The organism is Cupriavidus sp. 05L411, assembly GCF_056398045.1.
Genome location: NZ_JBFTOQ010000020.1, coordinates 1 through 55,888 on the forward strand (window position 1 = coordinate 1; position 55,888 = coordinate 55,888).

Genomic DNA, 55,888 nt, shown 5'->3' on the forward strand with positions numbered 1-55,888 from the left:
CTCCTCAAGCGCGCCATCGACCTGCAGATGCACCACGGCAAGACCACCATCATCGAGATCATGTGCACCCGTGAGCTCGGCGACCCGTTCCGCCGCGATGCGCTGGCCAAGCCCGTGCGCATGCTCGATAAGTACAAGGACTACGTTTGAGCGCTGAGCAGACAAGCACGTGACCATCCCTTGCCCGGACATGCCGGGCCGGGGATGATCCGAACCCGGCGGCAGGCGGCGCATGCGATACGCGCCGCCTTGCGCAACCCGCTCCGGTGTCATCGAGCGCGGCCACGGCCCCCGGCGGCGAGCCATTCGCCGACCTACGAACTACTATATAAGCCGTGGCGCGTGACCCCTGGGCAGAGCAGGAGACAAGCAAAGTGATTCACCATCAGCAGCAGCAATCCAGCGGCCTGAAGCACGGGCTGAAACAGCGCCACATGACCATGATCGCGCTGGGCGGCGTCATTGGCGCGGGCCTTTTCGTCGGCAGTGGCGTCGTCATCAAGTCTGCCGGCCCGGCGGCTGTCATTTCCTTTCTCATCACCGGCTTGCTGGTGGTGCTCGTCATGCGGATGCTGGGCGAAATGGCGTGCGCGCTGCCCACCGTGGGCTCCTTCTACGAATACGCCCGCGAAGCCTGGAGCGACCGCCCGGCCATGGGTGAGCTGGCCGGGTTCCTGACCGGCTGGATGTACTGGTATTTCTGGGTGATCGTGGTCGCGCTGGAGGCCGTGGCCGGGGCCAGCCTGGTGCAGTTCTGGCTCCCGGACGTTCCCGCGTGGAGCATCAGCCTGGTGCTGCTGGTCATGCTCACGCTCACCAACCTGATCTCGGTGAAGTCCTTTGGCGAATTCGAGTTCTGGTTCGCCTCGATCAAGGTGGCGGCCATTGTGGTGTTCCTGTTCCTGGCCGGGCTGTTCGTGCTCGGCATGTGGCCGGGCGCTACCGCCAGCGTGGCGCACCTCACCGTGCATGGCGGCTTTGCGCCTAACGGGATCATGCCGGTGTTGACAGGCGCGGTAGCGGCGACGGGGTTCTACTTCGGCGCCGAGATCGTGACCATCGCCGCGGCGGAAACCGCCGAGCCGCAAAAGGCGGTGGCCAGGGCCACCAGCTCGGTCATCACCCGGGTGCTGGTGTTCTATGTGGGCTCGGTGCTGCTGGTGGTGTGCCTGGTGCCGTGGAACTCCGCCGGCATCGCCACGCCGTATGTCAGCGCGCTCAATGCCATGCGCATCCCGGCCGCGGCGCAGATCATGAACGCCGTCGTGCTCACCGCCGTGCTGTCGGCGCTGAACTCCGGGCTGTACGCCTCGTCACGCATGCTGTTCGCGCTGACCAAGCGCGGCGATGCGCCCAAGGGGCTGGCCAGGCTGAGCCGCAACGGCGTGCCGGTCAGGGCCATCCTGTTCGCCACGCTGTTCGGCTACGGCGCGGTGGTGATGTCCTATGTATCGCCGGACAAGGTCTTTGCCTTCCTGGTCAACTCCTATGGCACCGTCGCCATCTTTGTCTACATCCTGATTGCCATCTCGCAGCTGCGCCTGCGCGCCCGCCTGGAGCGCGAGGCGCCGCACCGGCTCAAGGTGCGGATGTGGGCCTTCCCCTACCTGACCTGGGTCGCCATCGCTGGCATGGTCGGGATCGTCGTGGCCATGGCCTTTATCCCCGACCAGCGCACCCCGCTGCTGCTCGGCGTGGCCAGCCTTGGCATCCTGGTGCTGGCGTACGCCGTGCGCCAGCAGCTCCGAAAGCACGCGGCCGCCGCGCCGCTGGGCGAGGTGCGGCGGGCTGACTGACACGCCCAGCGCCTGAACCGGCTTGCCGCGATGCGTGCCATCGCGGCCTCCCCTGCCTCCCAACGCCTCCCAACGCCTTGCAGGCCGCCGCGGCCATCCTCCGCGCCGGCACGCCCGCGCCTGCCCGGCCGTGTACCTGATGCGCGGCATTCCGGGGGTGCACTGGCCCAAACGATTCATGGGATCTGGCCCTACAGCATTGCGCTTCACCTCTCTATGCTGCAGTCATAAGCCGCACAGGTCCGGCGCCCGGATCACCAGCACCATCAAGGACATCAAGGAGACACAAATGGCAAACCCCCAGGTAACCGCAGCCACCCTGCAAGCTTTCAGCGACGCGTGGAACCGCCACGACATCGACGCGCTGATGGGCTTCATGGCCGAGGACTGCGTGTTCCATGCCGTGGCCGGCAGCGAGCTGTTCGGCCGCAGCTTCGAAGGCCGCGCTGCCGTGCGCGAGGGCTTCCAGCTGGCCTGGCAGGCGTTCCCCGACGCAGCGTGGCTTGACGGCGAGCATTTCGTCGCCGGCGAGCGCGGCGTCAGCGAATCCACCTTCCGCGGCACCAAGGCGGACGGCACGCGCATCGAGGCGCGCATGGTGGATGTGTTCACCTTCCGCGACGGCAAGATCGCGGTAAAGAACGCGTACCGCAAGGATCGCCCGCCCGTTGCCGCCGCCAGCGCCGCCGACTGATTCCAGCCCCGCCAGAGGGCATTTGAGGATGACAAACATGGACGCCACCGCCGCAAGACTGATCCTGCCCGAAGGCCACGCCACCGCGCCTTCGAAGCCGTACGACCCGGCCTACGACCCGCTGGTCGCGCCCACGCCCGGCCAGGGCCGCGAGTATGCTCCCACCTACTGGATCGGCACGGCCGGCGAGCCGCCGCCCGACGATGGCCCGATCACGCACGATATCGACGTGGACGTGGCCATCATCGGCTCCGGCTTCACCGGGCTGACCTGCGCGATCTTCCTCGCGCAGGAGCACGGCATCAAGGCGACCGTGCTGGAGGCCAACCGCGTGAGCTGGGGCTGCAGCACGCGCAACGGCGGTCAGGCGCAATGCGCCTCGGGCCGGCTCAAGCGCTCGCAATGGATCCAGCGCTACGGCCTGGACACCGCGCTGCGGCTGCATGAAGAAGTGTGCGACGGCATGGAGACCTTCAAGGGGCTGATCAAGGACATCGACTGCGAACCGCAGCCCGGTGGCCACCTCTACATCGCCCACCGCGCCAAGGTCATGCCCGCGCTGGAAAAGGAAGCCAAGGTGCTGCGCGACGTGTTCAAGTACGATGCGCGCATCCTGGATGCCGACACCGTCAAGCGCGAGTATGTCGACGACAAGGAAGCCGCCGGCGCCATGCACGAGCCCGAAGGCATCGGCATCCATGCCGGCAAGCTGGCCTTTGGCTACCTGCGCCGCGCGCGCGCGCTGGGCGCCAAGGTGCATCCTTCCAGCCCGGTGCTGAGCTGGGAGACGCGCGGCGGCGTGCATTACCTCAAGACGCCTGGCGGCATCGTGCGCGCCCGCGCGGTGGGCGTGGCCACCGGCGGCTATACCTCGCCGAGCCTGCACGCGCAGCTCAAGAACCGGCTGTTCCCGATCCTGTCGAACTCCATCGTCACGCGCGTGTTGACGCCCACGGAGCGCGAGGCGTGCAATTTCCGCACGACGCAGGTCATCACCGATACCCGCATCCTGCGGCACTACTACCGCCTGATGCCGGACGGCCGCCTGCAGATCGGCAGCCGCAGCGCCATCACCGGCAACGATGCGCCGCAGCATAAGTACAAGGACAAGCTCATTGCCGACCTGCACCGCAAGTTCCCTGCGCTCGAAGGCATCCAGATCGACTATTCTTGGTGGGGCTGGGTCGATGTGAGCCACGACATGATGCCGCGCATTTTCCAGCCGGACCCGGCCCAGACCATCTACTACGCGATGGGTTACGGCGGTAACGGCGTGATGTATTCCGCGCAGGCGGGCAAGCGCATGGCGGCGCTGATCGCGGGCAAGAGCGCGGGCAAGAGCGCGGGGCCGGAATTGCCGATCTTCCGCTCGGCGCTGCCGTTCCCGAATGTGCGCGAGATGGTGGAAGCGCAGGCGTTCGCGCCGTTCCGCCGCTTCGGGCAGTGGTTCCTGTATCGCTGGTATCACATGAAGGATGAAGTGATCTGAGCCTGGAAGGTTGAAGGTTGAAGGTTAATAAAAGCGGGGTCCCCCAAGAACCGCTATCCCCACTCAAGACGAGGAGCCAGGCATGGGCCGAGGCCATCAATCCGTACCCCCGCAGCCAGGCCGCCGCCGCGTGCTGCGCTCGCTCGGCGCACTCGGCGCCGGCGCCGCGCTGACCCACCCGGCGCTGCAAGCGCTGGCGGCCACCGCCGCCGATGCGCGCATCGAGATGCCGTTCGAGAACGGCGAGCGCGAACTGGTGGCCTTCCCCCAGAAGCGCCCGCTGATCCTGCTGACCAGCCGGCCACCGCAGCTGGAGACCCCGTTTGGCGTGTTCAACGAGGGCCCGATCACGCCCAACGATGCCTTCTTCGTGCGTTACCACTGGAGCGGCATCCCCACCAGCATCGATCCGCAAACCTACCGGCTGCGCGTGGGCGGCAAGGTCAACGCCCCGCTGGAACTCTCTCTCGACGAGATCAAGCGCCTGGCCACCCCGGTGGACCTGGTGGCGGTCAACCAGTGCTCGGGCAACAGCCGGGGCTTTTTCTCGCCGCGCGCCAACGGCGGGCAACTCGGCAACGGCGCCATGGGCAATGCGCGCTGGACCGGCGTGCCCCTGAAAGCGCTGCTGGACAAGGCCGGCGTGCAAGCCGGCGCCATGCAGGTGAGTTTTGACGGCATGGACCGCCCGCCGCTGGAAGGCAGCCCGGACTTCGTCAAGGCACTGGCCATCGACCACGCGCTCGACGGCGAGGTCATGCTCGCCTGGGCCATGAACGGCGCGGACCTGCCCATGCTCAACGGCTATCCGCTGCGCCTGATCGTGCCGGGCTACTACGGCACCTACTGGGTCAAGCACCTGGCCGATATCCAGGTGCTGGACAAGCCGTTCGACGGGTTCTGGATGAACGCGGCCTATCGCATCCCCGACAATCCCTGCGCCTGCGTGGCGCCCGGCACGGCCCCCGCGCGCACGGTGCCGATCAACCGCTTCAACGTGCGCTCTTTCATCACCAGCGTGGCCGATGGCGCCAGGGTGCAGGCCGGGCGCCAGACCGTGCTGCGCGGCATCGCCTTCGACGGCGGCCATGGCGTTGACGAGGTGGCCCTGTCGACGGACGGCGGGCGCACCTGGCGCGCGGCGCAACTGGGCAAGGATCTGGGCCGCTACTCCTTCCGCGAATGGACGGCGGCGTTCACGCCGCCAAGGAAGGGCGAGTACGAACTGAAGGTGCGCGCCAGCAACCGCATCGGCCAGAGCCAGCCGCTCACCGCGCTATGGAACCCCGCCGGCTATATGCGCAACGTGGTGGAAACCACGCGCGTGGTGGCAGCATGAAGGAGGCCGCCATGCAACTCGCCAAGCCCCTGCGCCGCCACGGCGGGATAGTCGCCCTTGCCCTGTGCGCTGCCGGCATGGCGAGCGCCGCGCAGGCACTGGAAATCACGCTGCCGCCAGAGACCGCGCGCTACACGCCGAGCGACCTGCCCGGCTATCGCCTGGTGCAGCAAAACTGCATGACCTGCCACTCCGCGCAGTACGTGCTGACGCAACCGCCATCGTCGCCGCGCGGCTACTGGGAGGCGACGGTCAAGAAGATGAAGAAGCCCTTCGGCGCGCCGTTCGCGGATGAAGACATTCCCGCCATGGTCGACTACCTGACCAAGACCTATGGCGCGGAGCGCACGGCCTACGCTGCCGCGCCCGCGGTGCAAGGCAGCGCGCCGGCGCCGGCCGCCCCTGCCACGGTCGCCGGCAGCCATGATCCCCAGGCCCTGCTCGCGGCCAATGGCTGCACCGCCTGCCACGCCGTCGACAAGAAGGTGGTGGGGCCCGCGTTCAAGGAGGTCGCGGCAAAGTACGCGAACCAGCCGGGCGCCGCGGCGCTGGTGGCGCAGAACATCCGCGCGGGCGGCGCGGGCAAGTGGGGGCAAGTGCCAATGCCAGCCTATGCCGCGCTCTCCAAGGAAGACCTGCAAAGCCTGGCGGGGTGGATCCTCGGCCGCTGAGAAGCCGTGGCGCCGGACTGCGGGCAACCCGCATTTCCCCGGCGCGCGGCTTCGACCATAATCTGCCGCACACGATAACGGCCCGGCGCACCTCCACAACAGCGTCCACGGCATCGGCCACAGCAACGGGAGCGGCATGGCAAGCGTAGGCAAGGCAAACACTTTCTGGAACCGGCTGCTGCAGCTTTCCTCCGATTCCGGCGTCAGCCTGCAGGCGCAGTTGCGCCAGCAGCTGGTGTCGGCGATTCTCGCCCGGCAGTTGCCGGAAGGCAGCGCCCTGCCGTCCAGCCGCGAGCTGGCGGCCACGCTGGGCATCGCCCGCAACACGGTGATCCTGGCTTTCCAGCAACTGGTCGAGGAGCGCTTCCTGGAGACCAAGCCGCGGCGCGGCTACTTCGTGGTGGAACAGTTGCCCAGCGCCGCCAGGCCTGGCTCAGCGCAGGCCCGGGCCATTGGCACGGCCATCCCCGAGGACGCAGGCGAAGGCGGCCCGGACTGGGACGCGCGGCTGCCGGACATGACCGGCAAACGTGCGATCGTCAAACCCAGCGAGTGGCAAAACTATCCCTACCCCTTCATCTACGGCCAGTTCGACCCCGCGCTGTTTCCCACCGCCGACTGGCGCGAATGCTCGCGCATGGCGCTGGCCGTGCTGGAGATCCGGGGCTGGGCGTCGGACCTGATCGACCGTGACGATCCACTGCTGATCGAGCAGTTGCAAAAGCACATCCTGCCGCGCCGGGGCGTGTGGGCCAACCCCGACGAGATCATGGTCACCATGGGCGCGCAAAACGCGCTCTACCTGCTGGCCGACCTGCTGATGCAAGGCGCGCGGGTCGGGCTGGAAGAGCCGGGCTATAACGATGCGCGCCACATCTTCGGCATGCGCGCGCGCGAGGTGGTGCCGCTGGCGGTGGACGAGTCCGGCCTGTGTCCCGACGACGCGCTGGCCCAGTGCGACTACGCCTTCATCACGCCCAGCTACCAGTGCCCCACCACGGTCACCATGCCGCTGGAACGGCGCGAGACGCTGCTGCTCGAAGCCCGCCGCCACGACGTGGTGCTGATCGAGGACGACTACGACACCGAGAACCCGGCGCTGACCCAGCCCATCCCCGCGCTGAAAAGCCTGGACCGCGATGGCCGCGTGATCTACGTGGGCAGCCTGTCCAAATCCTTCGTGCCCGGCATCCGGCTCGGCTACATCGTCGCCCCCGCCGCCGTGATCCGCCAGGCGCGCGCGCTGCGCCGCTTCATGCTGCGCCATCCGCCCGCCAACAACCAGCGCGCCACGGCGCTGTTCATCTCGCTGGGCCACCACGACGCGCTGCTGCGGCGCGTGGCGCCCATCTTCCAGCGCCGCGCCGAGATCCTGCGCGACATGCTGGCGCGCCACCTGCCGCAGGCGCGCGCGCGCAACTCGCCCGGCGCCTCATCGTTCTGGGTGGAAGGCCCGCCCGGGCTCGATGCCCGCAAGCTGGCCGCGATCGCGCTCACGCACGGCGTCATCATCGAGCCGGGGGATGTGTTCTTTTCTACCGATGTGCCGTCGCCGCACTTCCGCATGGGCTATACGGCCATTGCGGAAGAGCGGATCGAGGAAGGGGTGAAGCTGCTGGGGCAGTTGATCGGGCAGGCGATGGCGCGGTGACGGCCCGGAGAAGGCGCACAGCGCGGCCGCGCACACGATGCGTTGGTTTGCTCCGCCCTACCCGCCCTACCCGCCCTACCCGCCCTACCCGCCTTACTCGAACACCGGCCGGAAGAAACTACGCTCATAGCTGACGATGCATTGCGTTTCCTGCGCGTAGCGGAACGCCGCCTGGCACGCCGGATCGTCGAAGGACTGGTTGCGATACACCTCGTACAGCGCAAGGCTGGGGAAGGAGAACAAGGCCAGCGCCACGTTGTTGGCGCCTTCCGACGGCAGGAAGTAGCCATGATGCTGGCCGCCGAATTTCTCGACCAGCGGAATCCACAGCTTGCCGTAGTGCTCGAACTCCTTGAGCTTGTTGGGGTCGACGATATAGCGCAGGTAGCAGGTGATCATAGTGGGGTGATTGTTCCAGGTTGGTCTTGCTTTGACGATGCCGCTTTCGCTTTCTCTTTCTCTTGCCTTAGCCGCCCGCCGCACCGCCGCCAAACCCGATGACTTCCGACGCCAGCGCCCGGATCGGCCGCCCGAAGCTGGTGATGGCCGGCAGCGTGGCGTTGTGGTGGCGCCGGATCAGCTCGGCGCTGGCGTGCGGCTTGTCGTGCGTGGTGTGCGCGTCGGCGGCGAGCGTGATCGAATAGCCAAGCCCGGCGGCGCGGCGCACGGTGGTGTCCACGCAGAACTCGGTGGCATAGCCGCAGATGACCAGGTGCTTCGCCCGGAGGCGGTCCAGCAGCGCGGCGAGCTCGGTATGCAGGAAGGCGTCGGGCGTGGTCTTGCGCACGCGGTGGTCGTCAGCCGCTACGACCAGCGTGCGCTCCAACTCCCAGCCTGGCGAGCCGAACGACAGCGCGCCGCCAGCCTGCTCGTGCTGCACGAACACCACCGGCACGCCGGCTGCGCGCGCCCGTGCCGCGAGGCTGTTGACGCGGCCGAGCACGGCATCGGCATCGCCCGGCCGTGGCGCGTCGTCGAACAGGCCACGTTGTACGTCAATCACGATCAGAGCGGTTTGCATCAAATGAATGGCCGGCGGCCCGTGGCGGAATAGCCGCCAGCATAAGCGAGCGCCCGCGCAACCGCAACGGAATGCGCCGGCCTACCGCAACAGGTTCAGATCGATGGCTTGCGCCATGGCCCGGTAGCCATGATCCCCCGGGTGCAGATGGTCGCCCGAATCATAGGCCGGCAGCATGCGTGTGGGACGCGCGGGATCGCGCAGCAGCGCGTCGAAATCCACCACCGCGTCGAAGGCGCCGCCGGTGCGTATCCAGGCATTGACCTGCTGGCGCAGCGCCTCCTTGTCGTCGTTGTAGTAGTTGCCCAGTGGCGTGCCTTGCAGTGCGCCCTCGAACGGCGTCAAGGTTGCGCCGACGATCCGCACGCCACGGCTGTGGGCGCGCGCGACCAGCTGGCGGTAACCGGCGATCAGCGCCTGTGCGTGCAGGGCGGGTTCGTCCGGCGCAAACAGCGTGCCAGGCCAGCCGATGTCGTTGATGCCCATCAGCAGGATCACTGTCTTTACGCCCGGCTGGGCCAGCACGTCGCGCTCGAAGCGGGCCAGCGCGTTGACGCCCATGCTGTCGCGCAGCACGCGCGCACCGGAGATGCCGGCGTTGAGCAACGCCACGTTGGCGGGGGCGAGGCGCTCGGCCAGGAAGTCGGGCCAGCGGCGGTCGGTTTCCGGCGTCGCGCCGGCGCCGTCGGTAATCGAATCGCCCAGCGCCACCACAGCGCTTGATGGTGCCACCGCGTCGACCAGGATACTGCTCAGCACGATGCGCGCCGGCGTGGTCAGCGGCGCTGCCAGACGCGTGGACGCCGTGGCATTGCCCTCTGCGATATAGGCGGTGCGGCGCCCGTCCCAATGAAATGTGTCGAGCCGCGACGGGCCGGGCAGGTACAGGCTGACAGCAAGGCTGGCCAGCGGCGCCACGGACAGGTCGACCGCATCGCTAAGCACCGCCGCGCCCGGCGGAAGCGTCACCTCCGGCTGGCCGCCGAAGCGCAGCAGCCGATCGCTGCCGGGCACGGTTTGCGTGTCCGTCGACGCCAGCGCGACACGCGCTTCGCCGATGCGCAGAGGCTCGGTGCCGTATGCGTTCGACAACTCCACCCGCACCCTGCCGCCGCCAAGGCTGAGGCGAGCGACCTGGCGAATGGTCTGCCGCGCGATGCGCTCCGGGATATTGGTGGGGAAGATGAAATCCGGTCCCCAGACCGGCTGCGGGCTGGCGCTCCAGCTGGCCACCCATTCACCGCCCCATTCACCGGCCAGATTGCCGGATGTGGCGGCACAATGTTCTGGCATGGGCTCGCCAGGCGAAGCACCGGCTGCGGGTGCAGCGGCGGCGGTCAGGGACAGCGTGGTCAGTGCCACGCAGGGCAGCAGGCGTTGCAAGTGTTGACTCGGGGACATGGTTGGCTCTCGACAATCTCGATCATCTCGATCAAACAGGTTGTGCGGATCGAAGAAATCAATGCACTGGTTGGGACGGCTGCGTGGCGCCGCCGAATGCCTGCGTGCCGCCCGTCCCACGATCGAGCCGAATGGCCAGCAGCGCCACGGCCACTGCTGCTACCGGCACCAGTGCCGCCACCCAGGTCACGGCGCCAAGCCCCGGACCGCGGGTGATGACCACCCCGCCCAGCCACGCCCCAATGGCATTGCCCAGGTTGAAGGCGGCGATATTGAAGCTCGACGCCAGGCTCTGCCCTGCACCGCTGGCACGCTCCAGCACCCACATCTGCAGGGGCGCCACGGTTGCGAAGGCAGCCACGCCCAGCAGGCCGATGAAGATCACGGACAGCACCTTGCTGTGCAGGACAAAACTCATCAGCCCGAGCACCACGGCCAGCGCCAGCATGCTGCCAAGCACGGTGGCCTGCAGATGGCGGTCCGCCAGCTTGCCGCCAAGCAGGTTGCCGGCCACCAGGCCCACGCCGAAGACCAGCAGGATCGGCGAGACGGCGCTGTCGGCAAAGCCGGTGATCTGCGTCAGGATCGGCGCGATATACGTGAACACCGCAAACACGCCTGCATAGCCCAGCACCGTGGTCAGCAGCCCCAGCAGTACCGGCCGGCGCATCAGCGCGCGCAGGTCGCGGCGCAGGTCGGGGGCTTGCGGTGCTTCGCGTTCGGCCGGCACGGCCAGGGCGATCACCAGCACTGCCAGCAAGCCAACGGCGGCCACCGCCCAGAAGCTGGCGCGCCAGCCGTAGGCCTGGCCGAGCCAGGTGCCGAAGGGCACCCCGAGCACACTCGCCACCGTCAGCCCGGTGAACATCACGGCAATGGCCGAGGCGCGCTTGTGCGGCGCCACCAGCCCGGTGGCAACCACCGAGCCCACGCCAAAGAACGTGCCATGCGCCAGCGCGGTGAGCACCCGCGCGGCCATCAACAACGCGTAGTTCGGCGCCAGCGCGCAGGCCGCGTTGCCGATGGTGAAAATCACCATCAGGCCCAGCAGCGCCGTCTTGCGCGGCCAGCGGGCGGTCAGCACGGTCATGAGCGGTGCGCCGGCCACCACGCCGAGCGCATAGCCGGAAATCAGCAAGCCCGCCGCCGCGATGGAGACGCCGAGGTCGGTCCCGACCTCCAGCAGCAGGCCCATGATGATGAATTCTGTGACGCCGATGCCGAAGGCGCCGGCAGTCAAGGCATAGAGAGCAAGTGGCATAGGAAGTATGTGAAGCGGTATGCGATACGGGTTACATGCAATCCAGGAAGTCCAGGAAGTTGGAGCAACATGCAGCGAAGTATGAGGACGGGGAGATTGGTGCGGTAGACTGCCCACACGAACAACATTTATGAATTGAATTCACAATGTCGAGGCTCGAAGTCAACCGCTCCGGCGAGATGGAAGTGTTCGTGCGGGTGGTGGAACAGGGCGGTTTCTCCGCCGCCGCGCGCGCGTTGCGCATGACGCCGTCGGCCGTGAGCAAGCTGGTGGCGCGGCTGGAGGCCCGGCTCGGCGCGCGCCTGGTCAACCGCTCCACGCGCCGCATCGAGCTCACGGCGGAAGGCAGTGCCTTCTATGAACGCGCCGTGCGCGTGCTGGCGGACCTGGACGATGCCGAGCGCGGTGCCGCCGCCAGCGCCGTGCCCCACGGCCGCGTGCGCATCAATGCCAACGTGCCCTTTGGCGACCACTTTCTGCTACCCCTGGTGCCGGAATTCCTGGCGCTGTATCCGGACATCCAGCTAGATATCGTGCTGACCGACCAGGTCATCGACCTGATGGAGGAGCGCACCGACGTGGCGATCCGCGCCGGCGAGCTGAAGAGCTCGCAGCTGGTGGCCCGCAAGCTGGGCGAGACCCGCATGGTGGTGGTGGGCGCGCCCGCCTACCTGGCGCGCTGCGGCACGCCCCGCGTGCCCGCCGACCTGGCCGGGCACAACTGCCTGAAGCTAGGCTACGCGCGTGCGATCGAAGGCTGGCCGATGCTCGAAGGCGGGCAAGCCACCATGGTGGCGCCGCTGGGCAATGCCATGACCAGCAATGGCGACGCGCTGCGGCGGATCGTGGTCGGCGGGCTGGGGCTGGCCAGGATGGCCGTGTTCCAGGTCCGCGAGGACATCGCCGCCGGGCGGCTGGTGCCGCTGCTGGAAGCGTTCAACCCCGGCGACCTGGAGGCAGTGCATGCGGTGTACCTGGGCCAGGGCCGCCACTTGCCGGCGCGGGTGCGGGCGCTGCTGGATTTCCTGGCGGAGCGGGTGGAGATGGGGACTTAGGGACGCCGATCCGCCGAGACGCCTGGCTTGCTACAAGAGCCGATCGCGCGTCTAATCATTCAGGGTGGGCAAAGGCGGTCAGGAGGCAATATGCGCTGCACGAATTGCGGCTACGCGAACCTCGCAGGCGCCAACTTCTGCGAGGCGTGCGGGGCGCGGCTTGTGCGCATGTGCCCGCGGTGCGGCGAGGAGGCCACCTCCATTGCCAGGTTCTGCCGCGCCTGTGGCGTTCCGCTCCTTGATTCCCCGTCAGGATCGCCTCTGCCTTCCAGGCCATCAGTCCCGGCCCCTGTCCACTACACGCCACCCCATCTGGCCGAGCGCATCCTGGCTGAGCAGGCGGCAATGGAGGCCCGGGGCGGGACGGCAGGTGAACGCAAGACCATCACGGCTCTCTTCGCCGATATGGCGGGCTCGACGGCCTTGACCCAGGACCTCGACCCGGAGGAAACGCGCCGCCTCATCGACCCCGTCGTGACGCTGATGATGGAGGCCGTGCACCACTACGAAGGCTACGTGGCCAAGTTCCTGGGCGACGGCATCCTGGCGCTGTTCGGCGCGCCCATTGCCCACGAGGACCATGCCCTGCGGGCCCTGTACGCAGCCCTGCGCATGCAGGAAGCGATGCGCCGGCACAGTGACCGGGTCCGTCTGGAGCAAGGCATACCGCTTCAGATCCGGATCGGCATCCACACGGGCGAGGTCGTGGTGCGCTCGATTCGCAAGGATGACTTGCACACGGACTACGATCCGGTCGGGCACACGATCCATATCGCCTCGCGCATGGAAGGTATCGCTACGCCGGCGTCCATCCTCGTCAGCGAATCCACCCATAAGCTGACGGAGGGGTATTTCGAGTTCAAGGCCCTGGGCACCACACATGTCAAAGGCGTCCGGGATGCGCTGGCGGTCTATGAGGTGATGGGCCTCGGGGCAATGCGCACGCGCCTGCAAGTCGCGGCGCACCGCGGCCTGGCCAGGTTTGTGGGCCGCCAGGCCGAATTGGACCAGTTGCACAACGCGCTGGCGCTGGCCGAGGCGGGCCGGGGGCAGGTCGTTGCGGTGGTTGGCGAGGCCGGGGTCGGAAAATCCCGGCTGTTCCACGAGTTCAAAGCGCGATCGCAGGCAGACTGCCTGGCGCTGGAGACCTTCTCGGTTTCGCACGGCAAAGCCTTCGCCTATTTACCGTTGATCGAGCTCCTGAAAAACTACTTTCAGATCACCGCGCAGGACAGCGACCGAAGCTGCCGCGAAAAGGTGACCGGCAGGCTGCTCACGCTGGAGCGTTCCCTGGAACGTCATCTGCCCTACTTGCTCTATCTGCTCGGGAACATCGAACCCGGCTCGGCACTGCCGACCATGGACGCGTCGATCCGACGTCAGCGCACCTTCGACGCCATTGCTTGCCTGCTGGTGCGCGAGAGCCTGAATCAGCCCCTCGAGGTCATTTTCGAGGATCTGCAATGGCTGGACAGCGAAACCGAGGCCTTCCTCAATCTGCTGATCGACCATGTGCCGGGGGCAAGGATCATCCTGCTTATCAATTACCGCCCGGAGTATTCCCATGACTGGGGCGCCAAAGGCAACTACACCCAGCTGAGTCTGCAGCCATTGGGCCCGGCCGAAGCCCAGGGACTGCTCACCGCGCTGCTCGGTGACGATCGCAGCCTGGTGCCCCTGAAGCGACTCATCCTGGACAAGACCGAAGGCAATCCGTTCTTCATGGAGGAAGTGGTCCAGACACTGGTCGAGGAGACCGCCTTGCTCGGCCAGCCCGGCTGCTACCGCATCGAGAAGGCGCCCGCCTTGCTGCACATCCCCACCACCGTCCAAGGCGTGCTCGCGGCCCGTATCGACCGGCTCCCGCTCGCCCAGAAAGAACTGCTGCAAACGCTGGCCGTGATCGGCAAGGAGTTTCCATTGAGTCTCATCCTGCACGTCACCAGCCTGGCCGAAGACAAGCTGCGCCCGCTTCTGGCTGACCTGCAGGCGGCGGATTTCATTTACGAGCGGCCCGCATTCCCGGAAATCGAGTACGCCTTCAAGCACGCCCTGACGCAGGAGGTTGCCGGCAATTCGCTGCTTACCGAGCGGCGCAGCGCGCTGCATGAGCGTGCTGCCCAAGCCATCGAGGCCCTCTTTCATGGTCGGCTGAAAGACTACTGCAGCGAGCTCGCGCACCACTACAGCCATAGCGGCAATATCCCGAAGGCTGTCGCCTACCTCCACTGTGCCGGCCAGCAGGCCCTGCAGCGTTCGGCCCAGGCTGAAGCGATCCGGCACCTGAGTACCGCCATCGAACTGCTCAAGCGGATGCCGGACAACCCCGAACGCACGCGCCAGGAACTCACGCTGCTGCTCACCCTTGGCCCGGCCCTGATGGCTGCTCGCGGTCAGGCCTCCCCGGAGGTGGAGGCAAACTACAAGCGCGCGCTGGCCTTGTGCGAGCAGGAGAGGCAAACACCCTACGCGTTCTCAGCTCAGCTCGGACTGTGGGCGTTTTATCAGCTGCGCGCGCAATACGAGATCGCGCACCCCCTTGGGGAACGGCTGCTTGGCCTCGCCCTGGAAACGCAGAAGCCTAAGCAGCTTGCCGAGGCGCATCGCGCGATCGGCGCCACGGTGTTCCGCCTTGGCAAGCTGGACATGGCCCGCGACCATATAGAACAGGTGCTGGCATTGCAGCGCCCGGACCCGCCGGTGTATGACTTTCTCCTGGGATACGGGCGGGATCCGGCCGTCCATGCCATGAGCACGTTGGGCTGGGTCCTGTGGTACCTCGGCATGCCGGATCAAGCCCGCACGCGCAGCCAGGAGGCCCTGGCGATGGCCAGGACGCGCCCGGACGCCTTTAACCTCGCACTTTGCCTTGTCTTTGCGGCTGAAGTGCACCTGTGCCGCAGGGAGGTGCAACTGACCCGCGAGTACGCCGAGGCCGCCATCGCGGTCTCGTGCGAGCAGGGGTTTCCGATCTATCTGGCGTGGGGAACCGTCCTGCTAGGCTGGGCGCTGGCCGAACAGGGCAATCATGCGCAGGGGATAGCCCAGATACAGCGGGGCCTGGCCGCCTATCAGGAGACCGGCGCGGCGCTGGGACAACCAAATCTCCTGGCCCTGCTCGCGCATGCCTACGGACGGGCGGGGCAAATCCAGGCCGGACTGGATGCGCTGGCCGAGGCGCAAGCCTTGGCAGAAGAGACGGGAGAGCGGCTTGACGAAGCGACGCTGTATCGCCTCAAGGGAGAACTGATACTCCGGCAGTCAAGCCTGGCGCCCTTCCCGCCCACCGGCAGCGATGAAGCCGAAGCATGCTTTCAGAAAGCGATCGCGGTCGCCCGCGCCCAGGGTGCCAGATCACTGGAACTGCAGGCCGCGCTGAGCCTGGCCGGCCTGTGGCGCCAACAAGGAAAGCTGAACGCGGCGCGCGATGCGCTGGCGGCGATCCATGGCAGCGTCAGCGAGGGCTCCGATACCGCCGACTGGCAACAGGCCAAAACCCTCCTGGACGATCTGACGCGGCAAATTGGCACGACCCCGGTGCCTTCTCCCGAATGACCCAGATGCAAACCCGCTTCCTGGCACTGTGGTCGCGTTCAGGCGGCACGCAGGCTGTCGAGGCCTATGCGGATCTTGCCCGCTGCTATGCCGAGCCGGCACGGCACTATCACACGCTCCACCATGTTCGCCGCTGCCTGCGCGATCTGGACTGGGCGCGCAGCGCGATTCCCGATACTGACGCCGTCGAGCTGGCGCTCTGGTGCCACGACGTCATCTATGTTCCCGGGGCGCACGACAATGAGCAACGCAGCGCTGAGTGGCTCCGATACTGGGCCAGAGGCCGGATAGCCGCAACGGAACGCATCGCCGGGATGATCCTGTGCACCTCGCATGCCGGCATGGCCACGGATCTGGCAGGCCAATTTACCGCCGACATCGACCTTGCCGTGCTGGGTTGTGCCCGCGCGCGCTTTCGCCAGAACGGCGCGCACTTACGGGCCGAGCGTCCTGACCTGGATGAGGTTGCCTATGATTGCGCCGAGCGGGCGTTCCTGGGCGCCCTGCTCGATCTGCCTCGCATCTATCAGACCGATCTGTTCCATGCCCGCTATGAAGCTCGCGCACGCCGCAACCTGGCGTGGCGGCTTGCGCAGCCGGCGGCATCCGGGGCCTCGTCTTCCTTCAAAGAAATTCCCCTCTGATATCAATGGTCGAACACTGGCCAATGTGGCCATAGTGCGCCTCCAGCCACGTCCCGGCCTCAGTCCTTCCCTTGTCACGCAGCGAACAAAGGAAGGCCCAGTCGGCGTTGTACTTGCTCGACACGCCCAGCGCGGCCATCGTCTCATCGGACCGGATCGAGTGGATCATCATTTCCTTCATTTCGCTCCGGTCGATCTTGCCTTGCTGGATCAGCGAAGTCACGAATGCGATAGCGCGCATCTCTCGGATGAGGGATGAGTTAAAGCTGACTTCGCTGACGCGATTGAGGATGTCCGCGGCCGTGGTCGGCACCCCCCGGCGCACGATCGGATTGATGTGCACGATCACGACATCGTGGGTATTGCAGTGATAAATCAGCGGGAAAATTGCCGGGTTGCCAACATAGCCGCCGTCCCAATAGTGCTGGCCATCGATGGCCACTGCCTGGAACAGCGTTGGCACGCAGGCTGACGCCAGTACCGCGTCGATGCACAGGTCCTCGCCAGAAAAGATGCGTATCCTTCCGGTCTCGATATTGGTCGCGCACAGGTAAAGATGAATGGGGCAGCGCTGGCGCAACGCCTCGAAATCTACCTGCTTCGCCAACACATCCCGCAGCGGATTCATGTTGTTGGGATTGAACTGGTATGGCGACAGGAGACGCAGAACGATGTCGGCCATTGCATACAGCGGGGAATGGTCCAGGCCCAGGGTATGGGTTCCCTTGATCCACGGCACCCAGCGCAGTGGGCTGTATCTTTCTGCCGATTGGGCGATAGCGCGCCAGAAGTCGTGCAGCGCCTGGCGCGCGCCGTCGCGCCCGCCCTGCAACAGCCCATAAGCCAGCACGGCGGCATTCATGGCGCCCGCACTCGTCGCGCTGACGCCCTCGATGCCGAGTCGCCCGTCCTCGAGCAGCCGGTCGAGGACCCCCCATGTAAACGCGCCATGCATGCCACCGCCCTGCAATGCAAGGGCCACAGCTTTCTGTTCCCCTTTCTGTTCCCCATTGTCAGGACTCATGCGATGCTCCCCTTCCATCCCTGACAAGCCGGCGATAGCGGTGGCTGGATAARCGCCCACGGTCCGTCGTCAAGTATTGGTTTGGCCACGTCCTTTGCGCGCGAAGCAACGCAAAGGCTAACCAACGCAAAGGCTAACAAAAGATATTTGAAGTTAACACCTTGATGCGCATTTTGTTAGGGCTTCTTAGCACTTGGTTCCCGGAGGAGGGAAAGAACTGCTGCGCCGGATACGCTGGCGCCGCGCCGCTTTCAGGTCGGGAACGGACAAGCTGCGCCAATGCGCGAGGCAATCCCGGCGCGTTACCGGTTACCGGTCACAGCTCATCGGCCGCCTGCAGCCCCTTCTCCACCATATCCAGCAACCGCTGCCCGATCTGGTGTGCCTGCCCTGGCGACATCGCCACCATGCGCAGCGGCCCGTCGATGACCAGCATCGACAAGCCATGCACGGCGGACCACGCGAGGTATTCGGCGCCGGGACGGCGCGCAGCGGACAGCACGCCGGCCTCCATCATCCGGTCCAGCGCCGCGCCGAGCAGTTGGTAGGGGTTGAGGCCGCTGTCGCCCGCCTTGTCGGGGACCGGCACGCCTTCCAGTTCGTCCGGCACCGAGAATGCCGTGCGGAACAGGCCAGGCTCGGCGAGCGCGAACTGCATGTAGCCGGTGCCGACCGCGCGCAGGCTGGCGCGGGCGAAGTCCGCGGGCGGCGCGCGCTCGTCCAGCACGGCAAGCTCCGCCTCGATGGCTTGCGCCAGCGCCGCAAGCGCTGCGGCACGCACCGCTTGCAACAGGTCCTGGCGACTGGCGAAGTGCCGGTAGGCGGCGTTGGGCACGACCCCGGCGCGCCGGGTGGCCTCGCGCAGCACGACGGCATCCGGGCCCCCGTCACGCGCCTGTTCGATCCCGGCGTCGAGCAGCGCACGGCGCAGGTCGCCATGCCGGTAGGTGCTGCGGGGCGTTGGGATGGCAGGGGGGGGGGCTAGCGCCGCATCCGCGGGAACGGCGGGAACGGCAGTGCCGCCGGCGTCGGCCGAATCCGTTGAACTCGCAATGCGCGCGGTGCGCGGGATGCGCGGGATGCTTGAAGAGCGCTTTGCGCCAGTCATTTCCTCACCATGTGGACAGCGTCCATTTTCTTTACTATTGTAGTGGACAGTGTACACATGATTGAGCGAATCGGCGCCACGCCACCGCGCCCGCCCTTGGCTCAAGAAGCAAAGATGGTGAACACCTCCCTGCCCTCCCAGCCCGCGTCGCACCCTGGCAGCGAAGCCGAAGTGCGTGCCCTGGTCGACACCTGGGTCAACGCCATGCGCGCGAAAGACACCCTTGCCATGATGCGCAACTATGCTGAAGACGTGGTCATCTTCGATGTAGCGCCGCCCGTGCATTTGCGGAGCCTGGGTGCGCGCCACCGTTTGTTTTCGCAAGATCGCCGACCGATGGCTGGTGGTGCATGAGCACGCATCGATGCCGGTGAGTTTCAACCCCTGACGCGTATCAACCCTGTAAGTGGAAAGGAGACAAGATGCTAGTCCAACCCTATCTGTTCTTTGAAGGCCGTTGCGAGGAAGCGGCTGAGTTCTACAAGCGCGCCGTCGGCGCCGAGGTGGTCATGATGATGCGCTTCAAGGAGGCGCCCCCACCCGAGTCTCCCCCGCCCGAGGGCGCTTGCGCGCCCGCAGCCGGCACCGAAGAAAAGATCATGCACATGTCCATGCGCATCGGCGAGACTGTGGTGATGATGTCCGATGGCCGATGCACGGGCAAGCCCGATTTCCAGGGCTTCTCCCTGTCCGTGACCGTGCCCGATGTGGCCAGCGCCGACCGCGTGTTCAACGCCCTGGCCGAGGGCGGCCAGGTGATGATGCCGCTGGGCAAGACGTTCTACTCGCCCCGTTTTGGCATGACGGCCGACCGCTTCGGCTTGATGTGGATGGTCATCGTCCTGGAGTCCTGAGCCGCGCTGCATCAGACTGAGCTGAGCCAAGCCACGCCAGTCACGCCGGCGTGGCTTTTTCATTCCCCGTTATGTTGCATATTGTGTTTTTTATTGGCAAACTGTGGCAAAAACAATCCAAGCGCCCTCCGGCGCGCTTTTTACACAGGTGCCTCCATGTCTGCCTCTGCCCGCCGCCCCGTTCCCGAGCACGCCCGCGTCGTCATCATCGGCGGCGGCATCATTGGCTGCAGCGTGGCCTATCACCTCACCAAGCTGGGCTGGAATGACGTCGTCCTGCTCGAGCAGGGCCAGCTCTCGTGCGGCACCACCTGGCACGCGGCCGGGCTGGTGGGGCAGTTGCGCGCGCAGGAGAGCATGACCAAGCTGATCCGCTACTCCACGCGCCTGTACAGCGAGCTGGAAGCCGAAACCGGGCTGGGCACCGGCTGGAAGCAGTGCGGCTCGCTGTCGGTGGCACGCACCGCCGAGCGCATGACGCAGCTCAAGCGCACCGCGGCCGTGGCGCGCGCCTACGGCGTGGACTGCCAGGTCATCTCGGCGCGCGAAGCTGGCGAGCTATGGCCGGTGATGCGCACCGACGACCTGCAAGGCGCGGTGTGGCTGCCGGGCGATGGCAAGGCCAACCCCACCGACCTCACCCAGGCGCTGGCGCGCGGCGCGCGCACCCGGGGGGCGCTGATCGTGCAGGACACCAAGGTCACCGCCATTCATACCCGGGATGGCCGCGCCAGCGGCGTCAGCTGGCAAGACAAGGACGGCGCCCGCGGCATCATCGGCGCCGGGATCGTGGTCAATTGCGCTGGCCAGTGGGCCAGGCAGGTGGGCCGGCTGTGCGGCGTGACGGTGCCGCTGCATTCGGCCGAGCACTATTACATCGTCACCGAGCGCATCGCCGGCGTGCATCCCGACCTGCCGGTGATGCGCGACCCGGACGGCTTTATCTACTTCAAAGAGGAAGTAGGCGGGCTGGTCATGGGCGGCTTCGAGCCCAACGCCAAGCCCTGGGGCATGCAAGGCATTCCGGAGCCGTTCGAGTTCCAGCTGCTGCCCGACGACTGGGACCAGTTCGAGATCCTGATGCACAACGCGCTGCAGCGCGTGCCGGCGCTGGAAACGGCGCAGGTCAAGCAGTTCTACAACGGCCCGGAATCGTTCACGCCCGACAACAACTTCATCCTGGGCGAGGCGCCCGAGCTGCGCAACTTCTACGTGGGCGCGGGCTTCAACTCCATGGGCATCGCCTCCGCCGGCGGTGCAGGCATGGCGCTGGCCGAATGGATCGTCGCGGGCGAGCCCACCATGGATCTGTGGCCGGTCGACATCCGCCGCTTTGCCGGCTTCAACGGCAACCAAAGCTGGCTGCACGACCGCGTCAAGGAGACCCTGGGCCTGCACTACGCCATGCCCTGGCCCAACCGCGAGCTGGATACCGCGCGGCCCTTCCGCCGCTCGCCGCTGTATGCGCACCTGCGCGACGCCCGCGCCAACTTCGGCAGCAAGATGGGCTGGGAGCGGCCGAACTTCTTTGCGCCCGCTGGCCAGACGCCGGAGATCGGGTATGCCTTCGGGCAGCAGAACTGGCTGCCGTGGAGCGGCGCCGAACATCGTGCCTGCCGCGAGGGCGTGGCGCTGTTCGACATGAGCTCTTTCTCCAAGTACATCGTCAAGGGCGCCGACGCCGAGGCCGTGCTGCAGCAACTGATGAGCAACGACGTGGCCGTGCCCGCCGGCCAGAGCGTGTACACCGCGATGCTCAACGAGCGCGGCACCTATGAGTCGGACCTGACCGTGACCCGGCTGGCGCACGACCAATACCTGCTGGTGACCGGCTCGGCGCAGACCACGCGCGACTTCAACTACATCGAGCGGTTGATCCCCACTGACCAGCGCTGCGCCATCGTCGATGTCACCGGCCAGTACAGCGTGCTGGCGGTGATGGGCCCGCGCTCACGCGCGTTGCTGCAGAGCGTGTCGCGCGCGGATTTCTCCAACGATGCCTTCCCGTTCGGCAGCTCGCGCGAGATCGACCTGGGCTACGCCACGGTGCGGGCCACGCGCCTGACCTATGTGGGCGAACTCGGCTGGGAACTCTACGTGCCGGTGGAGTTTGCGGTGGGCGTCTACGAGATGCTGCAGGCCGCGGGCAAACCCCTTGGCCTGGCCAACGCCGGCTACTACGCCATTGAATCCTTGCGCATCGAAAAAGGCTACCGCGCCTGGAGCCGCGAGCTGACCACCGACATCAACCCCTTCGAGGCGGGGCTGTCCTTTGCCTGCAAGCTCGACAAGCCGATCCCGTTCCGTGGCCGCGAGGCACTGCTGAAACTGCGCGCGGCCGGCGGCGCGGCGCGGGTGAAGCGCCGCGTGGCCGTGGTGACGCTCGACGGCGCCAGCCAGGCCATGCTGTGGGGCGGCGAAGCCGTGCTGCGCACCGGCCCGGATGGCGGGGTGCGCCCGGCGGGCTTTGTCACCTCGGCGGCCTTCGGGCATACGCTGGGTTGCCCGGTGGGCATGGCACTGCTGCAACGCGAAGATGGCGCGGCCAATGCCGGGTGGATTGCCGAAGGGACGTATCACGTCGACCTGGCCGGCGAGCTGCTGCCCGCCACCGTGCACCTGCGCGCGCCCTACGACCCGACCAGCGCGAGGGCCAAGGCGTGATGCTGATCGGCGCCACCGCGCACTACGTCACGGCGGAACTGGACGAGGGGCTCATCATCGAGCAGGAAGTGTCGCGCGTGGACCATGCCATGGATGCGGACCAGCTGGCCGCCATCGGGCGCGACGTGGAATGCGTGGCGCTGGCACGTGCGGTGAAATGGCACGCGGAACACCGCGTGCTGCGCAGCGGGGGCCGGACGCTGGTGTTCCGATGAATGCCACGCCGAGCCGGCCCGCGGGGGTGCAATAACGGTAAAGCTCAGCCTTGCCTGCCGTCGGCGCCGGACGTGGCCGTTGCCTGGTTGGACTTCAGTGCGCAGGGCGTCTGCGCTTGCTGCTTTGCCTGCGCCTGCTTCTGGGCGCGCGCGCGTTCGATAACGGTCCAGTCCGGACCGGCCAAAGCGGGCAGCGAGGCGGCGAGGGTCGTGACGCTCAGCAGCGCCAGCACGATGGTTTTCATGATTTGTCTTGAGACAGAATTGGCAATGACAATGACAATGACAATGACGATGGCGATGGCGATGGCGATGGCGATGACATTGCGTGGAGGATCTTGATACTTGCCGGTCCGGCCGTGGGTGGAGGGGTCCCAGGGCCGGACCGGCAGCGCTGTATCAGGCGCTGGCCTGGCGGTTGTCCGCCGCACCATGCGCCGGCGGGGCCGACACACCGGTCAGGTCGCGCCCGGCGAGGTCCAGTGCCGCGGCTGCGCTGCCGTGTGCGCCGTCCGTGAACGAATCGCGGCGGTCGCCAACGCGGGCACCATCGGTGAAGGGGTCGCGGCGGTCGCCAACGCGGGCACCGTCGGTGAAGGGGTCGCGCTTGCCGTTGTGGAGTGCGTAGCCGTACTTGTCGCCGGCGTTGGTGCTATCTTTCGGACCCGTTGCACCGGCTTGCGTTGCGGCCAGGAGGCAGACACCGAAGGCGGCTGCGGAAACAAGGGTCGTGAAGCGCTTCTTATTCATGATTGCTGCTTAATTCCAGATTGGGCGGCACTTTCCACTGGGTGTGGAGCGGGATAGGCGGATTCTTGCGTCCCGCATGTCGTCTGTTTCGCCTTTTGATCTGCACCGCGTGTTCGATGCATTCGATGCGTCGAGCAGCGCGGTACAAGCACACAGTGTAGTCACGGCAGATCATTCCTGGGATGAATTAAACGTCTCACTTCCAGTCGAATTTTTCACAACAGAAAACCGCGCGAGTCGCGCATGAACGGTTGATGGGTCGCGGCACCACCACCATCGGCGCATGCAAAACCCGACTGGCCCGCGCGAATTTAAATCATGCTGTCCGCGCGTATGGCATGGGTACACTCTGCACGCCCTTCCCCTGGCCCCAGACTGCCATCACAAGAAACAGAACACTCCCGGCCGCCCCTGAATGACAGACTCTCCTCGCCCCGCACCGCTCCAGCCTCCCTCCCCTGAAGACATCCGCAAGCGCATCTACGCCATCGTTGCCGCATCCTCCGGCAATCTGGTCGAGTGGTTCGACTTCTACGTCTACGCGTTCTGCGCCATCTACTTCGCACCCTCGTTCTTCCCCAAGGCTGACCCCACGGCGCAACTGCTGAACACTGCCGGCGTCTTCGCCGCGGGCTTCCTGATGCGGCCGATCGGCGGCTGGCTGTTCGGGCGGATCGCGGACCGCCACGGGCGCAAGACCTCGATGCTGATCTCGGTGCTGATGATGTGCTTCGGCTCGCTGTTGATCGCCTGCCTGCCTACCTATCGCGCCATCGGCAACTGGGCGCCCGGGCTGCTGTTGCTGGCGCGGCTGCTGCAAGGCTTGTCGGTCGGCGGGGAATATGGCACCACGGCCACGTACATGAGCGAGATTGCGCTCAAGGGGCGGCGCGGGTTCTTCTCGTCGTTCCAGTACGTCACGCTGATCGGTGGCCAGTTGCTGGCGGTGCTGGTGGTGGTGGTGCTTCAGCAACTGCTGGACGAGGCGCAACTGCGGAGCTGGGGCTGGCGCGTTCCGTTTGTGATCGGCGCGCTCACCGCCGTGGTGGCACTGGCATTGCGCCGCACGCTGCGCGAAACGTCATCCGCGGCCGCGCGCGGCAACAAGGAGGCAGGCAGCCTCACCGCGCTGTTCCGGCATCACAAGGCGGCGTTCCTTACCGTACTGGGCTATACCGCCGGCGGCTCGCTGATCTTCTACACGTTCACCACGTATATGCAGAAGTACCTGGTGAACTCCGCCGGCATGTCCATCAAGACGGCAAGCACGGTGATGACCGGCTGCCTCTTTGTCTATATGTGCATGCAGCCGCTGTTTGGCGCATTGTCTGACCGCATTGGCCGGCGCAGCAATATGCTTGCCTTTGGCGCGCTGGGGACGGCTGCCACCGTGCCGCTCCTGAGCGCCCTGCAGATCGTCTCCAGCCCGCTCGCGGCCTTCGTGCTGATCTCTATCGCACTGGCAATCGTGAGTCTCTATACATCGATCAGCGGCATCGTGAAGGCGGAGATGTTTCCCCCGGAAGTACGCGCATTGGGCGTGGGGCTTGCGTACGCGATCTCCAATGCGATCTTTGGCGGCTCGGCCGAGTACGTGGCGCTGGCGCTGAAGTCAGCCGGCCATCAGTCGGCGTTCTACTGGTATGTGACGGCGATGATGGCGCTGGCGTTCGGGGTCAGCCTGCGCCTGCCGCGCCAGGCCAGGCACCTGCGCCACGAGTATTGAGGCGCCAGGACCGGACCACGGGCTTCGGTCAGGCGGCGCGATCCCAGGCCTGCAGTTGTTCGGCTGTGGCACCGGCGCCGCCGCAGACGATGACCAGCACGTCGCTCGCCGCCGTCACCGCGGCGGACTTGCGCTCCAGCGCGGCCAGCGCCGCGCCGCATGCCGGCTCCACCACGATCCGGTGCTCGGCCAAAAAGCGCAGGCACGCGCCCACCGCCTCCTTGTCCGTGACCACCTCGCTGACGATCGGATGCAGTTTTGCCCACTCGAGCGCTTTGGCGCAAGGGCTCTTGGCACCCAGCGAGGTCGCGATGCTCGTGATGGCGGGCAGCTCGACCTGCGCGCCGGCCGCCAGCGAGGCGGCGTAGGAATCCGCGCCAACGGTCTCGGCCGCGATGACGGGCACATCGTGCCAGCCATTGCGTTCCAGCCCGGCCAGCACGCCGCACAGCAAGCCGCCCCCGCCTACCGATAGCACCACCGCGCCCGGCTTGACGCCGGCGGCGGCCACCTCGTCGATCATCGTCGCATGGCCTTCCCACAGCAGGGGATCATCAAAGGGGTGGATAAATGCATACTCCGGGCGCATCAGCGAGAGCGCGTGATCGTTGGCCTCGCTCCACGCACGTCCGTGCACCACCAGTTCCGCGCCTTCCGCCGCGATACGCTCGCGCGCCGCGGCCGAGGTGGTCTCGGGCACGACGACGGTCACCGGCACGCCAAGCAGCCGCCCGCTGTAGGCGACGGCAATGCCCGCATTACCGCCCGACGAGCACACGAAGCGTTTTGCGCCCCACTCCTTGTAGGTCTGGCATGCATGGCCGACGCCGCGCGCCTTGAACGAGCCCGGGGGCTGCAAGGCCTCCATCTTGAACCACACCGAGCGCCCCAGCCGTGCCGAGTAGGACGTGGATCGCAGCAGCGGGGTGACGATGTGCAGGCTCACGGGCAGGGCTTTTTCAGCATGGGGCATGGTGGCGCTTCTTGGTTCTGGCATGAAGAACCTTGAATGTTAGAAGCCTGCCGCCTATGCGGTCAAATGCCAATCAATCCCGAAAGCTATACTTGCAAGGCATAGCAACATTCAGAGGGCAACCGGCAGAGCATGCGAAACATCGAAACGCGGCACTTGCGCTACTTCATCGCCGTCGCGGAAGAAGGCAGCATCATCGCGGCATCCCGGGCGCTGAACATCACGCAGCCGGCCTTGTCGCGGCAGATCCAGGATCTGGAGGGGGTGATCAGCGCCCCGTTGTTCGAGCGGCATGCCAAGGGCGTGCAACTCACCGATGCCGGCACCAGCTTGCTGCACGACGCGAAGCAGTCGCTGCTGCAGCTGGAACAGGCACGCGACCGGGCCTATCGCATTGCACAGGGCCAGACCGGCTCCTTTTCGCTGGGCATCATGCCCAGCTACCTGGCCTCGCCGGTGACGCTGGCGATTCTTGCGCACTTCCGGGAGCACAACCCGGAGATCCTGCTCTCCATCGAGCCGCTGTTGTCATTGCAGCAGGCACAGGCCATCCGCGGCGAAGAGCTGGACGGCGGCATCATGGCCTGGCGCACGCCGGACGATGCCAGCCTGAGCGGCATCGCCCTGTACCGGGAGCGCTTTGTGCTGGCCGTGCCGGCGCAGCATGTCTCGCCGGCGAAGCGCGCGCGGCGGCTGGCCGACATCGCCGGCGAACGCTTTGTGTGGTTCAACCGCGAGAAGTCGAGCGCGCAGCACAGCCTGCTGATTGCGGCGTGCGCCAAGGCCGGGTTCACACCGCATATCGTCCAGATCGGCACCGACACGCCAACCATCCTGGGGCTGGTCGCCGCCGGCATGGGCTGCGCGCTGGTGCCCGCCAGCTCACAGCTGCACGCGCCGCCCACCATCGCCTTCATCGCGCTGGCCGACCTGACCGATGGGGTCGATATCGAGTTCGTGTATTCGGCGGCGCACCGCTCGCCACGCGTGCAACGCTTTATCGAATCGGTCCGGCATGTCACCGGCACCAAGGCAAAGCGCGCACGCGGCAAGGCATAGGGATAGGGCCGCAGCCACTCAGTGTGCCTCGCTCATCCTGTGCTCTGCCTGTCCCGGAGGAATACAGATCGTCAAACGATCAGCTTTTGGCGTCGTTGCGCGAAAAAAACCTGACATCGTGGGGCTTTCGGCATGCGAGACGGTTTATCAGCCGTCACGGTAGTGGTCGCTACTACGCGTTCTCTTCGAACTCGCACATCTTCGCCGACGCGATAATGAAATGTTTGTCAAATTTCTGCGCAGCGGCACCGCAGCCTAGTCAGCACGGCTAGCACCGCTTCATAAGGGGACTTTGACGATAGCGGACACACCCTCGTCACATTCCGGAGCCACAAATGGCTGGGTTCACCGCACAATCAGTTTCAGTCCTGCAACAGCTTGGCGCAGTAACTGACGAAATAGGCACGCCGCAAACGCTGCCGCCCCCCTCAAGGGGCAGCGGTCTGCCGGTTTGACCTGTCTCCTGCAGGGAGGCGCTGTAAATAAAGAATCCCCCGAGGCTGCTATTCGGGGGAGATGCTTGATTTGTGGCGGTGGACGCTGAGCGCTGACGGCGTGTTCTTTTGCGGCCCCTTCTGCCGTTCCTTACATGCTGCCCTCAACCAGTCCATCGCGGCTGGTGTTTCTCGCGCCATCGGTAAATACGTCTCGTCTATCTGTGACTCTCGCCCCATCTGAATAGACATCGAACTTTGTGCTCCTCCCCCCATCTGAATATGGGTCTCGCGGCCCCGACACGCTGGCGCCGTCGGTGTAGACATCCCGCGCCCCGATGCCGGCATTGGCTACGCCGGCGCCAAGCGCCGCACCCGCCGCAGCGAGCAGTAAGACTGTTTTTACCATTTCTTTCACCTCCTTTTCAGGTGGTTGCAAGAACACCGAAACGTATTCCTTTTCGCTCCAGTGCCGCCGCTTTGTACGACTCCAATGTATGCGCTGAAGGCAAGCGCATGAATAAGGTCTTCTTCCGAAAAGGGGCTAGGGGATTGCCCTATTGGGCACGGCAGCCAAGGTCAACGATGTCACGCAGGCGCGTATATTGCGGCATGGCGACGAGAGCGATCCGTTCGCCCATACGCGACTGCGTGTGCTATCTGTCCTGAGCAATCTGCGAGCGATACGACGTCGACCGCAGCCGGATGCCAAGGGCCAACTGCGCCCGGATTCTGGCCGAAGACCCGAAACCCGACACGACAATGCGCGCGCTCATACGGAATCTGGCGTCCAACCCGGGCTGTATCTCATCGAATCCATCGGCTACGCTTACCGCACAGGGGAGTTCTGACGTAGATTCATAGGATGAATTCAATGGATCGTCGCAGCACTTCGCCTAGCACCCATTCGGGGCAAACTCGTGATTTGCCACAGGTGCATCGGACACCAGCTTTCGCAAGTAGTTTGTCATTGCGGCTAACGAGAAAACGGCTGGATGTGGCAGGGGCTGTCCCCAGGATTTGAAGCGAACCATGGTCATCATTCCGCGCAACTCGAGGCTTAGCCTCTTCGTTCGCACCGGACTTGTCGCATTGGCGTACTACGCAGGTGCAAAGCTGGGACTTGCTTATGCGGTAGTGGGCGGTGCGGTGTCTCTAGTGTGGCCGGCCAGCGGCATCGCCCTCGTTGCGCTGCTCGTTTTGGGCTTCGCCGTTGCCCCCGGCATCGCCATTGGCTCCGTTTTGGCCAACATGTCGGTGGGCGTGCCCCTACCAGTGGCCGCGGTGATTGGCCTCGGCGCGACGGCTGCAGCCTTGACGGCAACATTGTTGTTAAAGCGGGCTGCCCAATTCCAGCTCACCCTGGACCGCATCAAGGACGTGTTAGCTTTCGTCGTCCTGGCCGCGACAGTGAGCACGGCAGTGAGTGCGCTGATCGGTGCGACCGCCCTCTTTGCAGGGGGCTTGGTGTCAGTCACCGAGTACGGCACAGCCGTTCTGAAATGGTGGCTGGGTGACATGATGGGAGTGCTCGTGGTGRCCCCACCGCTGCTCAGCTTGCTCACGTATCCGAGCCCTGTCCGCTCCGCAAGGCAGGCCGTGGAAGCGTGCGGACTGACCATTGCGATCTTCTGGGTGAGTTACGTCATCTTCGGCGCCACCGAACTTGCCGGGCACAGCTACTATCCGGCAGCCCTGGCGATTTTTCCATTCACTATCTGGGCGGCTCTACGCTTCGATCACTTGGGCACCAGCCTCTCGACCTTGCTGATCTCAATCGTGGCCATCTGGGGCACCGCGAACGGCACCGGTCCCTTTGCCGCGGAATCTCCGGTGGATAGTCTCGTGAGATGGTGCGCCTTCGCGAATGTCGTGGCAGTAACCGGGCTGCTGCTGGTGGCGGCACATGCTCAGGCAAAGCGCATCCATAGCCTCCTGCTGGCATCCCATGTCGAGCTGGAGCGGCGGGTGCAAGAGCGAACCCAAGACTTAGAGCTGGCAAACAATGAGTTGAAGCAGGAGATGGCGCGACGTCGTCTCCTGGAAACGGAACTGATCCGAATCGGCGATCAGCAGCAGAGACTCATCGGCCGAGAACTGCATGACGGCCTCGGGCAGCACCTCACCAGTTTGGGTTTCTACTGCGCCACCTTGAATCAAGAGCTACAGATGCATAGCCATCCAGCCGCCGCGAAGGCGGCTACCATCGTCGAATTGGTGAAGCAGGCATCCTTGATGACTCGCAAGATTGCGCATGGCCTGGACCCGGTCGCCATGGAATCTGATGGCCTTACGGTCGCCTTGCAAGGGTTGGCACAGACGACTCGCTCACTGAACGGCATAGGCTGCACGCTCCGCATCGAGTCAAATGTGGACTTACTGGATCCGCCGATGCAGATTAACCTTTACCGTGCGGCACAGGAAGCCGTCAATAACGCGCTGAAATATAGCCAGGGCCGCCACATTTGGATCGACCTGGAGCACGAAGGCGGAATGCAGAGGCTTTCCATCAGTGACGACGGGATGGGGGTCGATCTGGAACAAATGGAGCGCGCCTCGGGACTGGGACTTCACAACCTGCGCCACCGGGCGAACCTCCTGGGCGGCTCTTGCATGGTCACCCGCAATGCTTTGGGCGGCACCACGGTTGCCATCAGCTATCCGATACCGGAGAGTCCAGGACATGGAAGGGAAGCCATCTAGCCTGGGCCGCGCGACTCAGATCCTGATCGTGGATGACCACCCCATCATCCGGGATGGCTTAACCCACTTGCTGAATCTGCATGAGGATCTGCACGTCTGCTGTGCGGCCGGCAGTGCCGAAGACGCTCTGGCGGCGATGGCCTGCCAGCCTGACATGGCCATTGTGGACCTCAGTCTGCACTCGAACTCCGGCATGGATCTTGTCAAAACGCTCCGGCAACACTATCCAGAGCTGGCCATCCTCATCCTCAGCATGCATGACGAAACCCTGTTTGCCGAACGCGCGCTGCGGGCTGGAGCAAACGGCTACCTGATGAAACTCGAGGCCACAGAGCATATTATGAACGCCATTCGCGAGGTGCTGGCGGGCAATATCTACCTGAGCGCCGCAATGCATGAAAGGTTGGCGCGGACTCTGACGGCTCCCCAGAAAATTCCGGCGGGCTCAATCGCGAGCCTTTCGGAACGGGAGTTCGAGGTCCTGCACCTGATCGGACTCGGCTTCAGCACCCGCGAGATCGCCGAGAAACTGAGTCGGAGCGTCAAGACCATCGAGGCACATCAGGCCAACATCAGGGAAAAGCTGGACATTCCTAGCGGCAAGGAGCTGACGCGCTTCGCCATTCAATGGATCGAGAGCCAATAGGGCGGAGCCCACCGCATATCGTCCAGATCGGCACCGACACGCCAACCATCCTGGGGCTGGTCGCCGCCGGCATGGGCTGCGCGCTGGTGCCCGCCAGCTCACAGCTGCACGCGCCGCCCACCATCGCCTTCATCGCGCTGGCCGACCTGGCCGATGAGGTCGATATCGAGTTCGTGTATTCGGCGGCGCGCCGCTCGCCACGCGTGCAGCGCTTTATCGAATCGGTCCGGCACGTCACCGGCACCAAGGCAAAGCGCGCACGCGGCAAGGCATAGGCATAGGCATAGGCATAGGCATAGGGATAGGGATAGGGATAGGGCCGCAGCCACTCAGTGTGCCTCGCTCATCCTATGCTCTGCCACCTTCGGGCTGTTCTGCCAGCCGCCGCCCAGCGCCAGGAACAGGTTGATCTGGTTGAGGGCCACCTGGCTGTCCGACGCCGCCAGTGCCGCCTCGGCCCCGGCCAGCGTGCGGTCGGCATCCAGGCTGGACAAATACGGCACGCGGCCGGACTGGTACAGCAGCCGGTGCTGGCGGGCGACTTCATTGGCGTCGTCGCGCGCCACGCGCAAGGACTGGTTGCGCTCCAGCTCGCGCGTGTAGGCGCTGAGCGCACTCTGGGTCTCCTCCAGCGCCTTGAGCACCACGCCGTCGAAGCGGGCGAGTGCCGCGTCCGCGCCGGCCTCCATGCCGTGGATGCGCGGGCGCACGCCGTTGGTGGGCAGGTTCCAGGTGATCAGCGGGCCCATGCCCCAGTGCGCGGTCGGGCCAGTGCCGAGATCGCTCAGGATGCCGCTCAGGCCGGCCGACGCCCCGATGCGGACCGAGGGGTAGAGATCGGCGGTGGCCACGCCGATCTTCGCCGTGGCCGCTGCCAGCTCGCGCTCCGCCTGGCGGATATCGGGGCGGCGCTTGAGCAGCGCGGCACCGTCGCCGACAGGCATCGCCTGGCGCAGCGTCGGCTCCTCATGACATTCGGATACGGCTTGCGGCAGCGCTGCCGGCGGCTGGCCCAGCATGACGGCGAGCCGGTAGGCCGCGCCCTCCTTCTCCGCCTTGAAACGCGGCAATGCCGCGCGCAAGGTCTCGGCCTGCGCGCGGGCGCGCAGCATGTCGGCAGGCTGGCCACGGCCGGCGGCCGCCATCTTGGCGGCGATCTCCACGCCGCGCGTCTGCAGCGCGAGCTGCTGCTGCGCCACCGCCAGCTCATGCGTGGCGGCGCAGCCCTGCACATAGGCGCGCACGGTTTGCGCGACCACGCTCACGCGCGCCATGTCCAGCGCGGCCTGGCTGGCCTGCGCGCTGGCCAGCGCGGCCTCGTCGGCGCGGGCCAGCTTGCCGAAGAAGTCCACCAGGTATGACACCGAGAACCCGACGTCGCCCAGGTTGAAGACCGGCACCTTCTCCTTGAGCAGGAAGCTCTCGCCCGCGATCTGCGCGCGTTCGGCCTTGGCGGAGAAGGCCGCCTGCGGCAGGTTTTCCGCTTCCACCTCGTGATAGATCGCCACCGCCCGGCGCAGGTTGGCGGCGGCCACGCGCAGGCTGGTATTGGCGCTGAGCGCCTGCTGCACCAGTGCATCGAGCTTGGGGTCGTCGTACAGGCGCCACCAGTCGTCCGGGACCGGCGCCACCGAGACGGCCGGGCCATCCGTGCCGAGCAAGGGACCGTTGGCCTCGGGCGCACGCACGGCCGCCTGCTCCGGCACGTGGTAGTCAGGGCCCACGGTGGTGCAGGCGAACAGCAACGGGGCCAGTGCTGGCAGCAGGGCAAGGCTGAGCTTGCTCATTGCGCGCCCGCCTCCGTGGTCTCGTCGCGCAGCACGGCGATGGTATTGCGCGGCTGGGCCACGGAGACCGTCGCCGTGCGGCCCGACACCAGCCGCACATCCGCCGGCACGTCGTCCAGCGCGATGCGCACCGGCACACGCTGCGCCAGCCGCACCCAGTTGAACGTGGGGTTCACATTGGGCAACAGGTTGGCGCCATTGCTGCGGTCGCGGTCCTCGATGCCGGCGGCGATGCTCTGCACGTGGCCGTGCAGGATCGTGCGCTCGCCCATGATGCGCACGGAGACCGGGTTGCCAATGCGGATGCCCCCCAGCTTGGTTTCTTCAAAATAGCCTTCGACGTGGAAGGAGTTCAGGTCGACCATCGACAACACCGGCCGGCCCGTAGCCACGTAGTCGCCCAGGCGCGGCAGGCGGTCGTTGAGAAAGCCGTCGACGGGGCTGGCCACCCGGGTGCGGGCGAGGTTGAGCTTGGCCAGCGCCACCGCCGCCTCCGCCTGCGCCAGCGCCGCCTCGCCCTGCTGCACCCGCGCCTGCCCTTCTTCCACCACCTCGGTGGCAACCACCTCGGACAAGGCGTGGCTGCGGGCGGCCTCCCGGCGCGCCTGCGCCAGCGTGGCGCGCTGCGCGGCGGCACTCGCCATGGCCTGTTGCAACGCCAGCTGGTAGCGGTCCTGGTCGATCACGAACAGCACCTGCCCGCGCCGCACGCGCTGGTTGTCCTTGACAAGTATCTGCGTCACCAGCCCCGAGACATCCGGCGCAACCTGCACCACGTCGGCCCGCACGTGGCCGTCGCGCGTCCATGGCGCCACGGTGTAGTAATCCCACAGATGCTTGCCGACAAAGAGCGCAGCCACGGTGGCCAGCAGGGTCAACATCACGGGGACCAGCAAACGGAACTTGAATTTCATGATTGCAGCCAGCGGGCCATGGCGGCCACGCCACCCAGCACGATGACGTAAAGGGCTAGATTGAAAAGCGACCGGTGCCAGACCAGCCGGTAAAAGCCTGCGCGCGCAAGGGCCGCACGCATGCAGGCGGTGATGACGAAGGTGAGGAACATCAACGCCAGCAAGCCGGGCACGAAGACGCCGTAGAGATCGATTTCCGCGCTTAGCATCGGGGCTCCGCGCGTAACGGGATTGGCACCGCCCGCAACGGCTGCGCCTGCGGCGCCGCGGCTTGCGGCAGTGTCTGCGCCTGCGTCGGATACAGCGTGACCCGCAACGCAATCAGCGCGCCCAGCGCACTGCGCGCATGCTCGCCGGGACTTTGCGACGCGCCGCCTTGCATGGCCACCTCGCGCAGCGCCTTGTCGATCCGCTCGGATAGCGCATCCGGCGGCGCCATCGCGTGGCCGGCCTGCAGGCGCGCACGGAAATGCAAGGCAACCGCGTTGAGCACCCTGGCCACGGCGCGGCGCGCGGCCGGGCGCTGCCCAGGCAGGCTGCGCTGCAGCGCCAGCGCGCCAAACCCGACCTGAAGCTCGGCAAAGCCATCCGAAGCCATCTTGTCGTCGCTGGCCGCAAGCCTTGGCACCAGTTGGCTGAGCCGGTCCAGCATGCGGCCGCCGAGCCTGGCGTGCTCGCCCGGCTCGCGCCGCGTGGCGGCTTGCGCCAGGTCCTTCCAGCTCGCGCGGATCAGCCGGTGCGCCGCCACGCGCGCGCCGAACGGCCGCGTCGCCATGGCCCACAAAGGCGCGAACAGCATGCCGCCGATGCTGGCCAGGCTGCCGTTGAAGGTGGTCAGGAAATTCGTGTCGTAGACGCTCTGCACATTGGCGAACGACGCCGTATTGACCGACAGCAGCATGGCGATCAGGTTGAAGCCGGGCCGCGATATCAGCATGCCGATGCCCATGTAGGGCAACGCCAGCATGCCCACCAGGGTTTCGAAGTTGTGCGCGTTCGGCACCACCAGGAACAGGTAGAACGACGATACGGCAAAGCAGAATCCGCTCCAGCGCAAGAACGAATGCGCGACCGGCCGGGGCTCCTCGATGGTGGCAAAGAAGCAGCAGGCGATGGACGCCACCGCGACCGATCCCGCGCCGTCCTCCCATCCCGAGGCGATCCACAGCATGCCCGCGCAAAACACCGCCAGGCTGGTGGAGCAGGCGTAGAACAGCAGCATGGCGTGATCGTGGTGATGCGCCCGGTCCGCGCGCTCGGCGCCGCGCCCAAGCGCGCGCTCGGATGGCGCGGCGGCGCTGGCCGCCTGGTCGCCAATGCCATGCTGCAGGGCGTGGCAGTCTTCACACAGCGCGGCCAGCGTGCGCAGCTGATCGTTGGCGGTGGCGACCAGCCCGCCATGCCAGCCCGGCGCGCGCGCATAGTCCGCCCACGGGCCCGCCTCCGGCTCCAGCGCGGGCGCGAGGCCGTCGAAGCCCGCGCGAATCCACGCAGACATGGCGGCCATATGGCGCCCCAGGCTATCGGGTATGCCCTCGGCGTGGCGCCGCAATGCCTGCAGCACGCCGGCCAGCGAGGACAGCACGGGCAGCAGCATCGTCATCCGCTCGCGCAAGGCGCGGGCGTGGCGCAGCGTGTGCGCGCTTTCCGTGTCGTAGGAGAGCTGGGTGATGAGCTGGTCCAGCGCGAGGATGTCGGCGGCCAGCCGGTGGCGGCTGCCGTGGCGCGTGGCATTGGCATCAGGATCGGCGGACAACATGTCGGTGGCCCACAGTGCCGCGTCGGCCAGCCAGGTGGCGGAGCGGGCGCGCAGAGCGGGCGCTACCTTGGCCGGGAAGACGATGGCGCCCACCATGCCGGCGCACAGGATGCCGATGACGATCTCCTCGATGCGCGCCACGGCAATGTCGAAGACTTGCGCCGGCTCACTGACCGCCGGCAGCGCCACGATCGGCAGCGTATAGGCGGCCAGCAGGAAGACATAGCTGCGCGGCGTGCGCTGCAGCAGCGAGAAATAGAGCAAGCCCCCCGTCCACAGGGCGATCGCGGCCATCAGCAACACCGGCGCATTGACCAGCAACGGCACCGTGACCACCGCGGCCGTCGCGCCCAGCACCGTGCCCGCCACGCGATAAGCGGCCTTGGAGCGGGTGGCGCCGGTCAGCGGATGAGAAACAAAATAGACGGTTGCCATGGCCCAGTAAGGGCGGGGCAAACCCAGCGCGAGCGCGATATAGAGCGCTAGCATCGAGGCGGCAAACGCCTTCAGTGAAAAGAGCCACTGTCGTGCGCTGGGCCAGCTAGCCATGACGCGAATATCCATTGGAAAGAGCGTAGGCCCGAAGTGTAGCCAACTGGCAGACATTCCTCACATGATTTAAAATTGCAAATCACATTCGCTTTTTTCATGGGAAAGGAAGCACCCAATGCCCATCGACATCCGCGCCCTGCGCTACTTCGTTGAAACCGTTCGCCTGAAAAGCTTCACCCAGGCTGCGACGTCCCTGTTCGTCACGCAATCCACCATCAGCAAGATGGTGCGGCAACTGGAAGACGAGATCGGCCAGCCACTGCTGATCCGCGAAGGCAAGCAGGTGCGGCTGACCGACGTGGGGCGCGTGGTCTACGAGCGCGGGCAGGAAGCGCTTGGCGTGGTGCACCGGCTCACGCTGGAAGTGGCCGATCTCTCCTCGCTAGGCCGTGGCCAGCTGACCGTGGGAATCCCGCCCATGGCCAACCTGTTCTTCTCGCCGGCCGTCAGCGCCTTCCGCCAGCGCTATCCCAACCTGGAGCTCAGCCTGGCAGAACATGGCGGCCATATGGTGGAGCAGCAAGTGGCCAGTGGCGAACTCGAAGTCGGCGCCACGGTACTGCCCAGGGACAGCGGCCTGGAACTGGCCACGCGCGAGTTCGCCAAATACCCGATCTGGGTCGCGGGCCCCCGCAAGGCGAGCTGGGCCAAGGGCAAGACCGTTACCCTGGCCGCGCTGCGCGACGAGCCCCTGCTGATGCTGACCGAAGACTTCTCCCTGACCCGAAAACTGCGGCAGGCCTTTCTCGACGCCCGGCTTGAGCCCCGCATCGTGGCGCAAAGCGGGCACTGGGACTTCCTCGCCTCGATGGCCGCGGCCGGGCTGGGCACGACCTTCCTGCCGCAACCGCTGCTGGACAAGCTCGATATCCGCGACAAGCTCGCCGTGGCACGGCTGACGGAGCCGGCCATGGACTGGGCGCTCGCCCATATCTGGTCGCCGGGCCGCTACCTATCGCATGCGGCGCGGGCGTGGTTTTCGGTTTGCGAGGAAGTGCTGGGGGCGTAAGCGCGGACCGGCGCGTTTGCCGCCAGTGCGGATGCGCCTCGTCAGAAATCCAGCTGGTCGGCAGCAATGCCAAGGGCGGCAGCAATCTTTCCGCGCGACGCCTTGCGCAGTTTGTCACTGCGCTCCTGCTGCGCGTATGCCGGTTGCGAGATGCCAAGACGCTCGGCAACCTCGGCCTGGGTCAAGCCCAGGTGTTCCCGCCAGGCCCGGGCGGGGCTCGCACCGCCGACGGTGCGCGTAACCACATCATGCGGCACAAGATTGCGCTCGCTCGTGTGGCTGGCCACATACTCTGCGTAGGGGATCACCACGAAGGCGGGATTCCCATCCGGCCCATTGATCACTTGGACGTTAGTAGGTGCGTTCATCGCGTTTCCTCACTTCCTGAATTTCGACGATCTTGATGCCGCCGCGAACAGAACCCGGTAGTTGCCAACCCGAAGCCTGTACCCGTAGTCGTGCTTCGTCAGGGCCTTCACGTTCTGACAATCCGGCATTGCGGCCAGATCGCCAACGGCATCCACCACAGTCCGTTGATGCTGGCGGTCCAGCTTACAGAGTTGCCTGGCTGCTTTCAGGGTCCAGTTGATCGAGTTCATGGGCACAAATTATAAGTCAATTATAAGTTTCCAGAAACAAACTCAAGCTCTCATTGAAAGAGCGCGATCATGTGCGCCTTAAGCACCGCTCCCTTGGGCCCATTTTTGGCGCACTGCTACCTCGAAAATTCCTCAAATACCACTTGCCGCAACCATTGGTTGGCCGGCTCCCGATTGTTCCTGGCGTGCCAGAGCACGTTGATCACGATATCGGGGATCTTCACCGGGCACGGCGCCGTCTCCAGCCCGAAGGGCGTTAACGTGCGCTCGGCATAGGCCTGCGGCACCACCGCGATCAGGTCGGTCGTCTGCAGGATATGGCCCACCGCCACGAAGTGCGGCACGTGCAGGCGGACCTGGCGCGGCACGCCGGCGCGCTGGATCACTTCGTCCACCATGCTGTGCCCGGTGCCTGCCGCGACGATGGCTACGTGCTCGGCACTGCTGAATGACTTGAGGGTCATGCCCTCGCGGGCCAGCGGATGGCCCTGGCGGAACAGGCAGACGTAGCGCTGGCGGAACAGCCGCCGCTGGAAGAAGCCGGCCTTGAGGTCGGGCATGAAGCCGATCGCCAGGTCCACGCGGCCGCTTTCCATTTCCTCGCGCAAGTTCACCGTGTGGTTGCGCACCGTGCTGATGGTCACGCCGGGCGCCACCTCGGACAGCCGCTTCATCAGGTCGGGCAGGAAATAGATCTCGCCGATGTCCGTCATGGCGATGGTGAAGCCGCGCGCGCTGGTGGCCGGCTCGAACACGGACTGCGCGTTGAGCGTGTTGTGGATGGCGCCGAGCGCGTAGCCGATCGGCTCCGCCAGGTTCTCCGCGAACGGCGTGGGCACCATGCCCTTGGAGGTCCGCAGGAACAGTTCGTCGCCCAGCAGCTTGCGCAGGCGATTGAGCGCGTTGCTGATGGCCGGCTGCGAAGTGCCCAGCGTTTCGGCCACGGCGGACACCCGCCTCAGGCGCAGCAGTTCATTGAACACGACCAGCAGGTTCAGGTCGATCTCCCGCAACTCCATCCCAGCCCCCTTTATCACTCACAGTGATATGACGTATCACCTTCCTTCTATTTATTAATTCTACCTTCGGCGCCAACATACGCCCATCGGCAAACGGATGCCAAGAAAAACTAGTTGGAGACGCCCCCATGGAAGTATCCATCCACCCACTGGACAGGACGCTGCACGCGCAAGCCGGCGACAACCTGCTGGACGTGCTGCGGGCCAACCAGGTGCCCATCTCGTATAGCTGCATGGCGGGGCGCTGCGGCACCTGCCGCTGCAAGGTCCTGGCCGGCCGCACCCAGGCGAGCGGCCCCGAGGATTCACGCGCGCCCATGGCCGCCGGCCAGTCCGTGCTGGCGTGCCAGACCACGCTGGTAGAGAGCTGCGCGATCGAGATCCCGGAACTCGACGAGGTCGTGGTGCATCCCGCCAGGATCCTCAAGGGCACCGTGACCGCCCTGGACGACCTGACCCATGACATCAAGCGGGTCCGCGTGGCGATTCCCAAGCCGCTCGACTTCTCGCCAGGACAGTACGCCACGCTGCAGTTCACACCGCGCCATATCCGGCCTTACTCGATGGCGGTGGCGCACGGCGCCAACGAGCTCGAATTCCATATCCGGCTGGTGCCCGACGGGCGCGTGACGTCCTATGTGGCGTCGGAACTCAAGGTTGGCGACGCCATCCGCGTTGCCGGCCCGCTGGGCACGGCGTACCTGCGGCGCAAGTTCGACGGGCCCGTGATCTGCATCGCGGGCGGCACCGGGCTGGCCCCGATCCTGTCGATCCTGCGCGGCATGCTCGATGGCGGCATGCGCAACGAGGTGCACGTGTATTTTGGCGTTCGCACGCATGCCGACCTCTATGGCCTGGAATGGCTGCACGAGCTGCAGGCGCGCCATGCGGCAATGCATGTGCACGTGGTAGTGGCATCGGCCGGCGACGGCAACGGCTACCGGGGCGGCGTGGTGACCAAGGCGGTGGCCGACGACTGGGCGCACATGCAGGGCTGGCGCGCCTACCTGGCGGGCGCCCCGGTCATGGTCGACGCCGCCTCCATCCTGCTCCGCCAAAGAGGCATGGACCCCGACCACATCCATGCCGACGCCTTCCACGCCAGCGGCGTCTGACCCGCTGAGCCCCACATTACAAACATCGCGGAGACAAACCATGCGCGAGCAAGCTGTTGTATTCAAGAAAAGAGAATGGAAGGACGAAGGCTCCAGCCGGATCCCCTTCTGGGCCTATACCGATGACGACGTCTACCGGCAGGAGCTGGAGCGCTTCTTCTACGCCGGCCACTGGTGCTATATCGGGCTGGAAGCGGAAATCCCGAACGCCGGCGACTTCAAGCGCACCGCCATCGGCGAGCGCTCGGTCATTGCCAGCCGCGCGGCGGATGGCGAGATCTACGTGGTGGAGAACGTCTGCGCGCATCGCGGCGTGCAGTTCTGCCGCGAGCGCTCCGGCAACCGCAAGGACTTCACCTGCCCCTATCACCAGTGGAACTATGACCTCAAGGGCAACCTGGTCGGCGTGCCGTTCCGGCGCGGCGTCAAACTCGACGGCAAAGTCAATGGCGGCATGCCCGCCGACTTCGACCCGAAGGCGCACGGCCTGACCAAGCTCAAGGTGGCGCGCCGCAACGGCGTGATCTTCGCCTCGTTCGACCATGAGGTGCCGGCGCTGGAGGACTATCTCGGCCCGACCATCCTGGCCTACTTCGACCGTGTCTTCGACGGCCGCAAGCTGACCATCCTCGGCTATAGCCGCCAGCAGATTCCCGGCAACTGGAAGCTGATGCAGGAGAACATCAAAGACCCGTATCACCCGGGGTTGCTGCACACGTGGTTCGTGACCTTCGGGCTCTGGCGCGCCGACAACAAGTCGGCGCTCAAGATGGACGAGCATTTCCGCCACGCCGCGATGATCTCCACGCGCGGCCAGGGCGGCAAGGGCGATGTCACCAGCGGCGTGTCCAGCTTCAAGGAGCAGATGAGCCTGCATGACGACCGCTTCCTCGACGTGGTGCAGGAACCCTGGTGGGGAGAGCCCACGGCGGTGATGATGACGCTGTTCCCCAGCGTGATCATCCAGCAGCAGGTCAACTCGGTGTCGACGCGGCATATCCAGCCCACCGGCCACGGCTCGTTCAACTTCGTGTGGACGCACTTCGGCTTCGAGGGCGACGACGCCGACATGACCCGGCGCCGGCTGCGCCAGGCCAACCTGTTCGGCCCGGCCGGCTTTGTCTCGGCCGACGACGGCGAGGTGATCGAGTTCTCCCAGCAAGGCTTCGAGCAAAAGCCGTTCCACCGGACGGTGGCGGAACTCGGCGGGCGCGAGATCGGCGACACGGACCACATGGTGACCGAGACACTGATCCGCGGGATGTACAACTACTGGCGCCGCGTGATGGAGGCCTGAGACATGCTCGACTTTGAAACCTACACGCAGGTGCTGGCGCTGTATGCGGACTACGCTAGCGCGCTGGACAACAACGAATGGGACAAATGGCCCGGCTTCTTCACCGAGGCCTGCGTCTACAAGCTCCAGCCGCGCGAGAACCACGAAGCCGGCTTTCCGCTTGCCACGCTCTCCTTCGAGAGCCGCGGCATGCTCAAGGACCGTATCTATGGCGCGACCGAGACCATCTTCCACGATCCGTACTACCAGCGGCATGTGGTCGGCATACCGCGCATCCTGAAGACCGATGCGGAGCGGATCGACGCCGAGGCCAGCTACGCCGTCTTTCGCACCAAGCCGGATGGGCAATCCACCGTGTACAACGTGGGCCGCTATATCGATGTGATCCGGCGCACCGCGGAGGGCTTGAAGTTCGAGTCCCGGCTATGTGTATTCGATAGCGAAATGATCGCCAATTCCATTATTTACCCGATTTGAGGTGTGCCATGTCGAAGCAATGGATTCAAGTGATACAGCTGGTCGCGATTCCCAAGGATGATGTCGTGGCGGTTAATGCGGGGGGCAGGGAGATCGCCCTGTATAGCGTGGACGGCGAAGTCTACGCTACGGACAACGCTTGCAGCCACGGCAACGCGCGCCTGTGCGATGGCTTTCTCGATGGGCACGAAATCGAATGCCCGCTGCATCAGGGCAAGTTCGATGTGCGCACCGGGCGGGCTATGTGTGAGCCGCTGACTAGTGATATTGAGGTTTTTGGGGTGAGGATTGAGAATGGGGAGGTGTTTGTGGAGGTATAGAGGGTGTTGCTGTTTTTTTTGAGCGGTGTTGGCATTTTGCGCCCAAGGTGCCATACGACATTGCCCTGCTGGGGGTGTCGCTGTTTACTTCGTCGGCGTTGGTTTATGCACCCAACTGCCATACGACATCCCCCTGCGGGGGCTGCCGGTCACTCTTCTTTGCGTCGGCAAAGAAGACTAACGAGAAGAAAGCCGGGGGTACGACTCACTCACATAGGTGACACTTGAGTTCAAGCACATAGGTGACAGTTTTCTACCCTGCATGGGCGACCCTGGAAGGAGACGCCCATGCCCTGGAGCGAGCTGAGACCCATGGACCAACGAATTCTGTTCATCGCAGATCACCTGCGGCGGCTCGAGAGCGTCAGCGCCCTGTGCGAGCGTTATGGCATTAGCCGGAAGACCGGCTATAAGTGGATAGAGCGGTACGGCAGCGGGGGGGGTGGCAGGCCTCGCCGAGCGCGGGCGCAATCGGCATTGCCAGGAGCGGCTGCCGGATGGGATTCGCCAGGCGATATTGTCCTGTGCCAGTGCCCCACGCCGCCACGCATTGTTGCCCTGGTTGCCGGCGAAAATTGGTCCGAGGATATGGGCGCGCGCGATGGGGCATACGAGTTGCTTGGCTCCGGCAACGCGGGATTCACAGCTACGGGAGGGCCGGTATCGGAGAGCTTCGACGAGTTGGTGATTGCGGTGAGCCCGAGCGGACCAATTGCCGATTACCCGTATTTTGTGGAAACGACAGATGGCCGCGGATTGTTCGGCCATCACCGGGTCTGATTGGCAAAAGAAGATCGCGGGACGCACTGGCATCGTCGCGTTCATGAACTATTGGAGGCGCGATGGCGAAACGGCTGGCAACGCCAGCGGCGGTCACATTGACCGGTGGAATGGGTCGCGGCTGACGATCAGCAGCACTCCCAGCGTCGTTTCAACAATCGGTCGCAGCTTGGGATGGGATGCGTTCTTTCCCGGCACCCATTATGGGTGGTCGGACCTCGGGCGATCAACGGAGATACTATTTTGGGAAATCAAGTAGGCTGGCGGCGCTTCGTTGTGACGGCAGCATTTGCCGGCGTCGGCTTGGCCAGTGTAGTCGCATGTTCCGTCATCGATGCGTACCTCTGTGAACTGTTCCTGCGCCTATGCACGCCGCGACCTGGGACATGCGTTGGAATAGACGTATGCCCTGCTGATGCACGGATGCTGTTTGGCTTGATCCTGCTGATACCCGTTCCACCGGTTCTGTTTGGCGCGTTGGGGTTCGTGCTCAGCACGCGCGTCGAGAGAACCGGCCTGCTAGCCCTGGCGTTAGTGGCAACAATTCTTACGCATTGGGCAGTAACAATCGCCGCTACCAGAATTGTTGCGCTGTAGCGGCTAGGCATTGCGTGATATGGAGAAATTTAACCAGAATAACGATCCTTACCGGAGGTTGGCGTAGCGGCATCGGGATGCTTTTCCGGTTTCGTCGTACCGCCCCGAGTTCTACCAGCCTCATGCCGTTACCAGTTCGAATGACCACGTTCGTGCAGACGACTCTGGTCTCGCGGTACGACCCCGGTAGCAGAATCCTTGCCCATTCACGACACATCACGTCGTGATGGTTTCGTGGTGGGGCGGACGCGGTGGTGAAGCCCTCAGACTCTTCAATACGGTGCCACCACGCCCACGAAGAAACCGGCATCGCTTGCAACTTTGTGGCTGGCCACTACGCGAGCGAATGACGGCTTGAATTGAGAGATTCCCGCTGCGCCTTCACTCCACGGCAATCGACGCGCTCTTGATCAGCGCCTGGCTCCGGCCCAGTTCGTCGCGGATGAGACGGGCCGTCTCTTCGCCATTGCCGTTCTTCACGACAAAGCCCTGCGCGGCGAACAGCTCCCGCGCCTTGGGCGCGGCCAGCGCCTTGACCAGCGCCTGCTGTAGCCGCGCGGCGACGTCCTTGGGCAGCCCGGCGGGACCGACCAGCGCGATCCAGGCATCGTAGGCATAGTCCTTGACGCCCGATTCCGCCAGGGTCGGCACCGCCGGCAGGCTGTCGAGCCGCGCCGGCGTACTGACCGCCAGCGCCCGCAGCTTGCCGGCCTTGATCTGCGGCAGGGCGGACGGCGTGGCCAGGAAAGCGGCATTGATCTGTCCGCCGAGCACATCGGTCATCAACGTGTTCACGCCCTTGTAGGGTACGTGCAGCATATCGATGCCGGCCTTCGATTTAAGCAGCTCGCCCGCCAGATGCAGCACGCTGCCTTTGCCTGACGAACCGTAGCTCAGGCTGCCCGGATGCGCCCGCGCCGCCGCAACCAGTTCCTGCACGGTCTTGTACGGCGAGCCCGCACCCACCACCAGCACCAGCGGGGTGGTGCCGATCAGCCCCACGGCAGTGATGTCCTTCACGCTGTCATAGGGAATATTGCGGTACAGGCCTGGGTTGATGGCATGGTTGGACGACACCACCGCAAGCGTGTAACCGTCCGCAGCGGCGGATACGAGTTGCCGCGTGCCGGGGATGCCCGCCGCACCGGGAAGGTTCTCCACGTAAAACGGTTGCCCGAGGTCCTGGCCCATGCCCTCGGCCACCACGCGCGCCACCACGTCGGCGGTGGAACCCGGCGAGTTCGGCACGATCAGGCGCACGGTCTTGGCGGGATACTTGTCCGCAGCTTGCGCTGCGTGCGCGCCGACGGCGGGGAATGCGATGGCGGCGACGGCAAGCAGCCGCCCCGCCGCGCGCAGGACGCGCGAGGTATTGGGGAACATCGTTGTCTCCTGTGGATGGCTGCCGGGATCTGTCGCCCGGCTATGGATGCCGCCGCGCCCCCGCTTGCGCGCGGACGCCGGGGTGTGCTGCTAGGGTGCGGGGGCGGCGCGGCTTGCCTGCAATTGCCCGAATGTGCTGATCTGCCCCGCCAGCGCGCTCGCGGCCACCGTATAAGGACTGGCCAGCCAGACCTGACCCGRCCCCGAGCGGCCGGGGAAATTGCGGTTGATGGCGCTGATAGTGACCTGCTCGCTGGTGGTGGAAGCGCCCGGCCCGCAGTTGGCGCACGCGCCGCAGCCCGGCATGACCAGCGTGGCGCCGGCGGCAGCGAAGGTGTCCATATAGCCGCGCGCTTCGCAGTAGGCCTTCACGCCGAGGGTGCCGAACTGCAGGAACAGCTGGGTGCGGGGCGACACCTTGAGGCCATGCGCCAGGCCCCAGCGCAGCACCTCGTGGTAGTAGTCGAAATCCTCCCGCTTGCCTGCGGTGCAGGACCCACCGTAGGCAATGTCCACCGGCACCGGCGCGTCCAGCGTGTTGGCCGCGATGCCATTGCCGGGGTCTCCGGGGCGCGCCACCATGGGCGCGATGACGCCGGCGTCGATGCGGATCACGTCGCGGTAGGTTGCGCCGGCATCGCTACGCATCCAGTCCTCGATCGCAAAATCGACGCCTCGCCGCGCCTTCAGGAAGGCCACGGTCTTGTCGTCTGGCTCGACGATGCCGGTGAAGCCGCCCAGCTCCGCCACCATATTGGTCAGCGTGGCGCGCTCGTCGATGGACAAGGCCCGCACCGTGCTGCCGGCGTACTCGAACACCACGCCGATGGCGCCGCCCGAGCGGATTGCTTCCATCTGCAGCAGGTAGAGCACGATGTCCTTGGCCGTCACGCCCTCGGCCAGCTCGCCCTCCACCTCCACACGCAGGGTTTCCGGCACCTTGCAGCGCACGTAGCCCGTGACCCAGCTATTGGCGACATCGGTGGCGCCCGCGCCGAACGCCAGGCAGCCGAGCGCGCCGGAATGCGGCGTGTGCGAATCGGTGCCCACCACCACCTGCCCCGGCAGCGCGTATTGCTCGGCCATCAGCGCATGGCAGATGCCTTCCGAGCCCGGTGTTTCGCCCGCAAGTGCGTGATGCGAACGCACCGGGTAGTCGTGCGCAAAACGGCTATGCCCCTGCATCAGGTTGGCCACCCCTGGCAACAAGCCGTCGCGCACATGCGGGAAGCTCTGGGCCGCCAGCACCAGGTGATCCTGGAACGCGATGATGTGATCCGGCTCGTGCAACGTTGCCGGCTTGCCGAACGCGCGGTGCATCAGGTGCGCGCACATGCCGGTGAAGTAGTCGTGCGAGAAGCGCCAGTCCGCCGCCACGAACACACCCTGGCCGCGCTCAGCGCTCGGCGTGCCAGGAAGCAGATGGCGGGCGATGATCTTTTCCACCAAGGTGCGCGGTGCGGCGTTGCAGGTTGCCTCATTTGCCTCATTTGCCTCCGTGCCCTGTGCGCCCTCGCCCGCCGCCGGCCAGCTTGCCGCGCGGCTATAGGCCAGCAGGCCGCCTGCACGGATCACCTGCTGGGTCAACGCATCGCGCCCGGTCAGGAACGCCTCGATGGGAATCGCCTCGCCCGCCAGCACGCGGTCGAGCACGGTGAAATCCGTGGTGGTCAGGATGCCGATGTTGTCGCAGTTCTGCTGGTAAATGCGCTCGAAGCTCTCCGCCACGATCAGGCGGATGCCGGCCGACAGCTCCGCCAGCGGGCTGGACTCGCGCGAGGAACCCTTGCCATAGCGCTTGCCGGCCACCGTGACGGCAAAGCCGCCGTTGCGGATGACATCGCGGCCGATCGGCTGCTCGCCCCCCGCCTGGAACCCCACGTAAGGAAATTGCCCCAGACGCTCATCGTAGGTAAGCATGATCGTGACGGGCGTGATCTCATCGGTGGAGATGTTGTCGCGCAGCTGGCCGGCCTCGGCCAGGGTCATCGGCTTGCCGTCGAGCTGGGCGCGCACGCAGGCTGGATCTTGCGACAGGTACAGCACGCGGCCGTCGAAGCGGATGGTGGCTTCCATTGCGGGGTTTCTCGTTATGATGATCCCACTATATGGTTTGGCGCCGCCGGGGCAAAGTGCGCAGTCGGCATGGCAGGCATCTCGGTTTGCGACGGCTGGCTATTTGCCCACGCTCGCTTCGCTCTGCTCACCTTATTCCCACCTTATTCCCACCTTATTCCCACCTTGTTCCCACCTTGTTCCCACCTTGTTCCTATTCCCGGCAAAGAAAGCCTACCAAGGCCAAGGCACTCGCCGAGAGATGCTCCCGGGAGTGAAACACCACCACCAGTTGCCGTGTCGCCCAGGGGTCCGATAGCGGCCGCGCCACCACATCCAGGGTGTTCAGGTAAAGCTCGCCCACCTGTCTCGGCACGACAGCAATCCCCAGCCCGACGTGCACCATGCGGCACAAGGCATCCAGGCTCGCCACCCGGATCTTGATCTTGAGCGCCTCGTTCAAGCGCGCCGCCTGCTCCGCCAGCAGGCGGCTCAACGCACTCTCATCGCGCAGCGCGACGAAGGTCTCGCCCAGCAAGTCCGCAAAGCTCACCTGCTGCGCCGACGCCAGCGCATGCCCGCGCGGCACCAGCACGCAAAGCTGGTCCTCCCGGTAAGGCAGCGAGACAAATTGCTCCACGCCCTGGATCGCATTGCAGATGCCGAAGTCCGCGCTGCGCTCGCCCACCATGCGCAGCACCTCGGGGCTGTGCTGCTCCTCCAGCTCGATGCCGATATCGGGATACACGCGCCCAAAGGCAGCCAGGTCCTCCGGCAGGAACTGCACGATGGCGCCAAGGTTGCACACCAGGCGCACGTTGCCGCGCGCGCCGGAGGTAAAACGCGACAGATCCGCGCTGAGCGCCTCGATATTGCCAATGATGGCAAGCGCATGCCGCAGCACCGTCTCGCCCACCGCCGTCACCGTGATGCCGCGCGGATGCCGCTCGATCACGGGCAGGCCAATCAGCGTCTCGATCTCGGCAATGCGGCGGCTGACCGCCGACGGCGCAATGAATTCGCGCTCGGCGGCGCGGGCAATGTTCTGTTCCTGGCAAACGGCAACGAACAGCCGCAGCGAGGTCAGGTCGAGTTTTCTGAGCAGGTTGTCCATGGCAGCGATGCTACAACGATCAGGCATCGCAGGCGACGGCGGACGACGATCGCGGGCGCGGGCGCGGCACGCCAGCGCGGCGTGGATTTGTGCTCCGCACAATGCGCTACCTCAATGTCGCCCCAAACAGAATGACACGGCCGTGATAAGCATTATTCAGCCCGCCCCGTTGCTACCGCACCCCCGACGGCGCAGAATCCGCGCCCCGGCGTGCACTTCCACGCCTAGAATAAAACCTTGCATTGCCCCACAGATCACCAGCCCAGTCTTGCGTCGTAATCCGCGCCGGTGCCGTACTTCGTGCCCGCGCCCTCATGCACGGAGACCTCGATTGCCGCTGCCCCCCGCCTTCCGGTTTCTCCCGTCTCGTTCTCCCGGCCGCCCAGGCCGGACGCACCAGGCCGCGTATCTCGCCCGGACGCCGCTGCGGCGGCATCCGCGCATTCTCAAGGAAAATCCATGGCTAACTTCAGCCCAACGCGCCGCACTTTCCTGAAAGCCAGCGTCGTGGCCGGGGTATCGGTGTATATCGCACCGATTGGCGGCAAGGCCTTCGCAGCCCTGTTCGAAGAAAAAATCCTGACCCCGGTCCAGTGGGACCCCAGGACCGGCGCCCCCAGGTTCCGCATCGACGGCATGGCCAAGGTCACCGGCGACAAGGTCTTCGCGCGCGATATCCGCTCGCGCGACATGCCGCACTGGCCCAAGGCGCAATCGCATGCCTTCATCCTGCGCGCCACCAAGGCGGACCGCAGCTATGCGGGCTTCGACCTGGCGCTGCTGGGTGACGATCTCAAGCCCGACCGCGTGGTCACCGCCGCCGACCTGGCGCGCGACGGCGTGGCCTTTCCCGCCTTCTACGGCGAGGACATGCTGCTGCCGGAAGGCAAGACGCCGGCCTATCTCGGCCACGCCGTGGCCATCCTGATCTATCACGACTTCGCCCGCTTCCGCTTTGCCAAGGACAAGCTCAAGTTCCACGACGAGATCATCCGCTACGGCGCCGAGACCGGCCCGCTGGAGCGCGATCCCTGGGGCACGTTCCGCTTTGTGCGGGTGGGCGGCGAGACGCCGTTCGACGACGACGTGTTCTCCAGCCTGAAAAACGCGCCGCTGTTCCCCAGCATGATGCGCAAGCACGAACCGGTCTGGCCCGATGGCAAGGACCACGGCCAGCTTGGCGAGCAAGGCATGTTCCATGCCGGGCAGATCCGCCAGCAGCTGGACCAGCCGCCGGCTGACTGGCTGGTGCTGGAGCGCGAGTACAACACGCAGTCCATCGACACCGCCGCGCTGGAACCGGACAACGCCAACTGCTGGTACGACGCCAGCACCCAGGCGCTGCACATGGTGGTGCCGACCCAGTCGCCCATCGAAGTCGGCGACAGCACGGCGGAGATGATGGCCAAGGCCAAGGGCGCGTTCCCGGTCAGGCAGGTGTTTGTCCATCCCTGCTACACCGTGGGCTACGGCTCCAAGGATCACTACAACTTCCCCTTCTACGGCCTGGTGACGGCGCTCTACGCCGACGGCAAGCCGGTGCGGCTGGCCAACGACCGCTATGAGCAGTTCCAGACCTCGATCAAGCGCCACGCCTTCAAGATGCGCTACCGCATCGCGGTGGACAAGAACACCGGGCTGTTCCAGTCGTTCCAGGGCGACTTCGAGGCCAACGGCGGCGGCCGCGCCAACTTCTCGCCGTCCGTGGCGATGGTGGGTGCCACCGCGGCGCAGTCGATCTATTACTTCCCGAAAAATGACCTGACCGCGGTGGCGATCGCCACGCGCGCCATCGATGCCGGCTCGGCACGCGGCTACGGCACGCTGCAGAGCATGGCGGCGACCGAGATGATGGTCGACGAGTTCGCCGAGCAGTTGAAGCTCGACCCGATCGAGTTCCGCCTGAAAAACGCGCTGCGCTCTGGCATGAAGAACACGCAGGGCGCGATCCCTGCCGGCGCGATTCGCGTGGATGAGGTGCTGCAGGCGGCCAAGGCCCATCCGCTGTGGACCAACCGCGCGAAGCGGAAAGCGGATTTTGAAGCCAGCCATCCCGGCCGGCGCTACGGCGTGGGCTTTGCCTGCGTGCAGAAGGACTTCGGCACCGGCGCCGAGGCCTCGTTCGCCAAGGTGGAGATGCGCGCGGACGGCACCATCGCGCTGCATCACTGCGGCGCGGAGATCGGCACCGGCATGTCCACCTCGCAAGCGGTGGCCGTGGCGCGCTGGCTGGGCAAGCCCGCCACCGAGGTGCGCGTGGCGGTCACCGACTGGCCCGACCTGCCCGTCACCGCCACCGGCGATCCCTACATCATGAGCCAGGCCGACCAGGACAAGCTGTCGGCCAACCCACGCTGGTCGCCGGCGTATGCGTCGCCATCGAGTGCGACCAACTCAGCCTACTACTTCACCCACAGCACCCGTGAAGCCGCCCGCGTGGTCTTCATGCACGGGCTGTGGCCGGCGGCCATGGCAATCTGGAGCCAGGGCTTTGGCGGCGGCCAGGCGGCCTCGCTGGTGGTGCGCGTGGAGGACGCGCGCTGGGTCGAAGGCAAGCTCACCGCCGGCGGCCTGCAAGCCCTGCCCTACGAGCAACTGGCCAAGAAGGCACACGAGCTCGGCCTGGTCACGGGCGCCACGGTGCACGTGTTCAATCGCTGGCAATGGACCGAAGCCGACTTCGACGTCAACGGCACGGCCACCCGGCTGCCCATCGACGGGCTGTCGGTGCGCTACGGCGACGGCGCCGACGCTGCGCGCAAGGCGCGCATGACCACCAGCGGCGGCTACCAGGTGCTGGACCGCAAGAAGGTCTACATCGCGCCGACCCAGCGCAACAACGCCAGCGTGACCTACTACAGCGCGGTGGGCACGCTGGTGGAGCTGTCCGTGCATGCGGCCAGCGGCAAGGTGGAAATCCTCAGCCATCACTCCATCATGGAATGCGGCTCGCAATTGTCGCCGGCGCTGGTGTCCGGGCAATTGCAGGGCGGCATCGCCATGGGCATCGGCCATGCGCTGCACGAGTTCCTGCCGCTGTACGAGGACGGGCCCGGCAACGGCACCTGGAACTTCAACCGCTACCCGTTGCCGCGCGCCAGCGACGTGGCCGTATGGACACAAACCGGGACGGTCCTGCCGCCCGTATCCGAAACCGATCCGCCCAAGGGCATCGCCGAAGTGGTGATGATTCCGGTGGTGGGCGCCATCGTCAACGGCATCGCGCATGCCATCGGCCATCGCTTCACCGCCCTGCCGGTCAGCGCCGAAAAGATTCAGGAGATCCTGGCATGAGCCTCGCCACCCAACCGCTTTCCCTCAATATCAACGGCAAGGACGTTGGCCCCATCGATGTGCCGGAAGGCCTGATGATGATCGACTTCCTGCACGAGTACCTGGCGCTCACCGGGTCGCGCCTAGGCTGCGGCCAGGGTATCTGCCACGCCTGCGTGGTGATCCACGACAAGGCCGACGGCACCAGCGAGGAAGTGCGCGCCTGCATCACCGGCGCGCATTACTTCCAGGGCAAGAAGGTGCGCACGGTGGAGGGCCACGCCAGGCGCAACGACAAGGGCGAGGTGGTGGAGCTGTCGCCCGTGCAGCAGAAGTTCCTGGAGCACTTCAGCTTCCAGTGCGGCTACTGTACGCCCGGCTTTGTCAACGGCGCGACCATCCTGGTGGAGCGCCTGAAGCGCCAGCCGGTGGCCAGAGGCAAGGTGGATGAGACCATCACCGCGGCGCTCAACGACCATATCTGCCGCTGCACCGGCTATGTGCGCTACTTCGAAGCCGTCAAGGACGTGGTGGTCAACACTCCGGGCCTGGTAAAGGAAGACAAGTGATGATGAGTATGATGAGCCAGCCCAACTTCCTCCGACACGCGCGCACCACGCTGGCGACCCTGGCCGCGCTAGGCGCTGCCATGCTGGCCGGCTGCGGCGACCACGCCGCCCCGATCGACACCGCCGCCGACCAGCAGCCCGCCACCCAGCTCTCGCCCGCCGACCAGATCGCGCGCGGGCGCTACCTGGTGCGCGCCGCCGATTGCGCCGCCTGCCATACCAGCGCCCAGGGCGCGCCGTTTGCCGGCGGCGTGGAACTGGCCTCGCCGTTCGGCACCTTCTACGGCACCAACATCACGCCGGACAAGGACCACGGCATCGGCAAGTGGAGCGCCGACGATTTCTACAAGGCGCTGCATGATGGCGTCACGCCGGACAAGCACCTCTACCCCGCCATGCCGTATACCTCGTACCGCGGCCTGTCGCGCGGCGACACCGATGCGATGTACGCCTACCTGATGCGGCTAAAGCCAGCCGCCGTGGCCAACCGGCTGCACGACCTCAGCTTCCCGTACAACATGCGCGTGGCGCTGATCGGCTGGAACCTGCTGTTCCTGAAGGACCAGTTGCCCGATGCCTCCACCGGCCAGACCCCGGCCTGGCAGCGCGGCCGCTACCTGTCCAACGCGCTGGGCCACTGCGCCGAATGCCACACGCCACGCGCCACGTTCGGCCGCCTGGACGCGGCCAGGCCATTAGCCGGCGCCGCGCTCGGCCGCGTGGCCGCGCCGGACATCACACCGGCGGGCCTGGCCGCGCGCGGCTGGACGGGCGCCGACCTGCAGACCTTCTTCGCCACCGGCATGGCGCCACAGGGTTCGGCCTACGGCGAGATGTTCCCCGTGGTCCATCTCAGCAGCCAGTACCTGAACAAGGCCGACCTCACCGCCATGTCCACCTACCTGCTGGGCGACCATCCGCCGCAGCCCCAGCCAGTGAAGCCGGCCAGCGCGGACGCAGCGCAGCTCAAGCCTGGCCGCCAGCAATACCTGGCCGTCTGCGCCGGCTGCCATGGCCGCGAGGGCGAAGGCAAGCCACATGTGGCGGTGGCGATGCTGGGCAACTCCACCGTGCGCAACGCCGATCCGCATAACCTGATCGTGTCCATGCTCGACGGCATCGAAGCGCAGAAATTCCCTGGGCTGGAGAGCATGCAGGACATGCCCGGCTTTGCGTCGCGCCTGAGCGACGCGGAGCTGGCGGACCTGGCCAACTACCTGCGGGCGAGCTACGGCGGACAACCCGGCGATGTGAGCGCGGACAAGGTGAAGGCCCTGCGCGTGGAGGCAGGCAAGKGGCATTGAGGCAGCGCGATGGACGCGCGGCCCGCTCGACGCGGGCCAGCGCGCTGCGCTGCTTTCCCATCGCCGAGCGTTGCCGGGTTCACCGGGCGTTGCACACCGAATGGATGGTCAAGACTGACAGCGCGCAAGGAGGCGGATAGGCACTCAAGCGCCGTCGAGGAAAGGATTGCGCTGGCCAAGACGCGTTCCGAGCGCATCGGGAGCCAGGCTCATGCTGGCGGGGTCCATTGCCGGGCCTGGGCTGCGGGCCAGCGTCGGGTCAGCTGGTGCGGGCGCCATGCCCGCCTGCGCCGGTTGTTCAGCCCCCTGCGCATAGGCATCGCGCGCGGCTGGCAGCGCCTCCTGGGCCGACGGCGCTGCCGCCGGCATGCTTTGCATCGGTTGGGCGGATGGAACCGACTGGGTGGATTGCATTGGCTGAGTGGATTGCATCGGCTGGGTCGGCTGAAGGGGCTGGGCCTGCTGCGCGAATAGCGGATAGGACGCGATCATTGCGCCAGCCATCAACAAGGATTTCGCCAGATGTTGCTTCATTCGTGTACCTCCAAAAAACGCCTTCAGGCATGGGAAGGGCCACTGTAGCGCCGAGGCACCTGACATTCTGTTCGATTTTGCAACAGTCATTTACCAGCCTTGCCATCGACGCGAAGGCCCGTTAAGTGCGCGCGCGCTCGATCGTTGTGCTGCCACCAGAGGGCTGGGACGAGACGGGCTGGTGTGCCGAGAGCTTTCTGATCCTCTACACGGCTGACCGCTTGCAAGGCGGCTCTCCGTCGCGATAGACCCCCAACCTGCTCCCTAAACCAGCAACGCCCTCTTATTTTCCAGAAACGCCCAATCGTCGGCATCCGGCAGCGGCCCGTCCCCGATTTTCACCACCGGCCACTTCCTCGCCAACTTGTCATTGAGTTCTACGAAGCCGAGCTCCTCCTCCGTCAAGTCATAGTCATTCTTGATGGCATTGACCGGGCACACCAGGGTGCAGATCGTGCAATTCAGGCAGACCGACGGGTCGATCACCATAAAGTTCGGCCCCTGATGGAACGCATGCACGGGGCAGACTTCCGCGCAATCTCCATAGCGGCAGTTGATGCAAGCTTCAGTGACGACGCAAGCCATGGCTACTCCAATGACAAATCCCGGAGCACCGCGCCCCGGGGATAGGACGCCGGTAATTTCAGGAGGCCTTGCGGAAGCCGGCCGTGCCAAAGAAGACATTCGGCTTGCGATAAACCGCGAACAGCAGGCAGCCCTCGTCGGAACGGGTTTCGTGCAACGAACCGGGCTGGCGCCAGACAAACTGGCCGGCACGGCAGATCCCGTCGTGATCGTAGAACGATCCCTCGAGCACATAGCTTTGCTCGATCTCCGGATGCTTGTGGAATGGCAGCACCGCGCCCGGCTCCCACTTGAGGAGCACGGTCATTTCGCCGGCGGCGTCGTTGCGATACAGGACTTTCATCGAGATCTTCTCGAACTGGGAGGGCTCCCATTCGAGGGTGTCTGGATCGACATAGACCGAGCCGCCGGGGGTCGGCTCCAGTTTGCCCTTCAAACGTTCGCTGAAGTGTTGATTCTCAATCACGGCAGTCTCCTCTGGACAGTGCAGGTAAGTGCAAGCGTGCAAACAAGATGCGCTGCACGGAAACCAATTTATCTCACAGTTTCATTTTGGTCAACTTCGTTTCAATTTATCTTAATTTTGTGAATTTATAGCCTCTTTAGTTTCCTTGTTTACCCTACCATGCTTGAAAATGTTTCCCAATTGGCTACCATGAACACGCAGTCCTCGCGAGATTGCGCCCCCGAAGCCATGACAAGCAGGAAAACAGGAGACAGGAGACACCGATGGATGCATACACAAACACGGAGGGTGCCGCGGGTTTGGCCGACACCGCGCACCGATCCAGCAGCAGGGACAGCATGAGCAAGGTGGTGACGGCCAGCGTCATCGGCACCATGGTCGAGTGGTACGACTTTTTGCTCTATGGCACAGCCGCCGCGCTGGTGTTCAACAAGCTGTTCTTTCCGTCGCTAGACCCGTTGATGGGGACCATGGCCGCGCTGGGATCCTTTGCCGTTGGCTTTATCGCGCGCCCTCTGGGCGGTGTCGTATTCGGTCACTTCGGTGACAAGGTCGGCCGCAAGACCATGCTGATGACGACGATGTTCCTCATGGGCGGCGGCACGTTCGCCATTGGCTTGCTCCCCACCTACGGCCAGATCGGCATCTGGGCGCCGGTACTGCTGATCTTGCTGCGCGTGATCCAGGGTATCGGCATCGGCGGGGAGTGGGGCGGCGCGGCGCTGATGGTGATCGAGCATGCGCCGAAAGACAAGCGCGGCTTCTATGGGAGCCTGGTGCAGATGGGATTCCCACTGGGCATGCTTGCCTCTACCGGCATCTTTGCCTACCTGAGCAGGATGGCAGATGCCGACTTCCTGGCGTGGGGCTGGCGCGTTCCGTTCCTGCTGAGCGCCATCCTTGTCTTCCTGGGCTTTTATATCCGCTTGAAGGTCTCGGAATCGCCGGTCTTTGCCGCAGCGGCGCAAGAGAAGGAGCCACCGAAGATCCCGCTGTTCGAGGTGCTGACCAAGCACCGCCGCAACCTCATCATCAGCATTGGATTGAAAGTCTGCGAAGTTGCCTGGGTTTATATCCTCACCGTGTTCGTCGTCGTGTACGGGACCACGGTACTGAAAATTCCCAAGACGGTCATTTTGGACGGCGTGCTGCTTGGTGCCGCTCTGGAACTGCTGACGATCCCGTTGTTCGGCCATCTGTCGGATCGCTGGGGCCGGCGTCCGCTGTATTTCCTGGGATCCCTTTTCACCATCGCGGCGGCCTATCCGCTATTCATGTGCATCCAGACAGGCAATCCCGTGATCATCGCGCTGGCCGTGGCAGTTTGCATGAACCTGGGCCACGGCTCCATGTACGGTCCGCAAGCCGCCCTGCTTCCCGAACTGTTCGGCACCAAGGTACGCTACAGCGGGGCATCGCTGGGGTGCCAGGTGGCGGCGGGCATCGGGGGCGGCCTTGCGCCCATGCTGGCGACCGCCCTGCTGGCCAGGCAAGGACATTTCTTTGGCGTGGCCATCATGATTGCCGTGCTCGGCCTCGTTACCCTGATCGCTACCGCGGCCAGCACTGAAACCTATCGGGACAATCTGTACGAATCCTGACGGAAGGCTGCTTGCGGTGCCGTCGCCTTCCCGGCGCAAGGGCGGC

General features: G+C 65.5%; 50 protein-coding genes and 2 pseudogenes. 30 read left to right on the top strand and 22 right to left on the bottom strand.

Going from position 1 to position 55,888, the window contains the following annotated elements; translation table 11 throughout:
• Positions 1-434: 434 nt before the first annotated feature.
• The 6 genes from AC1DQR_RS22665 to pdxR all read left to right on the top strand — a co-directional run bounded on the left by AC1DQR_RS22665 (position 435) and on the right by pdxR (position 7,640).
• Positions 435-1,796, top strand: coding sequence for an amino acid permease (locus tag AC1DQR_RS22665; protein ID WP_416053301.1), 1,362 nt, complete (start codon positions 435-437; stop codon positions 1,794-1,796).
• Between the two features lie 289 nt (positions 1,797-2,085).
• Positions 2,086-2,490, top strand: a complete 405-nt coding sequence (locus tag AC1DQR_RS22670; protein WP_416050736.1) for a nuclear transport factor 2 family protein — start codon at positions 2,086-2,088, stop codon at positions 2,488-2,490.
• 37 nt (positions 2,491-2,527) lie between these two features.
• A complete protein-coding gene (locus tag AC1DQR_RS22675) occupies positions 2,528-3,979 on the top strand; it encodes an NAD(P)/FAD-dependent oxidoreductase (RefSeq protein ID WP_477133840.1) in 1,452 nt (483 codons plus the stop codon).
• A gap of 82 nt (positions 3,980-4,061) precedes the next feature.
• Positions 4,062-5,318 (top strand): SorA family sulfite dehydrogenase catalytic subunit, encoded by a 1,257-nt coding sequence (gene sorA, locus AC1DQR_RS22680; protein ID WP_477133841.1) that lies wholly within the window; start codon positions 4,062-4,064, stop codon positions 5,316-5,318.
• A gap of 11 nt (positions 5,319-5,329) precedes the next feature.
• Positions 5,330-5,989 carry a SorB family sulfite dehydrogenase c-type cytochrome subunit gene (sorB, locus tag AC1DQR_RS22685; RefSeq protein WP_416050738.1) on the top strand — a complete coding sequence of 220 codons (660 nt, stop codon included), beginning with the start codon at positions 5,330-5,332 and terminating at the stop codon, positions 5,987-5,989.
• Positions 5,990-6,125: 136 nt separating this feature from the next.
• A complete protein-coding gene (gene pdxR / locus AC1DQR_RS22690; protein WP_416050739.1) occupies positions 6,126-7,640 on the top strand; it encodes a MocR-like pyridoxine biosynthesis transcription factor PdxR in 1,515 nt (504 codons plus the stop codon).
• Positions 7,641-7,733: 93 nt separating this feature from the next.
• Here pdxR and AC1DQR_RS22695 read toward each other — a convergent pair whose 3' ends face one another.
• The 4 genes from AC1DQR_RS22695 to AC1DQR_RS22710 form a co-directional block, all read right to left on the bottom strand.
• A complete protein-coding gene (locus AC1DQR_RS22695) occupies positions 7,734-8,039 on the bottom strand; it encodes an NIPSNAP family protein (RefSeq protein WP_416050740.1) in 306 nt (101 codons plus the stop codon).
• Between the two features lie 67 nt (positions 8,040-8,106).
• Positions 8,107-8,661 (bottom strand): cysteine hydrolase family protein, encoded by a 555-nt coding sequence (locus AC1DQR_RS22700; RefSeq protein ID WP_477133842.1) that lies wholly within the window; start codon positions 8,659-8,661, stop codon positions 8,107-8,109.
• A gap of 81 nt (positions 8,662-8,742) precedes the next feature.
• Positions 8,743-10,062, bottom strand: coding sequence for an SGNH/GDSL hydrolase family protein (locus AC1DQR_RS22705; RefSeq protein ID WP_477133843.1), 1,320 nt, complete (start codon positions 10,060-10,062; stop codon positions 8,743-8,745).
• A gap of 58 nt (positions 10,063-10,120) precedes the next feature.
• Entirely contained in the window at positions 10,121-11,323 is a 1,203-nt protein-coding gene (locus AC1DQR_RS22710; protein WP_416050743.1) for an MFS transporter, read from the bottom strand.
• Positions 11,324-11,469: 146 nt separating this feature from the next.
• Here AC1DQR_RS22710 and AC1DQR_RS22715 point away from each other — a divergent pair, with 146 nt between their 5' ends.
• From AC1DQR_RS22715 to AC1DQR_RS22725, 3 genes are all read left to right on the top strand, one after another.
• Positions 11,470-12,378 carry a LysR family transcriptional regulator gene (locus AC1DQR_RS22715; RefSeq protein WP_174424649.1) on the top strand — a complete coding sequence of 303 codons (909 nt, stop codon included), beginning with the start codon at positions 11,470-11,472 and terminating at the stop codon, positions 12,376-12,378.
• Positions 12,379-12,468: 90 nt separating this feature from the next.
• A complete protein-coding gene (locus AC1DQR_RS22720) occupies positions 12,469-15,933 on the top strand; it encodes an adenylate/guanylate cyclase domain-containing protein (RefSeq protein ID WP_477133844.1) in 3,465 nt (1,154 codons plus the stop codon).
• The gene (locus AC1DQR_RS22725) at positions 15,930-16,577 is read left to right on the top strand and encodes an HD domain-containing protein (protein ID WP_416050745.1); all 648 of its coding nucleotides are present in this window, start codon (positions 15,930-15,932) and stop codon (positions 16,575-16,577) included. The genes AC1DQR_RS22720 and AC1DQR_RS22725 overlap by 4 nt, the downstream gene beginning before the upstream one ends.
• On the opposite strand, the gene AC1DQR_RS22730 is transcribed toward AC1DQR_RS22725, so the two are convergent.
• Both AC1DQR_RS22730 and AC1DQR_RS22735 read right to left on the bottom strand, forming a co-directional pair.
• Positions 16,558-17,601 (bottom strand): patatin-like phospholipase family protein, encoded by a 1,044-nt coding sequence (locus AC1DQR_RS22730; RefSeq protein ID WP_416050746.1) that lies wholly within the window; start codon positions 17,599-17,601, stop codon positions 16,558-16,560. The genes AC1DQR_RS22725 and AC1DQR_RS22730 overlap by 20 nt on opposite strands.
• A gap of 316 nt (positions 17,602-17,917) precedes the next feature.
• On the bottom strand, positions 17,918-18,709 hold the full coding sequence (locus tag AC1DQR_RS22735; RefSeq protein ID WP_477133845.1) for a TetR/AcrR family transcriptional regulator: 792 nt from the start codon (positions 18,707-18,709) through the stop codon (positions 17,918-17,920).
• A gap of 57 nt (positions 18,710-18,766) precedes the next feature.
• Here AC1DQR_RS22735 and AC1DQR_RS22740 point away from each other — a divergent pair, with 57 nt between their 5' ends.
• The 5 genes and pseudogenes from AC1DQR_RS22740 to AC1DQR_RS22760 all read left to right on the top strand — a co-directional run.
• On the top strand, positions 18,767-19,063 hold the full coding sequence (locus AC1DQR_RS22740; RefSeq protein ID WP_416053380.1) for a Cif family virulence factor: 297 nt from the start codon (positions 18,767-18,769) through the stop codon (positions 19,061-19,063).
• Positions 19,035-19,097: a hypothetical protein gene (locus AC1DQR_RS22745; RefSeq protein WP_416053303.1), complete on the top strand. Its 63-nt coding sequence runs from the start codon at positions 19,035-19,037 to the stop codon at positions 19,095-19,097. Before AC1DQR_RS22740 ends, AC1DQR_RS22745 begins: the two co-directional genes overlap by 29 nt.
• A gap of 34 nt (positions 19,098-19,131) precedes the next feature.
• Complete coding sequence (locus AC1DQR_RS22750) at positions 19,132-19,563, top strand: VOC family protein (RefSeq protein WP_416050747.1); 432 nt, start codon at positions 19,132-19,134, stop codon at positions 19,561-19,563.
• A gap of 156 nt (positions 19,564-19,719) precedes the next feature.
• On the top strand, positions 19,720-22,227 hold the full coding sequence (locus AC1DQR_RS22755; RefSeq protein WP_416050748.1) for a GcvT family protein: 2,508 nt from the start codon (positions 19,720-19,722) through the stop codon (positions 22,225-22,227).
• Positions 22,206-22,442, top strand: a pseudogene (locus tag AC1DQR_RS22760) (formyltransferase family protein); the annotation flags it as partial. The gene AC1DQR_RS22755 and the pseudogene AC1DQR_RS22760, both read left to right, overlap by 22 nt.
• Positions 22,443-22,486: 44 nt before the next feature.
• On the opposite strand, the gene AC1DQR_RS22765 reads toward AC1DQR_RS22760, so the two are convergent.
• The gene (locus AC1DQR_RS22765) at positions 22,487-22,687 is read right to left on the bottom strand and encodes a hypothetical protein (RefSeq protein WP_416050749.1); all 201 of its coding nucleotides are present in this window, start codon (positions 22,685-22,687) and stop codon (positions 22,487-22,489) included.
• Positions 22,688-22,841: 154 nt separating this feature from the next.
• Positions 22,842-23,192 (bottom strand): hypothetical protein, encoded by a 351-nt coding sequence (locus AC1DQR_RS22770; protein ID WP_174424641.1) that lies wholly within the window; start codon positions 23,190-23,192, stop codon positions 22,842-22,844.
• A 415-nt stretch (positions 23,193-23,607) separates the two neighbouring features.
• Here AC1DQR_RS22770 and AC1DQR_RS22775 point away from each other — a divergent pair, with 415 nt between their 5' ends.
• On the top strand, positions 23,608-24,918 hold the full coding sequence (locus AC1DQR_RS22775; RefSeq protein ID WP_416050750.1) for an MFS family transporter: 1,311 nt from the start codon (positions 23,608-23,610) through the stop codon (positions 24,916-24,918).
• 28 nt (positions 24,919-24,946) lie between these two features.
• Here the strand turns inward: AC1DQR_RS22775 and AC1DQR_RS22780 are convergent, their stop codons facing one another.
• A complete protein-coding gene (locus tag AC1DQR_RS22780) occupies positions 24,947-25,864 on the bottom strand; it encodes a pyridoxal-phosphate dependent enzyme (RefSeq protein ID WP_416053304.1) in 918 nt (305 codons plus the stop codon).
• Positions 25,865-26,023: 159 nt separating this feature from the next.
• On the opposite strand from AC1DQR_RS22780, the gene AC1DQR_RS22785 reads away from it, so the two are divergent.
• From AC1DQR_RS22785 to AC1DQR_RS22800, 4 genes are all read left to right on the top strand, one after another.
• Positions 26,024-26,950: a LysR family transcriptional regulator gene (locus AC1DQR_RS22785; RefSeq protein WP_416050751.1), complete on the top strand. Its 927-nt coding sequence runs from the start codon at positions 26,024-26,026 to the stop codon at positions 26,948-26,950.
• 1,466 nt (positions 26,951-28,416) lie between these two features.
• Positions 28,417-30,087: an MASE1 domain-containing protein gene (locus AC1DQR_RS22790; RefSeq protein ID WP_477133846.1), complete on the top strand. Its 1,671-nt coding sequence runs from the start codon at positions 28,417-28,419 to the stop codon at positions 30,085-30,087.
• Positions 30,068-30,733, top strand: coding sequence for a response regulator (locus tag AC1DQR_RS22795; RefSeq protein ID WP_416050753.1), 666 nt, complete (start codon positions 30,068-30,070; stop codon positions 30,731-30,733). The genes AC1DQR_RS22790 and AC1DQR_RS22795 overlap by 20 nt, the downstream gene beginning before the upstream one ends.
• Positions 30,715-31,008, top strand: a complete 294-nt coding sequence (locus tag AC1DQR_RS22800) for a LysR substrate-binding domain-containing protein (RefSeq protein WP_416050754.1) — start codon at positions 30,715-30,717, stop codon at positions 31,006-31,008. The genes AC1DQR_RS22795 and AC1DQR_RS22800 overlap by 19 nt, the downstream gene beginning before the upstream one ends.
• A gap of 54 nt (positions 31,009-31,062) precedes the next feature.
• On the opposite strand, the gene AC1DQR_RS22805 is transcribed toward AC1DQR_RS22800, so the two are convergent.
• Genes AC1DQR_RS22805 through AC1DQR_RS22820 form a run of 4 tightly spaced genes read right to left on the bottom strand, consistent with a single transcriptional unit; the run spans position 31,063 to position 35,742 of the window.
• Positions 31,063-32,520 carry an efflux transporter outer membrane subunit gene (locus tag AC1DQR_RS22805; RefSeq protein ID WP_416050755.1) on the bottom strand — a complete coding sequence of 486 codons (1,458 nt, stop codon included), beginning with the start codon at positions 32,518-32,520 and terminating at the stop codon, positions 31,063-31,065.
• Entirely contained in the window at positions 32,517-33,434 is a 918-nt protein-coding gene (locus AC1DQR_RS22810; RefSeq protein ID WP_416050756.1) for an efflux RND transporter periplasmic adaptor subunit, read from the bottom strand. The genes AC1DQR_RS22805 and AC1DQR_RS22810 overlap by 4 nt, the downstream gene beginning before the upstream one ends.
• Complete coding sequence (locus AC1DQR_RS22815; RefSeq protein WP_416050757.1) at positions 33,431-33,643, bottom strand: DUF1656 domain-containing protein; 213 nt, start codon at positions 33,641-33,643, stop codon at positions 33,431-33,433. The genes AC1DQR_RS22810 and AC1DQR_RS22815 overlap by 4 nt, the downstream gene beginning before the upstream one ends.
• On the bottom strand, positions 33,637-35,742 hold the full coding sequence (locus AC1DQR_RS22820) for an FUSC family protein (RefSeq protein WP_416050758.1): 2,106 nt from the start codon (positions 35,740-35,742) through the stop codon (positions 33,637-33,639). The genes AC1DQR_RS22815 and AC1DQR_RS22820 overlap by 7 nt, the downstream gene beginning before the upstream one ends.
• Positions 35,743-35,860: 118 nt before the next feature.
• Between AC1DQR_RS22820 and AC1DQR_RS22825 the strand changes: the two genes are divergently transcribed.
• Entirely contained in the window at positions 35,861-36,754 is an 894-nt protein-coding gene (locus AC1DQR_RS22825) for a LysR family transcriptional regulator (protein ID WP_174424635.1), read from the top strand.
• Positions 36,755-36,795: 41 nt separating this feature from the next.
• Here AC1DQR_RS22825 and AC1DQR_RS22830 read toward each other — a convergent pair whose 3' ends face one another.
• From AC1DQR_RS22830 to AC1DQR_RS22840, 3 genes and pseudogenes are all read right to left on the bottom strand, one after another.
• Positions 36,796-37,122 carry a helix-turn-helix domain-containing protein gene (locus AC1DQR_RS22830; RefSeq protein ID WP_477133847.1) on the bottom strand — a complete coding sequence of 109 codons (327 nt, stop codon included), beginning with the start codon at positions 37,120-37,122 and terminating at the stop codon, positions 36,796-36,798.
• Positions 37,106-37,353, bottom strand: a pseudogene (locus AC1DQR_RS22835) (type II toxin-antitoxin system RelE family toxin). Before AC1DQR_RS22835 ends, AC1DQR_RS22830 begins: the two are co-directional and overlap by 17 nt.
• A 116-nt stretch (positions 37,354-37,469) precedes the next feature.
• The gene (locus AC1DQR_RS22840; RefSeq protein ID WP_253929061.1) at positions 37,470-38,372 is read right to left on the bottom strand and encodes a LysR family transcriptional regulator; all 903 of its coding nucleotides are present in this window, start codon (positions 38,370-38,372) and stop codon (positions 37,470-37,472) included.
• 128 nt (positions 38,373-38,500) lie between these two features.
• On the opposite strand from AC1DQR_RS22840, the gene AC1DQR_RS22845 reads away from it, so the two are divergent.
• The 6 genes from AC1DQR_RS22845 to AC1DQR_RS22870 all read left to right on the top strand — a co-directional run bounded on the left by AC1DQR_RS22845 (position 38,501) and on the right by AC1DQR_RS22870 (position 42,620).
• Positions 38,501-39,487 carry a 2Fe-2S iron-sulfur cluster-binding protein gene (locus tag AC1DQR_RS22845; protein ID WP_416050761.1) on the top strand — a complete coding sequence of 329 codons (987 nt, stop codon included), beginning with the start codon at positions 38,501-38,503 and terminating at the stop codon, positions 39,485-39,487.
• 40 nt (positions 39,488-39,527) lie between these two features.
• Positions 39,528-40,784, top strand: coding sequence for an aromatic ring-hydroxylating dioxygenase subunit alpha (locus AC1DQR_RS22850; protein WP_174424631.1), 1,257 nt, complete (start codon positions 39,528-39,530; stop codon positions 40,782-40,784).
• Positions 40,785-40,787: 3 nt separating this feature from the next.
• Positions 40,788-41,261 carry an aromatic-ring-hydroxylating dioxygenase subunit beta gene (locus tag AC1DQR_RS22855; protein ID WP_416050762.1) on the top strand — a complete coding sequence of 158 codons (474 nt, stop codon included), beginning with the start codon at positions 40,788-40,790 and terminating at the stop codon, positions 41,259-41,261.
• 8 nt (positions 41,262-41,269) lie between these two features.
• Positions 41,270-41,581, top strand: coding sequence for a non-heme iron oxygenase ferredoxin subunit (locus AC1DQR_RS22860; RefSeq protein ID WP_416050763.1), 312 nt, complete (start codon positions 41,270-41,272; stop codon positions 41,579-41,581).
• Between the two features lie 288 nt (positions 41,582-41,869).
• A complete protein-coding gene (locus AC1DQR_RS22865) occupies positions 41,870-42,361 on the top strand; it encodes a helix-turn-helix domain-containing protein (RefSeq protein WP_477133848.1) in 492 nt (163 codons plus the stop codon).
• Positions 42,327-42,620, top strand: coding sequence for a T6SS effector amidase Tae4 family protein (locus AC1DQR_RS22870; RefSeq protein WP_477133849.1), 294 nt, complete (start codon positions 42,327-42,329; stop codon positions 42,618-42,620). Before AC1DQR_RS22865 ends, AC1DQR_RS22870 begins: the two co-directional genes overlap by 35 nt.
• A 719-nt stretch (positions 42,621-43,339) precedes the next feature.
• Here the strand turns inward: AC1DQR_RS22870 and AC1DQR_RS22875 are convergent.
• The 3 genes from AC1DQR_RS22875 to AC1DQR_RS22885 all read right to left on the bottom strand — a co-directional run bounded on the left by AC1DQR_RS22875 (position 43,340) and on the right by AC1DQR_RS22885 (position 47,510).
• Positions 43,340-44,341 carry a Bug family tripartite tricarboxylate transporter substrate binding protein gene (locus AC1DQR_RS22875; protein ID WP_416050765.1) on the bottom strand — a complete coding sequence of 334 codons (1,002 nt, stop codon included), beginning with the start codon at positions 44,339-44,341 and terminating at the stop codon, positions 43,340-43,342.
• A 90-nt stretch (positions 44,342-44,431) separates the two neighbouring features.
• Positions 44,432-46,417 carry an aconitase family protein gene (locus tag AC1DQR_RS22880; RefSeq protein WP_477133850.1) on the bottom strand — a complete coding sequence of 662 codons (1,986 nt, stop codon included), beginning with the start codon at positions 46,415-46,417 and terminating at the stop codon, positions 44,432-44,434.
• A gap of 193 nt (positions 46,418-46,610) precedes the next feature.
• Positions 46,611-47,510, bottom strand: coding sequence for a LysR family transcriptional regulator (locus AC1DQR_RS22885; RefSeq protein ID WP_416050767.1), 900 nt, complete (start codon positions 47,508-47,510; stop codon positions 46,611-46,613).
• Positions 47,511-47,969: 459 nt separating this feature from the next.
• Between AC1DQR_RS22885 and AC1DQR_RS22890 the strand changes: the two genes are divergently transcribed.
• The 3 genes from AC1DQR_RS22890 to AC1DQR_RS22900 are packed head-to-tail and all read left to right on the top strand — an operon-like array spanning position 47,970 to position 52,656.
• Complete coding sequence (locus AC1DQR_RS22890) at positions 47,970-50,804, top strand: xanthine dehydrogenase family protein molybdopterin-binding subunit (protein ID WP_416050768.1); 2,835 nt, start codon at positions 47,970-47,972, stop codon at positions 50,802-50,804.
• Positions 50,801-51,352 carry a (2Fe-2S)-binding protein gene (locus tag AC1DQR_RS22895; protein WP_416050769.1) on the top strand — a complete coding sequence of 184 codons (552 nt, stop codon included), beginning with the start codon at positions 50,801-50,803 and terminating at the stop codon, positions 51,350-51,352. The genes AC1DQR_RS22890 and AC1DQR_RS22895 overlap by 4 nt, the downstream gene beginning before the upstream one ends.
• Before the next feature lie 8 nt (positions 51,353-51,360).
• Complete coding sequence (locus tag AC1DQR_RS22900; RefSeq protein ID WP_477133873.1) at positions 51,361-52,656, top strand: c-type cytochrome; 1,296 nt, start codon at positions 51,361-51,363, stop codon at positions 52,654-52,656.
• 144 nt (positions 52,657-52,800) lie between these two features.
• Here the strand turns inward: AC1DQR_RS22900 and AC1DQR_RS22905 are convergent, their stop codons facing one another.
• From AC1DQR_RS22905 to AC1DQR_RS22915, 3 genes are all read right to left on the bottom strand, one after another.
• Positions 52,801-53,190, bottom strand: coding sequence for a hypothetical protein (locus tag AC1DQR_RS22905; RefSeq protein ID WP_416050770.1), 390 nt, complete (start codon positions 53,188-53,190; stop codon positions 52,801-52,803).
• 264 nt (positions 53,191-53,454) lie between these two features.
• On the bottom strand, positions 53,455-53,775 hold the full coding sequence (locus AC1DQR_RS22910) for a DUF3470 domain-containing protein (RefSeq protein WP_477133851.1): 321 nt from the start codon (positions 53,773-53,775) through the stop codon (positions 53,455-53,457).
• 58 nt (positions 53,776-53,833) lie between these two features.
• On the bottom strand, positions 53,834-54,241 hold the full coding sequence (locus AC1DQR_RS22915; protein WP_416050772.1) for a cupin domain-containing protein: 408 nt from the start codon (positions 54,239-54,241) through the stop codon (positions 53,834-53,836).
• Between the two features lie 263 nt (positions 54,242-54,504).
• Between AC1DQR_RS22915 and AC1DQR_RS22920 the strand changes: the two genes are divergently transcribed.
• On the top strand, positions 54,505-55,842 hold the full coding sequence (locus AC1DQR_RS22920) for an MFS transporter (RefSeq protein ID WP_416050773.1): 1,338 nt from the start codon (positions 54,505-54,507) through the stop codon (positions 55,840-55,842).
• Positions 55,843-55,888: the final 46 nt, after the last annotated feature.

What these genes read in the sequence shown, in the direction of transcription:
- AC1DQR_RS22815 (WP_416050757.1), bottom strand. Translation starts at nt 33,643, where the DNA reads ATGCTAAGCGCGGAAATCGATCTCTACGGCGTCTTCGTGCCCGGCTTG.
- AC1DQR_RS22775 (WP_416050750.1), top strand. Translation starts at nt 23,608, where the DNA reads ATGACAGACTCTCCTCGCCCCGCACCGCTCCAGCCTCCCTCCCCTGAA.
- AC1DQR_RS22670 (WP_416050736.1), top strand. Translation starts at nt 2,086, where the DNA reads ATGGCAAACCCCCAGGTAACCGCAGCCACCCTGCAAGCTTTCAGCGAC.
- sorB (WP_416050738.1), top strand. Translation starts at nt 5,330, where the DNA reads ATGCAACTCGCCAAGCCCCTGCGCCGCCACGGCGGGATAGTCGCCCTT.
- pdxR (WP_416050739.1), top strand. Translation starts at nt 6,126, where the DNA reads ATGGCAAGCGTAGGCAAGGCAAACACTTTCTGGAACCGGCTGCTGCAG.
- AC1DQR_RS22695 (WP_416050740.1), bottom strand. Translation starts at nt 8,039, where the DNA reads ATGATCACCTGCTACCTGCGCTATATCGTCGACCCCAACAAGCTCAAG.
- AC1DQR_RS22675 (WP_477133840.1), top strand. Translation starts at nt 2,528, where the DNA reads ATGGACGCCACCGCCGCAAGACTGATCCTGCCCGAAGGCCACGCCACC.
- AC1DQR_RS22805 (WP_416050755.1), bottom strand. Translation starts at nt 32,520, where the DNA reads ATGAGCAAGCTCAGCCTTGCCCTGCTGCCAGCACTGGCCCCGTTGCTG.
- AC1DQR_RS22730 (WP_416050746.1), bottom strand. Translation starts at nt 17,601, where the DNA reads ATGAGTCCTGACAATGGGGAACAGAAAGGGGAACAGAAAGCTGTGGCC.
- sorA (WP_477133841.1), top strand. Translation starts at nt 4,062, where the DNA reads ATGGGCCGAGGCCATCAATCCGTACCCCCGCAGCCAGGCCGCCGCCGC.
- AC1DQR_RS22725 (WP_416050745.1), top strand. Translation starts at nt 15,930, where the DNA reads ATGACCCAGATGCAAACCCGCTTCCTGGCACTGTGGTCGCGTTCAGGC.
- AC1DQR_RS22785 (WP_416050751.1), top strand. Translation starts at nt 26,024, where the DNA reads ATGCGAAACATCGAAACGCGGCACTTGCGCTACTTCATCGCCGTCGCG.
- AC1DQR_RS22800 (WP_416050754.1), top strand. Translation starts at nt 30,715, where the DNA reads ATGGATCGAGAGCCAATAGGGCGGAGCCCACCGCATATCGTCCAGATC.
- AC1DQR_RS22910 (WP_477133851.1), bottom strand. Translation starts at nt 53,775, where the DNA reads ATGGCTTGCGTCGTCACTGAAGCTTGCATCAACTGCCGCTATGGAGAT.
- AC1DQR_RS22875 (WP_416050765.1), bottom strand. Translation starts at nt 44,341, where the DNA reads ATGTTCCCCAATACCTCGCGCGTCCTGCGCGCGGCGGGGCGGCTGCTT.
- AC1DQR_RS22755 (WP_416050748.1), top strand. Translation starts at nt 19,720, where the DNA reads ATGTCTGCCTCTGCCCGCCGCCCCGTTCCCGAGCACGCCCGCGTCGTC.
- AC1DQR_RS22845 (WP_416050761.1), top strand. Translation starts at nt 38,501, where the DNA reads ATGGAAGTATCCATCCACCCACTGGACAGGACGCTGCACGCGCAAGCC.
- AC1DQR_RS22765 (WP_416050749.1), bottom strand. Translation starts at nt 22,687, where the DNA reads ATGAAAACCATCGTGCTGGCGCTGCTGAGCGTCACGACCCTCGCCGCC.
- AC1DQR_RS22720 (WP_477133844.1), top strand. Translation starts at nt 12,469, where the DNA reads ATGCGCTGCACGAATTGCGGCTACGCGAACCTCGCAGGCGCCAACTTC.
- AC1DQR_RS22770 (WP_174424641.1), bottom strand. Translation starts at nt 23,192, where the DNA reads ATGAATAAGAAGCGCTTCACGACCCTTGTTTCCGCAGCCGCCTTCGGT.
- AC1DQR_RS22865 (WP_477133848.1), top strand. Translation starts at nt 41,870, where the DNA reads ATGCCCTGGAGCGAGCTGAGACCCATGGACCAACGAATTCTGTTCATC.
- AC1DQR_RS22735 (WP_477133845.1), bottom strand. Translation starts at nt 18,709, where the DNA reads ATGACTGGCGCAAAGCGCTCTTCAAGCATCCCGCGCATCCCGCGCACC.
- AC1DQR_RS22810 (WP_416050756.1), bottom strand. Translation starts at nt 33,434, where the DNA reads ATGAAATTCAAGTTCCGTTTGCTGGTCCCCGTGATGTTGACCCTGCTG.
- AC1DQR_RS22920 (WP_416050773.1), top strand. Translation starts at nt 54,505, where the DNA reads ATGGATGCATACACAAACACGGAGGGTGCCGCGGGTTTGGCCGACACC.
- AC1DQR_RS22705 (WP_477133843.1), bottom strand. Translation starts at nt 10,062, where the DNA reads ATGTCCCCGAGTCAACACTTGCAACGCCTGCTGCCCTGCGTGGCACTG.
- AC1DQR_RS22860 (WP_416050763.1), top strand. Translation starts at nt 41,270, where the DNA reads ATGTCGAAGCAATGGATTCAAGTGATACAGCTGGTCGCGATTCCCAAG.
- AC1DQR_RS22710 (WP_416050743.1), bottom strand. Translation starts at nt 11,323, where the DNA reads ATGCCACTTGCTCTCTATGCCTTGACTGCCGGCGCCTTCGGCATCGGC.
- AC1DQR_RS22855 (WP_416050762.1), top strand. Translation starts at nt 40,788, where the DNA reads ATGCTCGACTTTGAAACCTACACGCAGGTGCTGGCGCTGTATGCGGAC.
- AC1DQR_RS22850 (WP_174424631.1), top strand. Translation starts at nt 39,528, where the DNA reads ATGCGCGAGCAAGCTGTTGTATTCAAGAAAAGAGAATGGAAGGACGAA.
- AC1DQR_RS22665 (WP_416053301.1), top strand. Translation starts at nt 435, where the DNA reads ATGACCATGATCGCGCTGGGCGGCGTCATTGGCGCGGGCCTTTTCGTC.
- AC1DQR_RS22890 (WP_416050768.1), top strand. Translation starts at nt 47,970, where the DNA reads ATGGCTAACTTCAGCCCAACGCGCCGCACTTTCCTGAAAGCCAGCGTC.
- AC1DQR_RS22905 (WP_416050770.1), bottom strand. Translation starts at nt 53,190, where the DNA reads ATGAAGCAACATCTGGCGAAATCCTTGTTGATGGCTGGCGCAATGATC.
- AC1DQR_RS22895 (WP_416050769.1), top strand. Translation starts at nt 50,801, where the DNA reads ATGAGCCTCGCCACCCAACCGCTTTCCCTCAATATCAACGGCAAGGAC.
- AC1DQR_RS22825 (WP_174424635.1), top strand. Translation starts at nt 35,861, where the DNA reads ATGCCCATCGACATCCGCGCCCTGCGCTACTTCGTTGAAACCGTTCGC.
- AC1DQR_RS22795 (WP_416050753.1), top strand. Translation starts at nt 30,068, where the DNA reads ATGGAAGGGAAGCCATCTAGCCTGGGCCGCGCGACTCAGATCCTGATC.
- AC1DQR_RS22750 (WP_416050747.1), top strand. Translation starts at nt 19,132, where the DNA reads ATGCTAGTCCAACCCTATCTGTTCTTTGAAGGCCGTTGCGAGGAAGCG.
- AC1DQR_RS22830 (WP_477133847.1), bottom strand. Translation starts at nt 37,122, where the DNA reads ATGAACGCACCTACTAACGTCCAAGTGATCAATGGGCCGGATGGGAAT.
- AC1DQR_RS22740 (WP_416053380.1), top strand. Translation starts at nt 18,767, where the DNA reads ATGATTGAGCGAATCGGCGCCACGCCACCGCGCCCGCCCTTGGCTCAA.
- AC1DQR_RS22885 (WP_416050767.1), bottom strand. Translation starts at nt 47,510, where the DNA reads ATGGACAACCTGCTCAGAAAACTCGACCTGACCTCGCTGCGGCTGTTC.
- AC1DQR_RS22870 (WP_477133849.1), top strand. Translation starts at nt 42,327, where the DNA reads ATGGCCGCGGATTGTTCGGCCATCACCGGGTCTGATTGGCAAAAGAAG.
- AC1DQR_RS22840 (WP_253929061.1), bottom strand. Translation starts at nt 38,372, where the DNA reads ATGGAGTTGCGGGAGATCGACCTGAACCTGCTGGTCGTGTTCAATGAA.
- AC1DQR_RS22820 (WP_416050758.1), bottom strand. Translation starts at nt 35,742, where the DNA reads ATGGCTAGCTGGCCCAGCGCACGACAGTGGCTCTTTTCACTGAAGGCG.
- AC1DQR_RS22700 (WP_477133842.1), bottom strand. Translation starts at nt 8,661, where the DNA reads ATGCAAACCGCTCTGATCGTGATTGACGTACAACGTGGCCTGTTCGAC.
- AC1DQR_RS22715 (WP_174424649.1), top strand. Translation starts at nt 11,470, where the DNA reads ATGTCGAGGCTCGAAGTCAACCGCTCCGGCGAGATGGAAGTGTTCGTG.